This is a genomic window from Glycomyces amatae (assembly GCF_020991375.1).
Classification (GTDB): domain Bacteria; phylum Actinomycetota; class Actinomycetes; order Mycobacteriales; family Micromonosporaceae; genus Glycomyces; species Glycomyces amatae.
This window is the reverse complement of sequence record NZ_JAJLQZ010000006.1, coordinates 230,687-286,125: the sequence shown is the minus strand read 5'-3', so window position 1 is coordinate 286,125 and position 55,439 is coordinate 230,687. Positions and strand designations below refer to the sequence as shown.

The 55,439-nt window shown below is 71.7% G+C and carries 52 protein-coding genes, 1 tRNA gene and 1 pseudogene (1 of these 54 cut by a window edge); 31 read left to right on the top strand and 23 right to left on the bottom strand.

The genetic code is table 11. The annotated features are described in order from the left end of the window. Positions 1-108 precede the first annotated feature (108 nt). A complete protein-coding gene (locus tag LO763_RS29395) occupies positions 109-1,314 on the bottom strand; it encodes a sensor histidine kinase (protein ID WP_304608818.1) in 1,206 nt (401 codons plus the stop codon). 223 nt (positions 1,315-1,537) lie between these two features. Between LO763_RS29395 and LO763_RS12380 the strand changes: the two genes are divergently transcribed. From LO763_RS12380 to LO763_RS12370, 3 genes are all read left to right on the top strand, one after another. Beyond that, the gene (locus LO763_RS12380) at positions 1,538-2,329 is read left to right on the top strand and encodes an ABC transporter ATP-binding protein (RefSeq protein ID WP_230602483.1); all 792 of its coding nucleotides are present in this window, start codon (positions 1,538-1,540) and stop codon (positions 2,327-2,329) included. Beyond that, positions 2,326-4,290 carry an FtsX-like permease family protein gene (locus tag LO763_RS12375; RefSeq protein ID WP_230602481.1) on the top strand — a complete coding sequence of 655 codons (1,965 nt, stop codon included), beginning with the start codon at positions 2,326-2,328 and terminating at the stop codon, positions 4,288-4,290. Before LO763_RS12380 ends, LO763_RS12375 begins: the two co-directional genes overlap by 4 nt. A gap of 581 nt (positions 4,291-4,871) precedes the next feature. After that, positions 4,872-5,717: a siderophore-interacting protein gene (locus LO763_RS12370; protein ID WP_230602479.1), complete on the top strand. Its 846-nt coding sequence runs from the start codon at positions 4,872-4,874 to the stop codon at positions 5,715-5,717. Positions 5,718-5,784: 67 nt separating this feature from the next. Here the strand turns inward: LO763_RS12370 and LO763_RS12365 are convergent, their stop codons facing one another. From LO763_RS12365 to LO763_RS12350, 4 genes are all read right to left on the bottom strand, one after another. Then, positions 5,785-6,897 carry an LCP family protein gene (locus tag LO763_RS12365; RefSeq protein ID WP_230602478.1) on the bottom strand — a complete coding sequence of 371 codons (1,113 nt, stop codon included), beginning with the start codon at positions 6,895-6,897 and terminating at the stop codon, positions 5,785-5,787. An 88-nt stretch (positions 6,898-6,985) separates the two neighbouring features. Continuing rightward, the gene (locus LO763_RS12360; RefSeq protein ID WP_230602476.1) at positions 6,986-8,095 is read right to left on the bottom strand and encodes an LCP family protein; all 1,110 of its coding nucleotides are present in this window, start codon (positions 8,093-8,095) and stop codon (positions 6,986-6,988) included. A 78-nt stretch (positions 8,096-8,173) separates the two neighbouring features. Then, on the bottom strand, positions 8,174-9,310 hold the full coding sequence (locus LO763_RS12355) for an LCP family protein (RefSeq protein ID WP_304608817.1): 1,137 nt from the start codon (positions 9,308-9,310) through the stop codon (positions 8,174-8,176). A 203-nt stretch (positions 9,311-9,513) separates the two neighbouring features. Next, positions 9,514-10,449: a hypothetical protein gene (locus LO763_RS12350; protein ID WP_230602474.1), complete on the bottom strand. Its 936-nt coding sequence runs from the start codon at positions 10,447-10,449 to the stop codon at positions 9,514-9,516. A gap of 162 nt (positions 10,450-10,611) precedes the next feature. On the opposite strand from LO763_RS12350, the gene LO763_RS29815 reads away from it, so the two are divergent. Next, on the top strand, positions 10,612-12,210 hold the full coding sequence (locus tag LO763_RS29815; protein WP_230602472.1) for a GGDEF domain-containing protein: 1,599 nt from the start codon (positions 10,612-10,614) through the stop codon (positions 12,208-12,210). A 294-nt stretch (positions 12,211-12,504) separates the two neighbouring features. On the opposite strand, the gene LO763_RS12340 is transcribed toward LO763_RS29815, so the two are convergent. Continuing rightward, positions 12,505-13,422, bottom strand: coding sequence for a glycoside hydrolase family 191 protein (locus tag LO763_RS12340; RefSeq protein ID WP_230602470.1), 918 nt, complete (start codon positions 13,420-13,422; stop codon positions 12,505-12,507). A 243-nt stretch (positions 13,423-13,665) separates the two neighbouring features. After that, entirely contained in the window at positions 13,666-14,490 is an 825-nt protein-coding gene (locus tag LO763_RS12335; RefSeq protein WP_230602468.1) for a P1 family peptidase, read from the bottom strand. Between the two features lie 322 nt (positions 14,491-14,812). Here LO763_RS12335 and LO763_RS12330 point away from each other — a divergent pair, with 322 nt between their 5' ends. Continuing rightward, positions 14,813-15,031 (top strand): hypothetical protein, encoded by a 219-nt coding sequence (locus LO763_RS12330; RefSeq protein ID WP_230602466.1) that lies wholly within the window; start codon positions 14,813-14,815, stop codon positions 15,029-15,031. A gap of 194 nt (positions 15,032-15,225) precedes the next feature. Here the strand turns inward: LO763_RS12330 and LO763_RS12325 are convergent, their stop codons facing one another. Together LO763_RS12325 and glyA are read right to left on the bottom strand one after the other, a co-directional pair. Continuing rightward, positions 15,226-16,803: an LPXTG cell wall anchor domain-containing protein gene (locus LO763_RS12325; protein WP_230602464.1), complete on the bottom strand. Its 1,578-nt coding sequence runs from the start codon at positions 16,801-16,803 to the stop codon at positions 15,226-15,228. A gap of 174 nt (positions 16,804-16,977) precedes the next feature. Then, positions 16,978-18,252, bottom strand: a complete 1,275-nt coding sequence (glyA, locus tag LO763_RS12320) for a serine hydroxymethyltransferase (protein ID WP_230602462.1) — start codon at positions 18,250-18,252, stop codon at positions 16,978-16,980. Between the two features lie 188 nt (positions 18,253-18,440). Here glyA and LO763_RS12315 point away from each other — a divergent pair, with 188 nt between their 5' ends. Next, on the top strand, positions 18,441-19,736 hold the full coding sequence (locus LO763_RS12315) for a hypothetical protein (RefSeq protein ID WP_230602460.1): 1,296 nt from the start codon (positions 18,441-18,443) through the stop codon (positions 19,734-19,736). A 135-nt stretch (positions 19,737-19,871) separates the two neighbouring features. On the opposite strand, the gene LO763_RS12310 is transcribed toward LO763_RS12315, so the two are convergent. Then, positions 19,872-21,368, bottom strand: coding sequence for a glutamate-cysteine ligase family protein (locus tag LO763_RS12310; RefSeq protein ID WP_230602458.1), 1,497 nt, complete (start codon positions 21,366-21,368; stop codon positions 19,872-19,874). Between the two features lie 260 nt (positions 21,369-21,628). Between LO763_RS12310 and LO763_RS12305 the strand changes: the two genes are divergently transcribed. Then, positions 21,629-22,330: a CDP-alcohol phosphatidyltransferase family protein gene (locus tag LO763_RS12305; protein ID WP_230602456.1), complete on the top strand. Its 702-nt coding sequence runs from the start codon at positions 21,629-21,631 to the stop codon at positions 22,328-22,330. Between the two features lie 12 nt (positions 22,331-22,342). Here LO763_RS12305 and LO763_RS12300 read toward each other — a convergent pair whose 3' ends face one another. Next, positions 22,343-23,512 (bottom strand): glycosyltransferase family 4 protein, encoded by a 1,170-nt coding sequence (locus LO763_RS12300; RefSeq protein ID WP_230602454.1) that lies wholly within the window; start codon positions 23,510-23,512, stop codon positions 22,343-22,345. A gap of 287 nt (positions 23,513-23,799) precedes the next feature. Here LO763_RS12300 and LO763_RS12295 point away from each other — a divergent pair, with 287 nt between their 5' ends. The 4 genes from LO763_RS12295 to LO763_RS12280 all read left to right on the top strand — a co-directional run bounded on the left by LO763_RS12295 (position 23,800) and on the right by LO763_RS12280 (position 28,638). Then, entirely contained in the window at positions 23,800-25,299 is a 1,500-nt protein-coding gene (locus LO763_RS12295; RefSeq protein ID WP_439650289.1) for a sugar transferase, read from the top strand. 82 nt (positions 25,300-25,381) lie between these two features. Beyond that, positions 25,382-26,353, top strand: coding sequence for a UDP-glucuronic acid decarboxylase family protein (locus tag LO763_RS12290; RefSeq protein WP_230602450.1), 972 nt, complete (start codon positions 25,382-25,384; stop codon positions 26,351-26,353). Between the two features lie 69 nt (positions 26,354-26,422). Then, on the top strand, positions 26,423-27,586 hold the full coding sequence (locus LO763_RS12285) for an LCP family protein (RefSeq protein ID WP_230602448.1): 1,164 nt from the start codon (positions 26,423-26,425) through the stop codon (positions 27,584-27,586). Between the two features lie 224 nt (positions 27,587-27,810). Next, positions 27,811-28,638, top strand: a complete 828-nt coding sequence (locus LO763_RS12280; protein WP_230602446.1) for an SAM-dependent methyltransferase — start codon at positions 27,811-27,813, stop codon at positions 28,636-28,638. Positions 28,639-28,768: 130 nt separating this feature from the next. On the opposite strand, the gene LO763_RS12275 is transcribed toward LO763_RS12280, so the two are convergent. Together LO763_RS12275 and LO763_RS12270 are read right to left on the bottom strand one after the other, a co-directional pair. Continuing rightward, a complete protein-coding gene (locus LO763_RS12275) occupies positions 28,769-29,653 on the bottom strand; it encodes a Sco1979 family transcriptional regulator (protein WP_230602444.1) in 885 nt (294 codons plus the stop codon). Positions 29,654-29,765: 112 nt separating this feature from the next. Beyond that, positions 29,766-30,011 (bottom strand): DUF397 domain-containing protein, encoded by a 246-nt coding sequence (locus tag LO763_RS12270; RefSeq protein ID WP_230602442.1) that lies wholly within the window; start codon positions 30,009-30,011, stop codon positions 29,766-29,768. 549 nt (positions 30,012-30,560) lie between these two features. On the opposite strand from LO763_RS12270, the gene LO763_RS12265 reads away from it, so the two are divergent. Beyond that, entirely contained in the window at positions 30,561-30,809 is a 249-nt protein-coding gene (locus LO763_RS12265; RefSeq protein WP_230602440.1) for a hypothetical protein, read from the top strand. A gap of 387 nt (positions 30,810-31,196) precedes the next feature. On the opposite strand, the gene LO763_RS12260 is transcribed toward LO763_RS12265, so the two are convergent. Together LO763_RS12260 and LO763_RS12255 are read right to left on the bottom strand one after the other, a co-directional pair. Next, positions 31,197-31,269: transfer RNA gene (locus LO763_RS12260), tRNA-Arg, on the bottom strand. Between the two features lie 158 nt (positions 31,270-31,427). Beyond that, positions 31,428-33,176 carry a glycerol-3-phosphate dehydrogenase/oxidase gene (locus LO763_RS12255; protein WP_230602438.1) on the bottom strand — a complete coding sequence of 583 codons (1,749 nt, stop codon included), beginning with the start codon at positions 33,174-33,176 and terminating at the stop codon, positions 31,428-31,430. Between the two features lie 69 nt (positions 33,177-33,245). Between LO763_RS12255 and LO763_RS12250 the strand changes: the two genes are divergently transcribed. From LO763_RS12250 to LO763_RS12225, 6 genes are all read left to right on the top strand, one after another. Continuing rightward, entirely contained in the window at positions 33,246-33,908 is a 663-nt protein-coding gene (locus LO763_RS12250) for a hypothetical protein (protein WP_230602436.1), read from the top strand. Between the two features lie 52 nt (positions 33,909-33,960). Beyond that, complete coding sequence (gene folB, locus LO763_RS12245; RefSeq protein ID WP_230602434.1) at positions 33,961-34,326, top strand: dihydroneopterin aldolase; 366 nt, start codon at positions 33,961-33,963, stop codon at positions 34,324-34,326. Next, positions 34,323-34,856 carry a 2-amino-4-hydroxy-6-hydroxymethyldihydropteridine diphosphokinase gene (gene folK / locus LO763_RS12240; RefSeq protein ID WP_230602432.1) on the top strand — a complete coding sequence of 178 codons (534 nt, stop codon included), beginning with the start codon at positions 34,323-34,325 and terminating at the stop codon, positions 34,854-34,856. The genes folB and folK overlap by 4 nt, the downstream gene beginning before the upstream one ends. 13 nt (positions 34,857-34,869) lie before the next feature. Then, complete coding sequence (locus LO763_RS12235; RefSeq protein ID WP_230602431.1) at positions 34,870-35,433, top strand: DUF3180 domain-containing protein; 564 nt, start codon at positions 34,870-34,872, stop codon at positions 35,431-35,433. Positions 35,434-35,515: 82 nt separating this feature from the next. After that, positions 35,516-36,829, top strand: a complete 1,314-nt coding sequence (locus LO763_RS12230; RefSeq protein WP_230602429.1) for an ABC transporter permease — start codon at positions 35,516-35,518, stop codon at positions 36,827-36,829. Positions 36,830-36,869: 40 nt separating this feature from the next. Next, on the top strand, positions 36,870-38,162 hold the full coding sequence (locus LO763_RS12225) for a hypothetical protein (RefSeq protein ID WP_230602427.1): 1,293 nt from the start codon (positions 36,870-36,872) through the stop codon (positions 38,160-38,162). A gap of 84 nt (positions 38,163-38,246) precedes the next feature. Here LO763_RS12225 and LO763_RS12220 read toward each other — a convergent pair whose 3' ends face one another. From LO763_RS12220 to LO763_RS12210, 3 genes are read right to left on the bottom strand one after another with little or no spacing between them, the layout of a single operon-like run. After that, positions 38,247-38,516, bottom strand: a complete 270-nt coding sequence (locus LO763_RS12220) for a hypothetical protein (protein WP_230602425.1) — start codon at positions 38,514-38,516, stop codon at positions 38,247-38,249. Then, on the bottom strand, positions 38,509-38,784 hold the full coding sequence (locus LO763_RS12215) for a hypothetical protein (RefSeq protein WP_230602423.1): 276 nt from the start codon (positions 38,782-38,784) through the stop codon (positions 38,509-38,511). Before LO763_RS12215 ends, LO763_RS12220 begins: the two co-directional genes overlap by 8 nt. After that, complete coding sequence (locus LO763_RS12210) at positions 38,781-39,146, bottom strand: hypothetical protein (RefSeq protein ID WP_230602421.1); 366 nt, start codon at positions 39,144-39,146, stop codon at positions 38,781-38,783. Before LO763_RS12210 ends, LO763_RS12215 begins: the two co-directional genes overlap by 4 nt. 407 nt (positions 39,147-39,553) lie before the next feature. Here LO763_RS12210 and LO763_RS12205 point away from each other — a divergent pair. Both LO763_RS12205 and LO763_RS12200 read left to right on the top strand, forming a co-directional pair. Continuing rightward, a pseudogene (locus LO763_RS12205) lies at positions 39,554-40,420 on the top strand (helix-turn-helix domain-containing protein). Then, on the top strand, positions 40,417-40,647 hold the full coding sequence (locus LO763_RS12200; RefSeq protein WP_230602419.1) for a DUF397 domain-containing protein: 231 nt from the start codon (positions 40,417-40,419) through the stop codon (positions 40,645-40,647). Before LO763_RS12205 ends, LO763_RS12200 begins: the two are co-directional and overlap by 4 nt. A gap of 151 nt (positions 40,648-40,798) precedes the next feature. Here LO763_RS12200 and LO763_RS12195 read toward each other — a convergent pair whose 3' ends face one another. Further along, positions 40,799-41,758 (bottom strand): aldo/keto reductase, encoded by a 960-nt coding sequence (locus LO763_RS12195; protein ID WP_230602417.1) that lies wholly within the window; start codon positions 41,756-41,758, stop codon positions 40,799-40,801. Between the two features lie 71 nt (positions 41,759-41,829). Here LO763_RS12195 and LO763_RS12190 point away from each other — a divergent pair, with 71 nt between their 5' ends. From LO763_RS12190 to LO763_RS12175, 4 genes are all read left to right on the top strand, one after another. Next, positions 41,830-42,435 (top strand): TetR/AcrR family transcriptional regulator, encoded by a 606-nt coding sequence (locus tag LO763_RS12190; RefSeq protein WP_230602415.1) that lies wholly within the window; start codon positions 41,830-41,832, stop codon positions 42,433-42,435. A 299-nt stretch (positions 42,436-42,734) separates the two neighbouring features. Next, a complete protein-coding gene (locus tag LO763_RS12185; RefSeq protein WP_230602413.1) occupies positions 42,735-43,109 on the top strand; it encodes a hypothetical protein in 375 nt (124 codons plus the stop codon). Between the two features lie 12 nt (positions 43,110-43,121). Next, a complete protein-coding gene (locus LO763_RS12180; protein WP_230602412.1) occupies positions 43,122-45,011 on the top strand; it encodes an alpha/beta hydrolase in 1,890 nt (629 codons plus the stop codon). A 5-nt stretch (positions 45,012-45,016) separates the two neighbouring features. Next, positions 45,017-45,742, top strand: a complete 726-nt coding sequence (locus tag LO763_RS12175) for a hypothetical protein (protein WP_230602411.1) — start codon at positions 45,017-45,019, stop codon at positions 45,740-45,742. Positions 45,743-45,813: 71 nt separating this feature from the next. On the opposite strand, the gene LO763_RS12170 is transcribed toward LO763_RS12175, so the two are convergent. Next, a complete protein-coding gene (locus tag LO763_RS12170) occupies positions 45,814-46,353 on the bottom strand; it encodes a P-loop nucleotide/nucleoside kinase family protein (protein WP_230602409.1) in 540 nt (179 codons plus the stop codon). A 25-nt stretch (positions 46,354-46,378) separates the two neighbouring features. Beyond that, positions 46,379-47,164, bottom strand: a complete 786-nt coding sequence (locus LO763_RS12165; RefSeq protein ID WP_106364185.1) for a DeoR/GlpR family DNA-binding transcription regulator — start codon at positions 47,162-47,164, stop codon at positions 46,379-46,381. 169 nt (positions 47,165-47,333) lie between these two features. Between LO763_RS12165 and LO763_RS12160 the strand changes: the two genes are divergently transcribed. Beyond that, complete coding sequence (locus LO763_RS12160) at positions 47,334-48,437, top strand: N-acetylglucosamine-6-phosphate deacetylase (protein WP_255672319.1); 1,104 nt, start codon at positions 47,334-47,336, stop codon at positions 48,435-48,437. A 52-nt stretch (positions 48,438-48,489) separates the two neighbouring features. Here LO763_RS12160 and LO763_RS12155 read toward each other — a convergent pair whose 3' ends face one another. Next, on the bottom strand, positions 48,490-49,455 hold the full coding sequence (locus LO763_RS12155; protein WP_230602405.1) for a DUF4190 domain-containing protein: 966 nt from the start codon (positions 49,453-49,455) through the stop codon (positions 48,490-48,492). 492 nt (positions 49,456-49,947) lie between these two features. Between LO763_RS12155 and LO763_RS12150 the strand changes: the two genes are divergently transcribed. Together LO763_RS12150 and hisC are read left to right on the top strand one after the other, a co-directional pair. Further along, on the top strand, positions 49,948-50,820 hold the full coding sequence (locus tag LO763_RS12150; protein WP_230602403.1) for an RDD family protein: 873 nt from the start codon (positions 49,948-49,950) through the stop codon (positions 50,818-50,820). Next, a complete protein-coding gene (hisC, locus tag LO763_RS12145; RefSeq protein WP_230602401.1) occupies positions 50,817-51,905 on the top strand; it encodes a histidinol-phosphate transaminase in 1,089 nt (362 codons plus the stop codon). Before LO763_RS12150 ends, hisC begins: the two co-directional genes overlap by 4 nt. A gap of 65 nt (positions 51,906-51,970) precedes the next feature. On the opposite strand, the gene LO763_RS12140 is transcribed toward hisC, so the two are convergent. Further along, positions 51,971-52,309, bottom strand: coding sequence for a helix-turn-helix domain-containing protein (locus LO763_RS12140; RefSeq protein ID WP_230602399.1), 339 nt, complete (start codon positions 52,307-52,309; stop codon positions 51,971-51,973). 237 nt (positions 52,310-52,546) lie between these two features. Here LO763_RS12140 and LO763_RS12135 point away from each other — a divergent pair, with 237 nt between their 5' ends. From LO763_RS12135 to LO763_RS29390, 4 genes are all read left to right on the top strand, one after another. Next, positions 52,547-53,260: an FHA domain-containing protein gene (locus LO763_RS12135; RefSeq protein ID WP_230602397.1), complete on the top strand. Its 714-nt coding sequence runs from the start codon at positions 52,547-52,549 to the stop codon at positions 53,258-53,260. A 217-nt stretch (positions 53,261-53,477) separates the two neighbouring features. After that, positions 53,478-53,957 carry an FHA domain-containing protein FhaB/FipA gene (locus LO763_RS12130; RefSeq protein WP_230602395.1) on the top strand — a complete coding sequence of 160 codons (480 nt, stop codon included), beginning with the start codon at positions 53,478-53,480 and terminating at the stop codon, positions 53,955-53,957. A gap of 73 nt (positions 53,958-54,030) precedes the next feature. Beyond that, entirely contained in the window at positions 54,031-55,302 is a 1,272-nt protein-coding gene (locus LO763_RS12125) for a PP2C family protein-serine/threonine phosphatase (protein WP_230602393.1), read from the top strand. A gap of 63 nt (positions 55,303-55,365) precedes the next feature. Beyond that, positions 55,366-55,439, top strand: partial view of an FtsW/RodA/SpoVE family cell cycle protein gene (locus LO763_RS29390; protein WP_304608816.1) — the beginning only. 1,915 nt of this gene lie beyond the right edge of the window; the window shows 74 of its 1,989 coding nt (coding positions 1-74); its start codon is at positions 55,366-55,368; its stop codon lies beyond the right edge, outside the window.

Here is a 55,439-nt window from a genome sequence, read left to right as displayed (position 1 = left end):
GGTCAGTCGCCGGGAATTCGGGCCACGACGAGCCCGAAGCGGTGCCTCGGCACCGGCTGTCCGGCCATGATGCGACGCCGCCACTCCACATGTCAAGGCGCGCCGCCGCTACTCGGCCGGCGCCTCCGGCACGCGCGGCAGCCACGCCGTGGTCTCCCAACCGCCCTCCGGACGCGGCTGCGCCCGCAGCCGCCCGCCGACCGCCTCCACGCGCTCCGCCAACCCCAGCAGGCCCAGCCCCGCACCCGAGTCCGACAGGCGGCCCTTCGCCGGACGGCCGTCGTCGCGCACCGACACCTCCAGGCCCTGGCCGCCCGCCGCCGCGACCACCACCCGCACCCGGGCCGCGTCCCTCGCGTGCTTGCGCACGTTCGTCAGCGCCTCCCGCACCACCCGGTGCGCCGTCGCCGCGATCTCCGGGGCCACGCCGTCGCCCAGCTCCGGCGAGATGAAGCACGACGCGTCCGTCCCCTCCCGGCTGAACCGCTCCACCAGGTCCTCGATCTGCGACAGGTCGCCCAGCGGGTTCGCCCCGGCCCCGTCCGCGCCGCGCAGCATCCCCACCATCCGCCGCATCGACGCCAGCGCCGACAGGCCCGCCTCCTCGATGTCCGCGAACGCCCTGCGCGGATCGGTGTCCGTCACCTGCGCGGCCTGCGCCAGCACCACCATGCCCGTCACGTGGTGCGCCACGAAGTCGTGCATCTCCCGGGCCAGCTCCAGCCGCTCGGCCCGGCGAACCTCCTCCTGCGTCTCCCGCCGCAGCTTGTCCATGCTGCGCAGGTACGCGCCGAACCCGATGACGGTCGTCATCGCCATGAAGATCAGCGCCGTACCCCCGATCCAGGCCGCCCCCAGGCCGCCGGCGAACATGCGGAACCCGATCACCATCACCGCCGTGCCCGTCACGAACGCGACCCACCGGCCCGGCACGGCATCCCAGTGGCGCACCGCGAACAGCATGAGCAGCCCCAACGCCAGCAGCTCAGCCGTGCCCACGCCGCGCTCGACCTGGTCGACGGCCGCGTCGATACCGGTCGCCGCCAGCGACGCCACCGCGGCGACCGCGATCCAGCGCTTGCGGCCGGGGCGATACCAGACGTACACGCCGATCGCGAACAGCGACGTCGCGAACTGCGCCCACGCGACCCCTGAGTACATCGGCGGCCGCTCGCCCTGCATGTGCGACGCCATCTCGACCACCAGGATCAGCAGCAGCAGGGAGACGATGCCGATCTTCAGCAGGCGCATCGTGAGCCGGTTGAACCGGTCGCCCCAGGTGCGCGCGGCGGGCGTGGCGGAGGTGACGGTCATGCCACGACGGTAACCGCCCTGGAACGGGCCTCGGCCGAACGGCCGACCCACCCGGCCCGAAACCGGTCGGCGAGCCGAAGCGGACGGCCCCCGCCCCCGGCGAAGCTGGTCGCATGAACGGATTCCTGGAGATCAGCACCGCCGTGAGCCTCGTGCTCATGGCCGCGTTCCTCATCGCAGGCGCGGCCCTGCCCTTCGTCTCGCACCAGCGCAAGGCCCGCCGATGAGGCCCCCCATGCTCACCGCCCGCTCGCTCGCCAAGCGCTTCGGCACCGCACCGGCCCTCGACGGCGTCGACTTCGGCATCGGCCCCGGCGAATCGGTCGCCGTGACCGGGCCCAGCGGCTCGGGCAAGTCGACCCTCCTGCACTGCCTGGCCGGCATCATGCGCCCCGACTCCGGAGAGGTGCGCCTGTTCGACGAGCGCATCGACACCCTCTCCGAACGCCAACGCAGCCACCTGCGGCGCACCCGGTTCGCGTTCCTGTTCCAGTTCGGGCAGCTGCTGCCCGAACTGCCCGCCGAGGAGAACGTCGCACTGCCGCTCATGCTCGGCGGCACCTCGCGCAAGGCCGCGCTGGAACCGGCCCGCGCCGAACTGCGGCGCCTCGGCCTGGAGGGCAAGGAGGGCCGCAGGCCCGGCGAGCTGTCGGGCGGCGAGGCCCAGCGGGTCGCCCTGGCCCGGGCCCTCGTGGTCCGCCCGGCGGTCGTGTTCGCCGACGAGCCGACCGGCGCGCTCGACCGCGCCACCGGCGACCAGGTCATGGGCGTCCTGCTCGACACGGTCAAGGAGCTCGACGCGGCCCTGGTGGTCGTCACGCACGACCCGCGCATCGCCGCCCGGTGCACGCGCACGATCGAGATCCGCGACGGACGCCTCAGCGGCACGCCCCGCACGGGCGACGGCGCCAACGCCGGACCCGACCTGTTCGCGGACGGCCGGGCCGCCGGCCGCGGGCCGGGCGCCGACGGCGGCCCGTTCGGGCACGAACCGGTCGCGGAGGTGTGGCGATGACCGAGCTGGCCTGGCGCCTGACCCGCCTGGGCGGGCGCAGCGCCCTGCTGAGCACGGGGCTCACCGCGCTCGCCGTCGCGGTGGCGACCCTGCTGCTCCAGTTCGCGGTCGCCGGGAACTTCGCGTTCGACGAGCGCGCCGACCGCACCGCCTGGCGCGCCCCCGACGAGGCCGCCGGGACGGGCTCGGCGCTCATCGCCACGGCCGCCGACCACTTCAGCGGCGACACGGTCACCCGCGTCGACCTGGCCTCCCTCGGCGACGCCCCCGTCCCGCCGGGGCTGGACGCCTTCCCCGCCCCCGGCGAGGTCTGGCTCTCCCCGGCCGCCGCCGACCTGCTCGCCGACGTGCCCGAATCGGACTTCCTCGCCCGCTACGGCGACGTCGAGGTCGCGGGCGAGATCGGCGAGGAGGCCCTCGCGCACCCGAACGAACTGGTGGCCGTGGTCGGGCGGGCCGCCGACGACCCGGTGATGACCACCGAGCGGTTCAACGCCGACGCGGTCTCGCCGCGCGCGTTCGACGGCTTCGAGGGCGGCACGGCCAACGCCGTCTACGGCTTCTACATGATCCTCATGGTCCTCGCGGCGGTGCTCATGGCCGTGCCCGCGGCGGTGTTCGGCGCGGCCGCGGCGCGCCTCACCGTGTCCCGAAGGGACGAGCGACTCGCGACCCTCCGCCTCATCGGCGCGACACCGGGCCAGGTGATGCGGTTGACGCTCATCGAGACCGTGCTCGCCGCGGCCGCGGGAGCGGTCGCCGGCACGGCCGCGTGGATGCTGGTGACGCCGCTGGTCGCGCTCATCCCGATCGACGGCGGCCGCTGGTACGTCGCGGACCTGTGGGCCGGGGCCCCGTGGATGATCGCGGTCGCCCTCGCGGTGCCGGTCCTGGTCGCCGTGTCCGCCCTCATCGGGCTCCGCAGCGTCGTCATCAGCCCCCTCGGCGTCGCCCGCCGGGTGAAGCCCAAGGGCCTCCGCGCGATCCGGGTGGTCGTCTTCGTGGTCCTCGCGGGCCTGTTCGTCGTCGTCTCGCAGGGCGTCAGCGGCGACATGATCGTCGTCGCCGTCCTGGTGGCCCTGTTCGCGGCGACGCTCGCGGCCGTGAACCTCGTCGGGCCCTGGGTCGTCCAGCGGCTCGGGAACCTCTTGGCGCGCACCGCCAGAGGCCCGGAGCGGCTGCTCGCCGCCCGGCGCCTCGCCGAGGACCCCAAGGCCGCCTGGCGCACCGTCGCCGGCGTCGCCATCGCCGGGTTCATCGCCGGGTCGGTCGCGCTCTTCCCGATGATCGTGACCGACACGAGCACGCAGGCCACCGAGCGAATCGCGGCCATGGTCCCCGAGGGCGAGGCCGAGTCCCTCGCCGCGAGCCTCGGCACGGCGCTCGGCGACAGCGCCGAGGTCGCGGTCGTGGACAGCAGCGGCTACCTCACCGCCGACGAGGGTGCCGCGGTCATCGAGGCGACCACCACCGGGGCGGAACTGGAGGAGGTCCGCAGCGCCATGACCGCGGTCCTGCCCGGCGACCCGCCCGAACGCGAGATCGACTCCAGCATCATGTCCAACCGCCTCGTCGGCAGCGTGCGCGTGGGGGTGACCGTGGTCCTCGCGGTGGTGTTCACGACCGCGGCCGTCTCGGCGGCGATCAGCGCGATCGGCTCGGTCCTCGACCGCCGCCAGACCTACCGCCTGCTCCACCTCGCCGGGACCCCGCAGCGGGTCCTCGACCAGGCCCGGCGCCAGGAGACCCTGCTGCCCCTGGGCATCCTCGGCGGGGCGTCCATCGCCACGGGCATGCTCCTGACCGCCCCGCTCATCGGCGCCATGGGCTTCGACGTCAGCGGCGCCCTGATCCTGGGGGCCACGCTCGTCCTCGGGTTCGCCGCGGTCGTCGCCGCGGGCGCCGTGTCGCGGCCGCTGCTGCGGTCGGTGATGCGGGACGTGAGCCCCCGGCCCGACTGAGCCCCGGCGGGCCCTGCTCCATGGAGTCGGGCGGGGCCGGTTGGTGTGTGTGTGGTGCGGGCGCACCGGCTGGTTGCCGGTGCGCCCGCGATCTGCCTCGCGAGGCATGTGGTGCTTGCAGGAGCCGCGCGCGGATGCACCCGCGCGCGGTCTTCGGGGGCGGCTCCCGGGATTCCCACTACTGCCGCCGGTCCCACAGGCACCGGTAGGCCGACCCGCACTTCCACCTGCACCACCGGCGGAACCGACCTCTTTTTTCCATCAACCATCACATGTCCGGTAACGGATGCCAAGGGCGAATGTTCCGCCTGTGGATAACTTTGGGCACTAGTGGTGTTTTAGCTGGTGGCGGGGGTGTGGATAACTTTCGGTGCCGCGGTGGGTCCGCCCCGGTTTCCGGGTACCCCGAGGGCCTGCGCGCCGGGTGTGGCGACCGCGGACCGGGCGGCGTCCCAGGAAACGCGCTAGAACTGAGGATGTGATAGTTAGGGAAACCTAAGCTCTCTTCCCGTGGCGGGGCCGATCGACGGCTCGCAGGCCTCGCCCGGCAGATGCGCGAGCCGCGAATCCGAGGAGCCCAGATGGCTGAACGTCGAGGACGCAGGACCCCGAAGGTCACGACCGCCGAAGTGCTGCGGACCGAGCAGGTCACGCCGCACATGATCCGCGTGGTCCTCGGCGGCGAGGGCCTCGCGGACTTCGAGTGCGGGGAGTTCGCCGACCACTACCTGAAGCTCCAGTTCCCCGTCGAGGGCGTCGCCTACCCCGAGCCGTTCGACCTCGGCAGGATCCGCGAGGAGCTCCCCCGCGAGCAGTGGCCCGTCACCCGCACCTACACGGTGCGGCGCTGGGACCCGGCCGCCCGCGAGCTGTGGATCGACTTCGTCTACCACGGCGACGAGGGCGTCGCCGGCCCCTGGGCCGCGAACGCGAAGCCGGGGACGCTGCTGCGCTTCGCCGGTCCCGGCGGCGGCTACGCTCCCGCCGCCGACGCCGACTGGCACCTGCTCGCCGGCGACGAGAGCGCCCTCCCGGCCATCGCCTCGGCCGTGGAGCGCCTCGCGCCCGGCGCCCGCGCCCACGTGTTCGTGGAGGTCGAGGGCCCCGACGAGGAGCAGCAGTTCAAGTCCGCGGGGGACGTGCGCGTCACCTGGCTCCACCGCGGCGAGGGCCGCGCGGGGGAGCGGCTGGTCGCGGCCGTGCGCGGTTTCGAGTTCCCGGGCGGCGCGGTGCAGGCGTTCGTGCACGGCGAGGCCGGGTTCGTCCGCGAGATCCGCCGCTACCTGCGCTTCGACCGCGAGGTTCCGCGCGAGCGCCTGTCGGTCTCCGGTTACTGGCGCCTGGGCCACAACGAGGACGGCTGGCAGTCCTCCAAGCCCGAGTGGAACAAGGTCGACGAGGCGGAGGAGGCCGCGGCCGCCGGGTAGCCCACAGACGAGAACGGGGCGAGAACGGGGGCCGCCCGACTGGGCGGCCCCCGTCGTGCTCTCTCGGTCAGTCGGTGCTCTCGGCGCCGTCGTCGGGTTCGCCGGTCGTGTCGGCCTCGGGGGCGCTCTTGACCCATTCGGGGTACTGGGTCATCCACTGGTCGAGGGTGTCGCTGCGGAGCGCCTCCCACAGCGCGTCGGCGGCGGTCCGCTCCTCGCCGTCGTGCGTCATCACGATGTCGACCTCCTCGCCGCCCATGTAGGTCACGTCGGGCGTCGACGGCACCTGGATGCTCGCCATGTCGTCGGGGGAGACGTCGCGCAGGTTCACCGCGAGGTCGGTGATGCTCCACTCCTCGGGCTTGTCGATCGTCAGCGAGTCGCCGAAGCTCTCCAGGACTTCGGTGAGCTTCGCGGGGTCCTTGTGGTAGCCGTCGGCCTTGAGCTCGGTGATGAGCGATTTGATGGCCTGCTGCTGCATGGCCTGGCGCCCGTAGTCGCCGCCGCGGCCCTCCGCCCAGTCCGAGTCCCAGCCCCAGCCCTTGCGCTGGCGGATGAGGTCGAGGGCCTCGTCCTTGTCGTAGTACGCGCAGCCTTCGGGGAAGACGCGGTGGTCGCCGTGGATCGAGGTGATCTCGTGCCAGGGGCACAGCTCGATCTCGCCGACCATGTCCACCAGGTCCAGGAAGCCCTCGAAGTCGACGGTCGCGCCGAGGTGGAACTGGACGCCGGTGAGGTCGTAGATCGTCTGCACCACGTTCGGGCGGGTCACCTCCCAGTCGTCCGAGATCGACGCCGAGTGGTTGATCTTGTTCTCGCAGGGGCCGTCGCCCCAGTTGGGGCCGCAGTCGGGGATCTCGACCCACAGGTCGCGGGGCAGCGACACCATGGTCGTCTCGGTGAGGTCCTCGTTGATGTGGACCATGATCATGGTGTCGGAGCGGGTGGAGCCGCCCTGCTTGTCGACGCCGAGGACGAGGATGTTCAGGGGCCCCTCGATGCGCTCGGCGTCGACCTCGGCCTGCGCGTCGCCGAGGATCTCCTCCTCGGGGACCACGTTGTTCGCGGTCTGGTCGGCGTACTGGGCCACTGCGGCCGCGCCGCCGGCGACGACCAGGGTCAGTCCGCCCGCGTACGTCATCAGGTGCGCCCACCAGGGCGCGCCGCTCTTGCCAGGCATGGGTCTCCGCATCCGGGGTCGGCGTCTTCCACATCGATGACGCTGCGGTGACGCCGTCCGGTTGCACGGCTGGTGAGGCCGGTCCGGGTCAGCCGGTGGCCTCCGAGGCGGTCTCGGTCGGCGCGGTCTCGGTGTCGGCGCCGGTGCTGCCGGTCTGCTTGACCCATTCGGGGTACTGGGCGATCCACTGGTCCATCGTGTCGTCCTGGAGGGCGTCCCACAGGGCGTCGGCGGCGATCTGCTGCTCGCCTTCGGCGATGACCTCGGAGGAGCCGACGTCGGTCTCCTGGGAGGTGGCGGGGACGCGGATGGAGGTGATGTCGCCGGGGTTGATGTCGCGGAGGTTGACGGCGAGGTCGGTGACCGTGAGGCCTTCGGGGAGGTCCAGGGTGAGCTTGTCGCCGAGGCCGGTGAGGACTTCGGTGAGCTTGGTGGGGTCCTTGTGGTAGCCGTCGGCCTTGAGCTCGGTGATGAGGGCCTTGATGGCCTGCTGCTGCATGGCCTGGCGCCCGTAGTCGCCCCACAGGCCCTTCTCGTAGTCCTCGGGGTGGTCCCACGGGTAGCGCTGGCGGATGAGGTCGAGGGCCTCTTCCTTGTTGTAGTCGTTGCAGCCTTCGGGGAAGACGCGGTTGTCGCCGTGGATCGAGGTGATCTCGTGCCAGGGGCACAGCTCGACGGAGCCGACGAGGTCGACGAGGTCCATGAAGCCCTCGAAGTCGACGGTGGCGCCCATGTGGAACTCGACGCCGGTGAGGTTGTAGATGGTCTCGACGACGTTGGCTCGGGTCACGTCCCAGTCGTCGCTGATGGAGGCGGCGTGGTTGAGCTTCTGCATGCAGGTGTTGTTGCCCCAGTCGGGGCCGCAGTCGGGGATCTCGACGTACAGGTCGCGGGGGAGGGAGACCATCGACACGTCGGTGAGGTCCTCGTTGATGTGGACCATGATCATGGTGTCGGAGCGGGTGGAGCCGCCCTGCTTGTCGACACCGAGGACGAGGATGTTGAGGGGGCCCTCGATGTTCTCCACGTCCATCTCGGCCCGGTTGTCGCCGAGGATGTCCTCTGGTTCGATGGCGTTGTTCGCGGTGTTGAGCGCGATCTGGGCGACCGCGGCCGCGCCGCCGGCGACGACCAGGGTCAGTCCGCCCGCGTACATCATCAGGTGCGCCCACCAGGGCGCGCCGCTCTTACCAGCCATGCCTCTCCAAAGGTCGGGTCAGCGTCATCACATCTGTATAACGCTTCGGTAACGTGGCCCGGTTGCATGGGAGACAGCCTAATCGGCGGCCTCGGTCACGTCGTCGGAGGGATTAGGCGAGGAGGTCTCACTGGCGGTGGTGCAGTCGGGGCGGGAGTCGCCGCTGAGCCACTCGGGGTACTCGCAGGCCCACTCGTTGAGCGTGTCGTCGCCGATCGCCTCCCACAGGGCCTCGGAGGCGGCCTCCTCCTCGGTGCCCTCGTGGATGAGGACGTACGAGGTGCCGTTGACGTTCCCCTCGGAGGAGGGGGTGCCGATGGAGAGGATCTCGTTGGGGTCGATGTCGCGCATCTGCGTGATCATGTCGATGAGGTCGTAGCCGCCGATGTCGAGGGTGAGGGCGTCGCCGAAGCTGCTGAGCAGGCTCACGGCCTTGGTGGGGTCGGTCGCGTAGCCCTGCTCCTTGGCGCGTTCGAGGATCTTCTTGATGGCCTGCTGCTGCATCTTCTGGCGGCCGAAGTCGCCCCAGGTGCCGTTGGCGTAGTCCTCGTCGGAGTCCCAGCCGTAGCGCTGGCGGACCAGGTCGAGGGCGTCCTCCTGGTTGTACTCGGCGCAGCCCTCCTCGAACGTCTTGTCGGTGTGGATGGAGGTGATGTCGTGCCAGGGGCACAGCTCGATGGTGCCGAGTTCGCCGACCATGTCGAGGAAGCCCTCGAAGTTCGCGATCGCGCCGCCGTTGAACTTGACGCCGGTGAGGTGGGTGATGGTCTCGGCGGTGTTCTGGAACGACTCGCCCCAGTCCTCGGAGTAGGCGAACGCCTCGGTGAGCTTGGTCTGGTCGGCGGGGACGCCGGAGGGGATCTCGACGAGGAGGTCGCGGGGCAGCGAGATCATGGAGACCTGGGTGAGGTCCTCGTTGACGTGGACGATGATGTCGGCGTCGGTGCGGGCCTCGCCGCCGGCGTCGACGCGCTCGTCGGTGCCCAGGACCAGGAAGTTCAGGGGGCCGACGATGTCGGCGCCCTCTTCGACCTCGATCCGCTGGTCGCTGAGGAGGTCCTCCTGGTTCACGGAGTTGTTGACGAGGTTGAGGCTGACCTGGGCGGCGATCGCGCCGCCGCCGGCGACCACCATGACCATCGATCCGCTGATGACCATGGCCTTCGCCCACCAGGGGGACGACGCCTTGGCAGCGTGTTTGACGGGGTCGCTCATTGCCTCTCCTCGCGGGGTGCGGCGCGCCGGCGTCGCGCGGCCGGCGTTCGGTGGGGTGGGAGGGGACGCGGCCGGGGGCCGGTCCGTTCGAGGGCTACACGCGCGGTTCGCTCCGGCGGTTGCGCGTACACGACCATAGTTCATGTCCGGCTTGTAAACGCTCGCTCTACGGCTCGGCCGCCGCGGTGCGAGAAGGATTCAGCTCAGGCGCTGAAGTACAGTACGACGCCCGCCACGGCCGCGGCGATCGTGAAGGCCGCGGCGAGCTTCGCGGCGCTCCAGGGCCGCTCGCCGACCACCCGGCCGGTCCTGCCGTGCACCGCGACCATCCGCGCCCGCCCCCGGTGCGGGTAGGAGGCCAGCCACACCGGCAGCAGCACCAGCCGGTACGCCAGGTCCGCGTACGCGGTGTCGATGCCCGCCACGTGCTGCTCGTCCCCGCCGACCCGGGCGCGCACCTCGGCCTCGACCGCCGCGGCCATCCGGGCCTTCGCCAGCTCCAGGCCGACCTCCGGCTCCAGGTCGTAGCGCTGCACCCAGTACCCCTCGAGCTGCTCGGGCGCGAACGGGACCGCGTCGCCGAGCCGCCAATCGCGCATGAGGTCGGCGAGGGCCCGCCCGTCCAGGCGCACCGACCCCGGGACCGCGACCGCGTCGAAGCCGCGCTCGACCGTCCCCGACGCCGCCGACCAGCGCACGGCCCGGACCCGGCCGCCCTCGGCGCCGGCCTGCTTCCAGTAGCGCTCCCCGCGCGCGGCCCGGTACCGCGAGCGCGTGCGCGCCCGCCACACCCAGTGCGGCAGGAACGCGCCCCGGAACGACGCCGACTCGTCGATGCGCCGCAGCGCGGCCGGCGCGAGCCACTGGCGCCGCGCCCAGCGCCGCAGGAGCCGGCGGGCCTCGTCCCGTCCGACCTGGAAGGGCGCGAGCGCCTCGGGGGCGACCAGCGGCGCGGGCGTGTCGTCGGCGTACCGCAGCATCGCCTTGGGCGCCAGGGCGGTCCAGTCGGGGTCTTGGATCCGCCGGGCGGCGGGGCGGCCGTGCTGCTCGGTCCCGCAGTGGTCGCAGCACAGGACGGTGGCCCCGGGGGCCACCCGCATCGGGGTGCCGCAGGAGGTGCACGGACACGAGGGGAGCAAAGCGCACCATCCTTCCATTTCGGGCACTGCCCCCACTCTAAGGCCAGCGGCCGCCCGGCGGGGGAGAACGCTTCGGGCCCATGCCCATCGGTCGGGACCGGACGAAACGGCCGAGACCTGCGCCACTGGATATATCGCCGCGGCGGTGGCAGGATAGAGCGCGTGACGCCACGGAGGGGGATCACGTCTGCGCGTGATTATGCCGATCAGTACCTCCGCCTGCGCGCGCTCATGCGGTCGGGCCAGGTCGCCGAGGCCGTCAGCGAGGCCACCTGGATCTCCTACAACTCCGACACCGCCCACCAGCGGGCCCAGGCGTGGCTGTTCATCCTCGAGGGCCAGATCAGCCAGCGGGCCATCGACAAGATCCCCGGCACCATCGACCAGGCCGGCACCGCCGTCGCCCGCTGCCGCGACCCGCGCCTCGACGGCAAGTACCACGCGCTCGCCGCCTGGTACTACCACCACCACATCAAGTCCCTCGACTTCACCGCGCAGCGCCTGGTGCTCTCGTCGCGGGCGCTGCGCTCGATGACCGAGGCGAGCCAGGCCGCCGTCGACGCCTGGTACGACCTGGCCGTGATCCTCTCCAACTGCGGCTACCAGCAGCAGGCGGCCGGGTCGCTCGACCAGTGCCACACGCTCGCCGAGCGCGCCGGCGTCAGCCGGTCCTCAGTGGAGGGCGTGGAGATCCGGGTCCGGGACGCGCTCCTGCGCTACTACACCGGCGACCCGCGGGCGTGCACCGGCCAGCTGCGCCAGGAGCTGCGCCGCGTCAAGCCGAACCTGCACGACCTGGACACGCGCGAGCTCGAGTGGGTCCACTACGCGCTGGCGCGCCTGAGCCTGCTCGGGTTCAGCGAGCGGTGGTCGGTGGAGCACCTGCTCCCGGAGGAGACCTCGTCGGTGGAGGCGCAGGACCTGCGGATCATGGCGCGCGCCTCGCGGCTCATCGCGCAGGCCCGCGGCCTGGAGGCCCTGGAGGTGCTGGAGACCCGCGAGATCGGCGACGAGACCCTCGGCGTGATGGAGCCGCAGCACCTCAAGTCGCTGGCGCTGGTCGCGAAGGGCGACCACGCGGCGTCGATCCTGGCGGCGCACGCGACGACGTACGCGCTCTACAAGCAGATCAACGAGTTCCACACCATCTACCTGGCGTCGGCGGCCGCGCTGGTGGACCACGACCAGCTGCGCCGGGCGGCGGCCGGCTGGGCCGACCGGGCGAACACCGACGACCTGACGGGGCTGCCGAACCGGCGCCGCCTCGACGCCTTCCTATCCGATGTGGAAGGCGACGGGATGATCGCGGTGCTCGACCTGGACGGCTTCAAGGCCGTCAACGACACGCACGGCCACCAGGCGGGGGACGCGATCCTCCAGCGGGTGGCCGCGCTGCTGTCGAGCGTGGTGCGCTCGGGGGACCTGCTGGCGCGCACCGGCGGCGACGAGTTCATCCTGGTGCTGCCGGGGGCGACGGAGTACGACGCGGACGCGGTCTCGGACCGGATCCGGGTGGCGGTGGCGGCGGAGCAGTGGGAGTACTCGGTGCCCGGGACGCCGGTCGACGTGTCGATCGGCTGGGCGCGGCTGTCGGCGGGCGGCAACCCGGCGCAGACGCTGTGGGCCGCCGACCAGGCCATGTACCAGATGAAGCGGTCGCGCAAGCACTACTTAAGCCCGGGCTGGATCGGACGGATCTGGGCGAGCCCCGGAGGGTCCGGGCAAATCGGGCACCCGGGGGACCCCCCGTTGCAAACGTAGCCGGAGGGTCCGACATCGCCTCCCTTCGCGCGCAACGTGAGTGATAATCGTGCTGCGGTGCTGCGGTGCTGCGGGCGGATCGCCGACGCGCGGCGGCGGCGAGGCCGCCCCGGTGCCGGAAGCGGCGGTGCCGGGGCGTCGGCGCCGCTCAGGGCGGGCGGTCGTGTTCCGGCGTGCGGCTTGCCGCCGCTCAGTGTGCGGTCGCGGGACCGGTCGGCCTCGGCCGGTGAGCCGGGCCTTCCGGGCCGCGCTTCACGGCCCGGACGCGGCAGGGCCGGACCGTGAAACCACGGCCTAGGGGCAGGGCTCGTAGATCGCGTCCAGGTCCACGTCCGCGACCGCCCCGGTGAAGCCCTCCTCCGCGTACCGCGCGCAGGCCTCGGTGACGTTGGCCTCCTCGGCCGCGTAGTCGACGGCGAGCACCAGCTTCCCCGCGGCGGCGATCTCGCGCACGTACTCGAGGTTCTCGGCGCACCAGTCCTCGGTGCACGGCTCGTCCGCGTTCAGGAAGAACAGCTCCTCGACGCCGATCCCGTCGATCGCGTCCAGGTAGCCGTCGAACTCGATGAGCTCGGGCGAGTTCTGCGGCAGCACGTCGAGCCGGTCGGCGACGTACACATCGACGGCCCGCACCTGGTCGGCCATCTTCCGCGCCAGCGACTCCCGGTCCTCCCCGGGCGCCAGCGCCAGGTCGATTTCCTCGTACGCGTTCGGCACGTCCAGGTACACCCCGTCGAACCCGGCCGTCATCGCCCGGTCCAGGCGCGGCTCCATCACCAGGTCCCACCAGCGCTCGTCCCAGTACTTCACGAAGTACTCGTCGGGCCAGTCGCCCCACTGGTTGAGGACCATGTCGGTCGCGGCGACGGCGTCGTACTCGGGCCGGTAGGTCTCGATCGACCCCATGGTGAAGTACGCGTACACGGTCTTGCCGGAGTCCTTGAGCGCCGCGACCTCCTCGGCGGTCCAGTAGCCCTCGCCGCCGTCGCGGGCCAGGTCGATCACCGCGACCTGGTGCGGGGCGGCCGCCAGCGCGTCGAGCGCGCCGTCCTCGTACCCGCTGAGCTGGTAGATCCAGTCGCGCGGCGCCTCCGCGGCCTCCGAGGGCTCCTCGGCGGCCGGAGCGGACGCCGTCGGCTCGGCGTCGGCGTCCTGCGTGCAGGCGGCGAGCAGGAGCGGGAGCGCCAGGAGCGCGGCGGGGAGGCGTCGCATGCCCCGCAGCTTAAGCGCACCGCGCCCCTCGCGGGCGGCGGCGTCGCCGCAGCTGCGGACCGGGCACTCAAGCGGGTGCCGCGGCCTGGGCGGAGGCGGTTTCGCCGGAGTCGCCGACCGAGCGGTCCAGGCGGCCGCCGCGTCCTGGGGGAGCGGCCGTGTCGCACCCCGCCGGTAGCGTTGAACAGGGGGGTCCCCGGAGTCCGTTTTGCCCCGGACGCTCCGTTCACGTTCGGGCCGGGTTCACACGCCCTCGCCGATCGCCTCGGCCACGGCCTCGACCGCGAGGGCCCGCACCACGTCGACCGACGCCGGCACCCGGCCGGTGGCGGCGGCCACGAACGCGTCGCCGTCCATCCGCGTGTGGACGGGGCTGATGGCCTTCGCGAGGCCGTCGTGGGCGCCCTGCGCGACCAGCGCGCACTCGACCTTGTCGAGCCGCGCGTTGGTGACCACGACGCCGATGGTGGTGTTGCGCCCGAACGACCCGGCCGCGAACCCCTCGGGCCGCAGGAGCCGCCGGTCGAGCGGCCCGGGTTCGCCGAAGGCGTTGACGGCCGCGAGCGCGCTGACGGCGACCGGGCCGGCCGCGACGGTGGCCGACCGCAGCCCCGAGGGGAGGGTGACGCCCCGCCACTGCCCGACCGTGGCGCCCCGGCCCGCGCCCACGGGCCCGTCCAGGGCCGGCTCGAAGGGCGCCATGGCCGCGTCGCACGCCTCGTAGCCCTGCGGCGCGGCGGGGACCGCGCCGGTGCCGTCGAGGTCGTAGAGGCCCAGGGTCGGCACGATCGGGACCGTCCCGCCCGGCGTCGCGAGGCCGCGCCCGTGGTCGGCGAGCCACCGCATGACGCCGTCGGCGGCGGCGAGCCCGAACGCGGACCCGCCGGTCAGGAGCACCGCGTCGACGCCGGTGTTGGCGCGGAGGGGGTCGAGCAGCTCGATCTCGCGGCTGGCGGGGGCCCCGCCCCGCACCTCGCCCGAGGCGATGGTCGCCTCCTCGAACAGCAGCACCGTGCAGCCGGTGTGCTCGCCGGTCCAGTGGCCGACGCGAACTCCCAAGTCCCGCATCCGGACAGACTACCTTCACCTGCCCGAAACCCGCTGCTCGAATTCGATAACCAAACGATAACTAAGTGCTTTGTGGACAGTGGTGCGCGATACATGTGACCCACGCGAAATCCCTGGATTTCCAGGGCATGAACGCCCTAGCATTGATGTTGAGGCCGATGGAAGCGGCAGCGGAACGGCGAACCCGAACCGCCGCCGAGCCCGGCCGCCGAAGCGATCCTCGAGGATCGCGACGGATTCCCGCCGTCGACAATGGCGTCATCGACGAGCGGTCCCCCCTTCAGAGAAGCAATCCGGCACACCCTGCCGGGAAGGAATCATCATGCACGAGTTCGTAGGTGCTTACCTCGCAGTCGACGCCGCCAACACCGTTGCCACCTCGGCCCTGCCGAACGCGCCGGTCGTTGACGACGGCCGGGCCGACAAGCCGTACCGCTTCGGCGTCACCCGCCCCGAGAAGGTCCGCCTCTCGACCGCCGGCGTCCTGCGCCGCGTGGCCGACCGCGTCGAGGGCCGCGCCCTCGCCGGCCTCGCCCGCTAGGTCGTAAGGCGAGCGCGCCCACAAGGCGCCGCGCCTGACTGCACAACTCAACCACCAGAACGCGACGCACTGCGGCTCCCAAGGGCCCCAGTGCGTTTCGTTCGTCCGGGGGCGATTCCCCGGCGAAGGGGCGGGCCCCGGTCGCCAGACCGGGGCCCGCCCCCGCGACCCGGACCGCACGGGGCGGCGCGGTGCTACTCGCCACCGGGCCTGCGGCGGCGGCCCAGGACGAACAGGAGCACGCCCGCGGCCAGCGCCGCGGCGGCGACGCCGAGCGCGAGCGTCAGCGACGAGCCGGTCGACGGCAACCGCCCCGAGCCGGCGCCGTCGAGGGTGATCGCGGCGGTGTTGTTCCCCAGGTCCGCGTCGAGCACGCCCGGGTAGCCGTCGTCGTCGAGCGCCAGGACCTCCATCCAGCCCGCGCCCGCCGCGTCCGGGTCGGTGACCTCGACGGTGAACGCGAACGCGAACGACTCCCCGGCCGCGAGCTCCTGGAAGAAGCACGCGAAGTCGAGCCCGCCGGTGTCGACGTCCTCCGGCAGGTGGTGCGGCCAGTCCTCCCGGTCGAGGCAGAACAGCCCGCCGGCGTCCTCGGGGAGTGCGCGCAGTTCGGCGCCCTCGGGCATCGCGCCGACGACGGCGTAGGACCCGGGCCCGTCGAAGAAGGCGTACGCCGAGGCCGGGCCCTCGTTCGCGATCGCGCCGGCGACCCGCACCCGGTCGCCCTCGCCGCCCTTGACGGCCACGTCGGCGGCGGTGAGGTCCCACGGGTGGTCGGTCGTCTCGATGACGATCTCGCCGACCGTTGAGTCCGCGAACTCGGACTCCGGCTCGGCCACTGTCCGCAGCCCGAACAGGTTCCCCGAACCGGGGTCCCAGTCGACGTCGCCGAAGCGCTCCTCGAGCAGGTCGGCGTCGACGATGTAGGCGCTGTAGTAGCAGACGCACACGTCCACCGGGCCCGGCGCCGCCTCGCTCACGACGTAGTCGACCGGGACCGTGGGCGTGAAGACCGCGCCCGGCGCGTCCGCGAAGTCGGTGACGACGCAGGTGACCCCGGGGTGGTCCCAGTACCGGTCGACGCAGTTGTCGTACCCGGCGGCGGCGTCGGCGCCGCGGCCCTCGTCGAAGGGGTGCTCCGGTTCGCTGAAGGTCACGACCACGGCCGCGGCGTCCTCGGGGAGCGCGTGCTCCTGGCGGAACTCCGGCCGGACTCCCACGGCGGCGCCGGGTTCGACGCCGGTGAAGACCGCGTCGCCGTGGAGGTAGGGCCACGCCTCGCCCGGGCCCTCCTCGGCGGGCAGGACCTCGATCGCGCCCTCGGTCCGGTCGACCGTCGCGCCGTCGACCGTGATGTCGGCGAAGTAGGCGAAGCCCGGCGCGGCCTCCGCGGTGACGGTGTAGCGGAAGTCGAAGACGACGCGGTCCCCGGTCGCCTCCAGGGAGCAGACGGCGTCGTACGGGCCGTCCGTCGTGCAGTCGCCGTCGCCGTCGTCGTCCTCGATGGCGAAGGCGCCGGCGGGGAGGTCGAACAGCACCGTCATGGCGACGGTGTGCCCGGCCGGGAGGTCCTCGCCGAAGACGACCTCGGCGGTGAACAGCGCGGGCCCGCCGTCGGCGGTGACCGGCGAGCCGTCCTCGAAGCGGACCTCCTCGGGCGTCGGCACCTGCGCGAACGCGGGCGAGGCGAAGGACCCGGCGCCGAGTGCGGCGGCGGTGATCAGGGCCAGGCGCAGCGGTGCGCGCCCGGGCCGGTTGCGGTGCGGGGACATGAAGGGCCTCCCTGCTCGAGCCCGGTGCTCTCGCGGGCGCCGGGAGCGGCGGCATGATGAGTACTAAACGCATCGGCTTCGTCACTCGTTGCAAAGAGTTCGCGGAAATTTCACCGGGGACGCCGAAGGGGCGCCCCCCCCCGCGGGTGGACGCCCCTGGCCGCTCGTGCGCCGCTAAGCCTTCCAGCCCGGGATCGGGAACGCCTTCGTGTGCTCGCGGATCTCGCCCGCGACCACGTCGAGCTCGGCGTCCTTGCCGTCCTTCGCCGCCGCGACCGCCCGGTCGATCCAGCCCGCGATGAGGTCCATGTCGCCCTCGGCCATGCCGCGGGTGGTCACCGAGGAGGTGCCGATCCGCAGGCCCGAGGGGTCGAACGGCTTCCTCTGGTCGAACGGGACCGTGTTGAAGTTCAGCTCGATACCGGCCGCGTCCAGGGCCTTCGCCGCGGGCTTGCCGCCGATGCCCTTGCTGGTCAGGTCCACCAGGATCAGGTGGTTGTCGGTGCCGCCCGAGACCAGGTCGAAGCCGCGGTCGCTCAGGCCCGCCGCGAGGGCCTTCGCGTTCTTCACGATCTGCGCCGCGTACTCCTTGAACGAGTCCTTCGCGGCCTCGCGCAGCGCCACCGCGATCGCCGCGGTCGTGTGGTTGTGCGGCCCGCCCTGGAGGCCCGGGAAGACGGCCTTGTCGATCGCCTTGGCGTGCTCCTCGTTCGCCAGGATCATCGCGCCGCGCGGACCGCGCAGCGTCTTGTGCGTGGTGGTGGTGACCACGTCGGCGTGCCCGACCGGCGTCGGGTGCGCCCCGCCCGCCACCAGGCCGGCGATGTGCGCGATGTCGGCCATGAGGACCGCCCCGACCTCGTCGGCGATGGCCTTGAAGCCCGCGAAGTCGACGGTGCGGGGGATCGCGGTCCCGCCGCAGATGATCATCTTCGGGCGCTCGCGGCGGGCGATCTCGGCGACCTCGTCGAGGTCGATCCGGCCGGTGTCGCGGCGGACCCCGTAGTGGACCGCGTCGAACCACTTGCCCGTCGCGGAGACCTTCGCGCCGTGGGTCAGGTGCCCGCCCGCGGGCAGCCCCATGCCCAGGACCTTGTCGCCCGGGGACAGGAACGCCATGTACACGGCCAGGTTCGCGGGGGACCCCGAGTAGGGCTGGACGTTCGCGTGGTCGGCCCCGAAGAGGGCCTTCGCCCGGTCGACGGCCAGCTGCTCGACCTGGTCGATCAGCTGCTGGCCCTCGTAGTAGCGCTTCCCGGCGTACCCCTCGGAGTACTTGTTGGTCAGGATCGAGCCCGTCGCCTCCATGACCGCCTGGGACACGTAGTTCTCGGACGCGATGAGGCGGATCTTCTCGGACTCGCGGCGGCCCTCGGCCTCGATGAGCCGTTCGATCTCGGGGTCGGCGGCCGCGAGGTTCGCGGTGAGGGCCTCGTAGGCGTCGGACATGCAATGCTCCTCGCTGATCGGCATGATCTCGCACGGCGACCGGGCAGGTGGCCTTGATGCACCGAGCATAGCCGGGGGTGCGGGCGGGAGGCCGCGGCGTTTCCCCCGTGTGAGGCGCCGCCGCGCCCGCTCCCTCACACGATCGCCCGTGCGAGACTCCATTGCGTACACGCAGTACGGTGCGACGTATGTCACCTCAATCCGCCGCGAAGACCGTCGGCGCCGGGTTCGCGGTCGCGGCGCTCGCCGCGCTCGCGCAGCTCGGCCTGGCCTACGGCTTCGGGCTCCTCTCCTGGGCCGACGCGGCGCCCGGCGCCGCCGACCCCGTGCTCGACTTCCGCTGGAACGCCAACCTCGCGTGGGTGGCCTGGTTCTCGGCCGCCTCGTGCGTGGTCGGCGGCCTGGCCTCGGGCGCGATCGGCTCGCGCGCCGCGCGGCTCGGCGTCGCCACCCGCGTCGGCGCCGTCCTGGCCGGCGCCGCGGGCGCTTTCACCGTCGGGCCCCTCGTGGCGCTCTCCGCCGAGCAGGGCGCGGGCTTCACCGCGTTCCCGCTCGAGCCGCTCGCCGCCGCCGGGATCGGCGCCGCGGTCGGCTTCGCGCTCGCGCTCATCGGCCTCAGCTCCCGCTCGGTCGCGGTGAACGTCGGCGCCTCGGCCGCCCTGGTGTGGCTGCTGGCGGTCCTGTCCGTGTTCTGGGACGTCGGCGACCGCGTCTCGCCCGTCCACGAACTGGCGGTGTGGGGCTCGTGGGCCGGGCCCGACACGGTCCTGGGCCGCCGCGTCTTCTCCATCGCGATCCCCTTCGTGGTCGGCTCGGCCCTCATCGGCGTCGTCGTCGCGGCCGTGGCCCGGCGCAGCAACATCACCAGCTCCGGGTACCGGATCGCCGCGGCCTCCGGCATCGCCGGGCCGCTCATCGTCACCGCCGCGCACCTGGTCGCCGGGCTCACCCAGGCCGACAGCGCCGAGTCGATGTCGGTGCTGCTGGTCGGCCCGTACGCGGCCATCGCCGGGCTCCTCGGCTCCCTCATCGTCTGCGCCCTGCCCAAGGCCGGCGTCCAGATCGACGACCGGGAGGAGGCGCGCGAAGCGCCCGCCGGGCTCGTCGAGTCCGCGCCCGGCTGGACCGTCCCCGAACCGGCCTCGGCCTACGGCGACGCGCGCGGCGGCGACACCGAGAACCTGCCCGCCGGGCCCGCGCCCGTGCCCGAGCAGGCGAAGCGGCCCACCCGGCGCCAGCGCCGCGCCGCCAAGCAGGAGGAGCAGAAGCGCGCCGAGTGGGAGCCGCAGGAGGGCGACGACCAGCCCCACCCCGACGTCGACTGGGTGCAGGAGCTCAAGGCCGTCGACATGGGCGAGCCCGAGCCCGCGCCCGAACCGAAGCCCAAGCCGGCCCGCCGCGCCAAGAAGGCCGCCTCCCGCACCCGCCGCAAGACCGCCGACGACGCGAAGGACGCCGACCAGCCCGCCGACGACGAGTCCTGACCCCGCGCGGCGGCCGCAGGGCGAGTCGGTCCTAGTCGGGGCGGCCGGCGTGACCTCGCGCGGCGGCCGCCGGGAGCACGCGCACAACGCGGAACGGCCGGGCCCCGCGGGGCCCGGCCGTTCCGCGTCCTCAGCTCACACTTCCCACTCGTGCACCGGCCTGCCGTCGGCCGAGCGGGCCGCGTAGTCGAGCACCATGGCCCGCAGCGCGTCCCGCCGCTCCAGCCGCTGCCGGTGCTCGGCGACCTGCACCCGCGCGACCTGCCAGGTCGCGCCGTTGACGCCGCGGCGGCACCGCGCCTCGATCACGCCCAGGTACCGGTCCGCGTCCCGGCCGCTCACGCCCAGCGCCGCCAGGCCCTCGGCCGCGGCCGGGAGCAGCTCCTCCAGGACCAGCCGCCGGACCGGGACGAGGCCCCGCCCGGGCCACACCTGGTCGGCGTTGACCCCGTGGCGCGCCGCCGAGCGGAAGTTCACCAGCGCCTGCCCGAACTCGAGCCGCTCGTTCAGGGGCCGCTCGGCGTTCGCGTAGTGCACCACCAGGCCGTAGAACAGCGCCATGTTCGCGCAGATGTCCACGGCCGTCGGGCCCGCCGCGACCACCCGGTTCTCCACGCGCACATGCGGACGGCCGCGGTGCACGTCGTAGACGGGCCGGTTCCAGCGGTACACGGTCCCGTTGTGGTAGCGAAGCTCCTGAAGATTGGGGACCCCGCCTGCGGCCATCACCGCGGCGGGGTCCTCGTCGTCGCACAGCGGTAAAAGCGGCGCGAAATGCCGGTAGTTCTCATCGAACAGCTCCAGCACCCCGTCGATCCACCGCTCCCCGAACCAGGCCCTGGGCCTCGCCCCTGAGGCGCGCTCGTTCGCCTGCCTCGTGTCGGTGCCCTGCTCGAACAGGATCACCCGCGTCTCGGCCCACAGCTGGCGCCCGAACAGGTACGGCGAGTTCGCGCCCATCGCCACCTGCACCCCGGCGACCGCCTGGGCCGCGTTCCAGTACCTTGAGAAGTCCTCAGGGGACACCTGGAGGTGGAACTGCACCGAGGTGTTCGCCGACTCCGGGGCGATCGTGGGCGAGGTGAAGTCGACCGACTCGGCCCCGCGGATGTCGATGCGCAGGTGCTCGCCGCGCTGGGACATGATCTCGTCGTTGAGGACCCGGTAGCGCTTGGCGCTCGAGAGGGCGTCGATGCCCATGTGGTCGGGGAACAGGGTCGGCATCGTCCCGATCGGGCAGATGTGGACCCCGGCCTTGTCGCCCGCCTCCCGGACCTCCGCCAGGACCGCCGCCAGATCGCTCTCGTACCAGGAGATCCCGGCCCCGTCGAGCAGCCGCGGCGGCAGGTTCAGCTCGATGTTGAACGCCCCCAGCTCGTGCTGGGCGCCGTAGAGCGCGTCCTCGTCGCCGGAGGTGTGCAGGTGCTCCAGGACCGAGTCGTTGGCGAACGCCGGGTCGCCGTTGGGCTCGACGAGGTCGAGCTCCAGTTCGAGCCCCGTCATCGGCCGGTCGCGGTCGAGCCTGCGATCGGCCAGCAGCTGCGCGAGGGCCGCCCGGCCTGCCTGGAGCCTCGCGGTGTACGCGGGATGGTCCCAGTGCTTCAAGGCAGAGCCGGTCACCTCGTCTCCCATGTTTCCTCCCCAGGAATCGATGGTTCATCAACTCTAAGACCGTAGGTCATGCCCTGGCTACCAAAGCAGAGGCTGTTTCGTCCCAAATGGTGCGGATCGCGCTCATATTAGGGATCGCGCACTCTCCGTGGTGTCAGGATCTTGACACAACGAGGTCTCGGGCGGCGACGGTGCGTGCCCCTCCTGCTCACGGCAAGCGTCATCCACGTCACGTTCCGTTGCGCGGCGGCCCTTCTCAGGGCTCCCGCTAGGATCGGCGCGTGACTGCACAGCGTCCGCCCCGCCGACCCGCCGACTTCCTCGCCGCCAACCGGGGCGGCGGCCTCGCCACCATGCTCGACCAGCGCGGCGGCGCGCTGTTCGCCTACGCCGCATGGCGAGCGGGACTCAAGCCCTCGCATCTGTCGCTCCTCAACCTCGTCCTCGGCATCGGCGTCAGCGCAGGGGTCATCGCCTACATACCGGCCGCGCGCGAGGGCTACCCGTGGTGGCCGGTCGCAATCGCGGCGCTCGTGCTCTGGCAGGCGGCCTACATGATCGACTGCGCCGACGGCCAGCTCGCGCGCGTCACCGGCACGGGCTCGGACGCGGGCGCGCGCGTCGACGTCCTCTGCGACATCGCCATCCAGGCCTCGGTCGTCGCGGTCGTCGTCGCCGTGACCGACGCCTACACCCCCGCCGTCCCCGCCTGGTGCGGGGCCGCCTTCGCGGCGCTGTGGATGACCAACCTCGTCACCGCCGTGATGGCCAAAGAGGACGCCTCGATCTCGATGGTGACGAGCACGAGCCTGCCGGTGCGCCTCGTCAAGCTGGTGCGCGACTACGGGTTCGTCATCGCCGTCATCGCGCTGGCGCTCCTCGTGCCGGGCCTCATGTGGGTCGTCATGCTCGGCTTCGGCGCGGTGAACGCGCTGTTCCTCCTGGCGAGCATCGCGGTCAACGCCCGCGCCAGCCTGCGCTGAACCCTAGGGGCCTCAGGCCTCGGGGGCGGCGAGGAGCTCCTCGTAGATCCCGATCAGCCGCCGCAGCGTCACCTCCGGTGAGAACACCGCTTCGTAACGGGCCCTTGCGTTCGCGGCGTACGACGGGTCCTTCGCCACCGCCTCCAGGCCCCGCGCCAGCGCCTCCGGCTCCGGCTCGACCGCCACCCCCGCGGGCGCGTCGGTGCCCGCCCCCGCGATGAACGGCGCCCCGCCCATGCGCGTCGCGACCACGGCCCGGCCGCTCGCGAGCGCCTCGAGCCCCGTGGTCGGCAGGATGTCCTGCCAGATCGACGGGACCACCATCGCCGCCGCCCCGGCGAGCGCGGCGCGCATCCCGTCCGCGTCGAGCCGCCCCAGGTACTCGACCTCGCCGCGCGCGGCCGCCGCCTCCACGAGCGGGCGCAGCGGCCCGTCCCCGGCGATCCTCAGGGCCTCCCCCGGCAGGTCCGCGAGCCGCCACGCCTCCAGCAGCAGCTCCACGCCCTTCTCCGGGACCAGCCGCGCCCCGAACAGGAACCCCCCGCCCAGGGGCGGCACCGCGCCGGGGTCGGCCACGGCGTTGGGCTTCACCCGGATCCGGTCCTCCTCGATCCCGATGCTCCGCAGGTACCCGGCCATCGCGTCGGTGAGCGCCACGAAGCGGTCGACGCTCCGCCACGTCCCCTGGTGCGCCCCGAGCGCCACCGCCATGACCGCGCTCTGCGCGCGCGAGCCCCGGTAGCAGGCGTGCGCGACGCCCGGCGCGTTCCAGCGCCTCCCGTGGCAGTCCCGGCAGTCGTGCCCGTCCCTGAAGTACAGCCCGTTCATGCAGTCGTGCCGGTAGTTGTGGATGGTCTGCACCACCTTCACCCCGTGCGCGTGCGCCGTGCGCACCACCGACGGCGACAGCAGCGGGTAGGGGTTGTGCAGGTGCAGCAGGTCCGGCCGCTCGCGCTCGAGCACCGCCGCGAGCTCGCGCTGCGTCCCCGCGGCGTGCACCGGCGAGGCGGCCAGCGCGGCCTTGCGGTGGAGCGGCAGCGCCCCGATCTCGTCCGAGGAGCGCAGGAACGGCACGACCTCGACGCCGGCCTCCCGCAGCGCCCCGATCTCGTAGTCCACGATCACGTTCTCGCCCGACGGCTGCGCCGAGGAGTACCGGTTGTGGGCGATGACGATCTTCACAGGGTCTTCCTCACACAGGGTGGCGGGGACGGCTTTCGGATCGGCCGAAGATACCTCAGGAGCCGAATAGGTGTAGGTTGTCGGGTACCGTGTCAGCGGGCCGCCCAGCTCTGAGAAGCGCCGTCGGGAGATGCCGCGCCGATCTCCACCCGCGGACACTCACCTCCACCGTAAGCTGACGACCGCAGGGATGTGCAGTGGCTACGAGCCTGGAACGCCCAGCAAATGATCTCCACGGACGTGGAGGTGTTCCGCAATACCCAGCCGGGAAGCACGGACGGACGGGGATGTCGGTGGGCGGTGCTCGTGAAGGCGGTGACCCGCAGCTGGTCACCAACGGGGTCACCCGCTCCGCCTGGCGCCGCCTGGTCCGCGCCTCCAACTGGCACCGCTACTACCAGGGCGCCCTCGTCGGCGTCGACCTGCTCGCCGCCGTGCTCGCCACGGTCGTCGCCGTCAACCTCACCCCCACCCCCCACGCCGGCTTCGACACCGACGACCAGCTCCACTTCTTCTACCTCACCGTGTGGCTGCTGCTCCCGGCCGCGTGGCTGCTCACCCTGTGGGGCACCGGCTCGTACGACCGCCGCTACTTCGGCATGGGCAACGAGGAGTTCAAGCGGGTCATCCGCGCCTCCATGTTCATGCTCGCGTTCGTGTCCTTCGCCGCCCTGACCTTCAAGGCCGACGTCTCCCGCGTCACGGTCGCGGTGATCCTCCTCGTCGCCGCCGTCCTCGTCATGTCCTTCCGCCTCGGCGCCCGCTACGGCCTGCACCGGATGCGCGCCGCCGGGCGCGGCGTCCAGCGGGTCCTGCTCATCGGCGCCTACCCCGAGGCGCTGGAGGTCTACCGCACCGTCCGCCGCTCGCCCGCCGCCGGGCTCGTGCCCGTGGGCATATACGTCACCGAGGGCGCCTCCTCGGTCCGCAACCTCGACACCCCGGTCCCGGTCTTCGCCGGGACCGACGTCGTCACCTGCGCCGAGCAGCTCGAGGCCGACACCCTCGCCGTCTGCGGTTCGGCCTCGGCCGACGCCGCCGACCTGCGCCGCCTCGCCTGGCAGCTCGAGGGCACCGGCCGCGACCTGGTGGTCGCCCCGCAGCTCACCGACATCGCCGGCCCCCGCGTGCACATCCGGCCCGTGGAGGGCCTGCCGCTGCTGCACGTCGAGGAGCCCAAGATCTCCGGCGTGAGCTGGCTGATCAAGAACATCCTCGACATCTCCTCCTCCGTGTTCGGGCTCATCCTGCTCTCGCCGCTGTTCCTGGCGGTCGCGATCGCCATCAAGTCGGACAGCCCCGGCCCCGTGTTCTTCCGCCAGAGCCGGGTCGGGCGCGACGGCGAGACGTTCAGCTGCTGGAAGTTCCGCACCATGTACATCGACGCGGAGGAGCGCCAGGCCGCGCTCATGATGCACAACGAGACCGACGGCCTGCTGTTCAAGATGAAGGACGACCCGCGCATCACCAACGTCGGCAAGTGGCTGCGCCGGACCTCCATCGACGAGTTCCCGCAGCTGATCAACGTCGTCCGCGGCGAGATGAGCCTCGTGGGCCCCCGCCCCCTCCCGGCCGAGAACGGCGACTTCCTCGGCGACGTGCGCCGCCGCCTCCTGGTCCGCCCCGGCATCACCGGCCTGTGGCAGGTCTCGGGCCGCTCGGACCTGTCCTGGGACGACGCGGTCCGCCTCGACCTCTACTACGTCGACAACTGGTCCCTGGCGACCGACCTTCAGATCCTGTTCCGCACCGTCGCCGTAGTATTGCGCCGAAAAGGCGCCTACTGAGCGGACCCGCGGCGCGCACTGAGCGAACGCACAGCTTGCGCCCAGGTGAACGCCAGGCCAACCCTGATAATCTTGGAAATTGATGACTACTTACGGAACCGGCAGCCGCCTCCTCGTCACCGGCGGCGCGGGCCTGGTGGGCAGCCACCTGGTCGACGCGCTCCTGGCGAAGGGCTGCGACGTGACCGCCGTCGACAACTTCGTCACCGGCTCCCGCGCCAACCTCGCCGACCACCCCCGCCTCACCGTCGTCGAGGCCGACGTCACCGAGGGCCTGCCCGTCGGCGACGAGCCCTTCGACGCGGTCCTGCACTTCGCGTGCCCGGCCAGCCCGGTCGACTTCGCGACCCTGCCGGTCGAGATCCTCCGCGTCGACTCCGTGGGCACCCTCCACGCGCTCGACCGCGCCCTCGCCGACGGCGCCCGGTTCCTCATGGCCTCCACCTCCGAGGTGTACGGCGACCCGCACGTGCACCCGCAGCCCGAGTCCTACTGGGGCAACGTGAACCCCATCGGCGTCCGCTCCTGCTACGACGAGGCCAAGCGCTTCTCCGAGGCCGCCGTCGCCGCCTACCACCGGCACAAGGGCCTCGACGCCGCGATCGTGCGGATCTTCAACACGTACGGCCCGCGCATGCGCCCCGACGACGGCCGCGTGATCCCCAACTTCATCGGCCAGGCGCTCGCCGGCGAGCCCCTGACCATCCACGGCGACGGCTCCCAGACCCGGTCCCTGTGCTACGTCGACGACCTCGTGCGCGGCCTGGTGCTGCTCCTGGAGTCCGGCGAGTACGGCCCGGTCAACCTCGGCACCGAGTACGAGCTCACCGTCCGGGAGATGGCCGAGGTCATCCTGCGCCTGACCGGCTCGAGGTCGACCATCGAGTACACCGACCGCCCCTCGGACGACCCCGAGCGCCGCCGCCCCGACCTCACCGCGGCCCGCGAGCTGCTCGGCTACGAGCCGCAGGTCCACTATGAGGCCGGTCTCAAGTCGACCATCGACGACTTCATCGCCCGCGGCACGGCGCCGTCCGGCGTCACCGTCTCCTGAGGAAACTCTCAGAATCCGGGCCGCGTGCGCGGTCCGGGCCCCTTGGCGGCGACCGCGTAAGCTGGGCTCATGACGTATTCCGGTTCCAATTACCGCGGCAGCGCCTCGGTGCCGCCGCGCGGCGGGGGCGACGGCGGCGGTGCGCGCGTCGCGGCCGCGACCGGCGGCGGTCCGACCCGGCGGGGCCTCATCGGCTCGGGGATCGGCCTGGTGGCCTCCATCGCGGCGACGGGAGGCGGCCTGGCCCTGTGGTCGACCGCCAACGACACCAACTCCGACCTCAACCGCGAGTTCGACCTCGAAGGCCTCCCCGACGAGAACCGACCCGACAACGACCGGGCCCTCAACCTCCTCGTCATCGGCTCCGACCACCGCGAGGGCAACGACGAGTCCGACGCCCGCTCGGACACGACGATCCTCATGCACGTCAACGAGGGCGGCTCCGAGGCCTACGGCATCTCGATCCCCCGCGACCTGTACGTCCACATCCCCGAGTACGCGGACGCGAAGTACTACCCCGAGTACACCGGCTCCAACGACAAGTTCAACGCCGCGTACGCCTGGGGCGCCGTCCCGCTCACCGTCCTCACCATCGAGGAGCTGACCGGGGTCCGCGTCGACCACGTGGTCGAGATCGACTTCGCGGGGCTCGTGCAGGTCGTCGACGCCCTCGAGGGCGTCACCATGACCATCGAGCACGCCGACGCCGACGGCTACTACGACGAGACCGGCGTGACCTCCATCCACGGCGACCACCGCTTCTTCCCCGTCGGCGTGAACACGCTGAACGGCGAGGAGGCCCTCGACTACGTGCGCCAGCGCTACCAGTGGGCCCGCGGCGACTTCGCCCGCATGCAGCACCAGCAGGAGCTCATCAAGGCCATCATGGACTCCGCGCTCAGCGCGGGCGTGCTCACCAGCCGCGACAAGCTCACCAGCTTCATCGAGTCCACCTCGGACGCGATCAAGGTCGACACCGAGTTCAACGTCGTCTCCACCGCCATCAACCTCATGAACATGCGCAGCGACGACCTGGTCTTCATGACCACGCCGAACCTCGGCACCGGCGACCAGGGCGGGGAGTCGGTGGTCGTCTACGCCGAGGACCTCGAGAACCCCGGGGACACCAACCCCGAGGCCGTGAGCCTGTGGGAGGCGCTGCGCGAGGACGACGTCGCCGGGTGGATCGACGCCAACCCCGAGGCCTCCGGCCAGGGCGCGGAGGCGGAGTAGCCGCACCCGTTCCGGGGCCCGCGCGACGCGCTCGCGCGGGCCCCGGCCGTTTCCTCCCGTGGTCGCCGAGTGGACCAGTGGACATGGATATGCTTGCAGTGCTTCATGATCCATTTGTCAAGCCGTGTGTCCGGTGTGGCTCGAGTGAGTGAACCCGAAGCCCGGCAGTGTGATCAAGGTCGTACGATGAGCTGAACGTTCCTTCGAAGCAGAGGCAGGGGTCGATGGCTGACACCGACGACAACGCGGAATTCGTACCCGACTTCGACATCTCCAAGCCCACCATCGCCCGCGTCTACGACGCGACCCTCGGTGGCAAGGACAACTTCGCGGTGGACCGCGAAGGAGCGGCCATGATCGCGACCTACGTGCCCAAGATCCGCGAGGCCAGCCAGGACAACCGCCTCGGCCTCAAGAAGGGCGTGGAGTACGTGGCGCGGCAGGGCATCGACCAGTTCCTCGACATCGGGGCCGGCCTGCCCACGATGGAGAACACCCACCAGGTGGCCCAGGCCGTCAACCCGAACGCGAAGGTCTGCTACGTCGACAACGACCCGATCGTGCTCGCGCACGGCCGGGCCCTGCTGGCGGACAACGAGTCCACGGCGATCGCCACCGCGGACCTGCGCGACCCGCCCAGCATCCTGAACCACCCCGACGTCAACAAGATGATCGACTTCGACCGCCCCATCGGCCTGATGATCGTGGGCCTGATGATGCACTTCCACCCCGGCGAGGAGCCCGGCAACTGGATCCGGGAGATCCTCGACGCCTGCCCGAGCGGGTCCTACCTGCACATGACCGACTTCGCCAACACCGGCTACCCCGAGCAGGTGGCGATGGAGAAGTCCTGCATCCAGGCGCTCGGCAACGGGTGGATCCGCACGCCCGAGGAGATCGAGGCGCACTTCCAGGGGCTGCCCCTGGTGCCCCCGGGCCTGGACTACCCGACCCGCTGGTTCCCCGAGGAGCCCGACCGGGAGCTCATCCCGGTGGAGGACCTCGAGGAGCACCAGCGGATCATCATGATGGGCGTCGCCCGCAAGCCGTAGACGGCACGACACGGCGAAGGCGCGCACCTCTTCAGGTGCGCGCCTTCGCCGTGTCCATGCGTGCCCGGCCTCACCCGAACGGGTGAATCGGCTTTCACGGCCCCGCGCGTTCGAGCGCCTCCGGCGACTACTAGCTGTAGTGGTCGCGGATGATCTGCCGCAGGAAGTCCTGGGTCTTGTGCGGCTGCGTGGCCTGGACGCACAGGTGCTCCATGGCCGCCTGGTAGGCGTCCACCTCGCTGTCGCGCTCCAAGTACAGGCCGCCGGTGAGGTGCTCCAGGTAGATGACGTCGGCCAGCTCCTCGTACGCGAAGCGCAGCCAGGTGAACGGCGCGCCCGCCCCGGAGTGGGCTCCCGAGAGGAACGGGACGATCTGGATGCGCACGTTCGGCTTGTCGCAGGAGTCGATGAGGGACTGGATCTGGCCCCGCATGACGCTCGCGCCGCCGAAGGGCCGGTGCAGCGCGGCCTCGTCGATGACCGCCCACAGCTCGGGCCGCTTCTCCTCACGGTCGAGGATCTCCTGGCGCTTCATGCGGACGTCGATCCGCTTGTCGATCTCGGTGAGCGGGGTGTGGCCGTAGCCGAGCATCATCACCGCCCGCGCGTACGCCTCGTTCTGGAGCAGGCCGGGCATGACCTGGACCTCGTAGGTGCGGATCATGAAGGCCGCACCCTCCATGTCCAGGTAGTTGCTGAACCAGTCCGGCAGGTAGTCGCTGTAGCGGTGCCACTTGCTCGGCTGGTTGGCGTCGCGGGCCATGTCCACGAAGCGCTCGATCTCGTCCTCGTCCTGGACCCCGTACATGACCATGAGGTCGCGGACGTCCCGCAGCCGGAACGACACCCGGCCCAGTTCGACGCGGCTGATCTTCGAGGAGGAGGCGCGGATCTCCTCGCCCGCGTCCTCGCGCGAGATGCCGGCGGCCTCCCGCAGGCGGCGCAGGTTGCTGCCGATCATGACCCGCAGCGTGGTGGGACCGGTCGGCAGGTCCTCGGGGTTCGACTTCGCCATGGCACCTCCTTCCGGGATCAGGTCGCTGGACGAAAACTCACCCTGACAGGGTAGCCGGATGGCTCCTCCCGCCAGGGTGAGTGTGCTGCCCTTGGGCTCTCGCCCACGTTTTTCAGGCGATCATGTCGTCGAACTCGCCGTCCTTGGCGCCTTCGACGAGCGCCTTGATCTCGGCCACCGTGTAGATGAGGGCCGGACCCTCGGGGAAGCGCGAGTTGCGGACCGCGATCTCCTCACCGCCGGGGAGGGCGGCCAGCTCCACGCAGTTGCCGCCGTTCGGGCCGCTGCGGACGCTCTTGCGCCACGCCAGCGACGAGGGGAGTTCTCCGGCGGGGATGCCGTTGCGTGCCTTGTCCATGCAGAGATTCCTTCCACCAGTGGCCGGTAGGTCCGGCCGGATTCTCAAACGACCGACAACGAGCAGATCGGGATCCCGCCGCGCCGCCCTATCAGAGCGGTACCGCTGCGGAGAATTCCGACATCCCCGTGGAGGGTCGGACCAAGTGTCGCACATTACACTCTGTAATCGCACATGAGGATGCCCGCGCAGATGCCTGCGCAGATGCACGTGCATCCGCCCGGTGTGGATGCATGTTACGATGAATGTGACAATGCACATAGACACGAGCGCGCGAGTGTGCGACCGTGGTCACGGACTCGTCGCCGCCAACCGAGGTCCGGTGCAGCGACGGGCGGGCCGTCCGGGGATGTGGGTCCCGAGCGGAGGCCGCCGTCGCGAGCCGGATGCTCCGCATCGCACAACCGGACATGCCAGTCGATTCGCATCACCAGGCCGGGCTTCGCCCGGCGGGCCGGAACATCGCCGGGAGAGGGGTTGGGCGCCATGGAACGTCTCGAGGCGCAGACGTTGCTACAGGCAGCCGCGTCAGGCAAGCTGCGGAGCTCTATGTGCCAGCAGGTGATGGCCATCGAGTACGGCAGAACCGGCCAGGTGCTCTACCGGTGCGCCCGCTCCTGCGGCAAGCACACCGCGGACGCCGGCCAGGTCCAGTCCGGACTCCTGTGGCACTACCGCGGCCGCAGCCTCGGCGAGCACTACGGGATGCCCGACGAGGAGATCGTCGACGACATGTTCGCCGCGCTCCAGCTCGCCTGGATCCGCGACGGCGACATCTACACGGCGCGGTTCAGGTGACCGCGCGGCGCCGAGCGAGCGGTCGCGAAGCGCCCCCGAGACTTTGCTCTTGTTTGGTGGGATAGAGCCTCGGGGAGGCCGGTGGGGGCCTCCCCGAGCTCTGCAAGAGACACATAGACGTACTACTTGCGAACAGTGCTGACACACTGAAGCGGGCGGGACCGGAAGGGCCCGCCCGCCGTCGCGTCCGGGGTCCCGTACGGATGCCGCGGAGCACTGTCCACCAGCGGATTCGAGGCCTGATCGCAGCGGTGCCCGCGGCCGTCGGCGCCGGGCGGGAGGCCGCGCTCGCGGCAGTGGGACGACGGAACGGACGAGATCCGCTCCAGGACGTGAACAGAAGCGGCAGGGCCGGGTGCGTACCCGGCCCCGACTCGCGTTCGAGGGTGCCCCAGGCAGGAATCGAACCTGCGACCTGCGGTTTAGGAAACCGTTGCTCTATCCCCTGAGCTACTGGGGCGACGAGAGGAGAGTCTAGCCGATCGCTTCGGACGCGCCCATACTGAGCGGTTCGGATTGGGCGGTCCAGACCGAGCAGTCCAGACCGAGCGGTTCGGATCGGGCCGGTTCAGACTGAGCGGTTCAGACCGAGCGGTTCGCATCGGGCGGACCCGCCGGTCAGGAGAGGCGCTCGAGCCGGCGCGGCTCGACCGCCGCGAGCCGGGCCGCCTCGGCCGCGTCGTCGTCCGGCTGCTGCTGCGAGCGCCGCTCGGCGTCGACCCGGTACAGGTACGCCTCGACCTCCGCGGCCCGCCGCTGCGCGTCCCAGCCGAGGACCTCGCCCGCCAGCCCCGCCGCGTCCATCGCCGCCCGGGTGCCCCGGTCGAAGCCCTCGATCGACAGGCGCAGCCGCCTGGTGAGCAGGTCGTCCAGGTGCAGCGCGCCCTCGGCGCGCGACGCGTAGACCACCTCGGCCCGCAGGTAGTCCTCGGTGCCCGGCAGCGGCCGGGCCAGCTGCGGCTGCGCGACCGCCATCCGCAGGACCTGCGGGGCGAGGCTCCCGTAGCGGCGCAGGAGGCGCTCGACGACGCGCACCTCCACCCCGGCGCGCTTCGCGATCCGCTCCCGCGCGCCCCAGTAGACCGCGTACCCGTCCGCGCCGAGCAGCGGCAGCAGGTGCGTGCCGCTGGCCGGGACGTCCGGGCCCAGCCGCTTCGCGGCGGCGTCGACCGCGTCCTTCGCCATGACCCGGTAGGTGGTGAGCTTCCCGCCCGCCACGAAGCACAGGCCCGGCTCCACCTCGATCACCGCGTGCTCGCGGCTGAGCTTCGAGGTCTCCTCGGTCTCCCCGCGCAGGAGCGGCCGCAGCCCCGCGTAGACACCCTCTACTTGGGACACGTCCAGGCGGCGGCGCAGCACGTCGCTCGCCTGCCGGAGCAGGTAGGCGACGTCGCCCGCCGACGCGGCCGGGTGCGCCGGGTCCAGGTCCCAGTCGGTGTCGGTGGTCCCGATCAGCCAGTGCCCGTCCCACGGGATGATGAACAGGACGCTCCACTTCGTCCTCGAGATGATCCCCGCGCTCCCGTCGATCGCCTCGCGCGGCAGCACCAGGTGCACGCCCTTGGAGGCGCGGACCGCGAAGCCGGCCCGCTCGGGCAGGCGCCGGGCGAGCTCGTCGCTCCACACCCCCGCCGCGCACACCACGGTCCTCGCCCGGACCGCGAAGCGCCGCCCCGACTCGACGTCGACGGCCTCGACGCCGGCGAGCCGCCCGTTCTCGCGGAGGAACCCCACCACCTGCACCGAGGAGGCCACGGCCGCGCCCAGGGACGCGGCGGTCCGCGCGAGCGTCACCACCAGCCGGGCGTCGTCCACCTGCGCGTCGAAGTACCGGATCGCGCCGTGCACGCGCGGGTCCAGGTCGGGGAAGGCCTCCAGGGCCCCGGCCCGGCTCAGGTGCCGGTGCCACGGCAGGCCCCCGCGGCCGCGCCCGGCGCCGAGCGCGGTCGCCAGCACGTCGTAGGCCGCCACGCCCGCCCCGTAGTACGCCCGCTCCCAGACCCCTTTGAGCGGCAGGAGGAACGGCACCGGCCGCACCAGGTGCGGGGCGAGGCTCCCGGCGAGGAGCCCCCGCTCGGTCAGCGCCTCGTGCACCAGGCCCAGCTCGAGCTGCTCCAGGTACCGCAGGCCGCCGTGCACGAGTTTGCTCGACCGCGAAGAGGTCCCGGACGCGAAGTCGCGCGCCTCGACCAGGGCCGTCCGCAGGCCCCGGCCCGCGGCGTCCACCGCCGCCCCCGCCCCGGTCGCGCCGCCGCCCACGACCAGCACGTCGAAGACCTCCGCGCCGAGCCGCTTCAGGTCCCACCGCCGCCGCTCCGGCGAGAGGCGGCCGGCCTGCGAGCGGGGGCGGGACATGGGCGTGCGCATGCGTTCACGATACGTGGATCCACCTGGGCCGGGGCCCTTCTGGAAGCACGGGGCCCGTAAATTGGAGGAGTGGCCCCTTCCCCCCGTAGGCGTCCGGACAAGCTCACCGTCACCGCCCGGTTCGTGCAGTACAAACTGCGGATACCGGTCATCGTCGCGGTGTGCGCCTCCGTGCCCGCGGTCTTCCTCACCCTCTGGACGGACGGGAACGTCGCCCTGGCCGGGAAGGTCGTCGGCTGGGCCGCCGGCGCCGTGCTCTGGTTCGAGTCGGTGGTCCTGCTGCTCGCCGCCCGGAGCAAGCGCCGGTGGCTGTGGCGGCACAAGTGGATGCTGTTCGTCTGCCTGCTGACGCTGCTGAGCCTCGTCGCCGCCGCGGGCGGCGCGCAGGTGCTGCGCCTGGCCTACCTCCTCGGCTCCGTCCGGGCCCTGCGCGCCAAGCGCATCATCGACGCCGCCGGCATCCTCGGGCGCCGCCTGAGCCTCGGCATCTGGTGGAAGTCGGGCCTGTTCACCGGCGCGGGCGCGATCGCCGCCGTCACCGCCGCCGCGCTCCTCTTCGACCCCGACGCCCGGTACGGCGAGCTCCTGCACTGGTTCGACGCGAACCTCCGGCTCCTGCCGATCCTCTTCGCGGGGGCCGTGCTCGCCGTCGCCACCTGGTTCGTCTTCCGCCCGAGGAAGGGCGGGAAGGCCGCGGCCGTCGAGGCGGCCGAGCCCGAACCGCCCGCGTAGTCCCTTCACCGTCCTTCCTCGACCCCGCCCCCGGTACGAGTAGGCTCGGCGCGTGGATACCGACCTGATCACCCTGTCCGGCCTGCGCGTGCACGGGCGCCACGGCGTCTTCGACCACGAACGGGAGGCCGGTCAGGACTTCATCGTCGACGTCTCCCTCCGCACCTCCACCGCCGAGGCCGCCGCGAGCGACGACCTCGGCCGCACCGTCGACTACGGGGCCCTCGCCGACACGCTCGCCGACATCGTCGCGGGCGAGCCGGTCAACCTCATCGAGACCCTCGCCGAGCGCCTCGCCGACGCCTGCCTCCGCCTCGACCGCGTGGCCGCCGCCCGCGTCACCGTCCACAAGCCGCAGGCGCCGATCAACCAGCGCTTCACCGACGTCGCCGTCACCATCGAGAGGAGCCGCGCGTGACCCGCGTCGTGTTCAGCATGGGCTCCAACCTCGGCGACCGCGAGGCCAACCTCGCCGCCGCCATCGCGGCCGCCGCCCCCCGGGCCGTCTCCGAGGTCTACGAGACGCCGCCGTGGGGCGGCGACGACGAGCAGCCCGCCTACTACAACATCGTCGTCATCGCCGAGGACCCCGCGCGCAGCGCCGGGGACTGGCTCGCCCTCGGGCAGCGCCTCGAGACCGAGGCCGGGCGCGTCCGCGACCCCGAGCGCCCCTACGGGCCGCGCACCCTCGACGTCGACCTCATCGCCGTCTCCGACGGCGGCGCCCCCGTCCGCAGCGACGACCCGCACCTGACGCTCCCGCACCCGCTCGCCCATCTGCGGGCGTTCGTGCTGGTCCCGTGGTACGCCATCGACCGCGACGCCGAGCTGCCCGGCCGCGGCCGCGTGAGGGACCTGCTACGCGACGAGTCCGTCGCGGCGGACGCGCGCGCACTGCGCAGGCTCCACCCGATATGGTCGGAACACGGCGACGCTCGCGAGCCGTGATTGGGGGCACCGTATGAGCAGTGACGACGAGCGCGATCCCGGACCGAGCCTGCGACCCACCGCGCCGTCCACCCTCGCGGTGGCCGGGCTGGCAGGGGCCGCCCTCACGCTGCTGCTCGTCACCCGCTACTACCAGCAGGCCCCCGACCTGGCCTGGCACAACTCCCTGGTGATCTTCGCGCTGGCCGCGCTCCTGGCGTGGTTCGCCTGGACCACCCGCAAGGCGCTGCGCCCCGGCCGCAGGCAGGTGCGCGCGGCGGCCGACCGGGGCGCCCCCGCCGCGGCGCACGGCAGGCTGGACGGGCCGGAGCACGCGCTCCAGATCGCCCGCTTCGCCGTGCTCGCCAAGGCCGCCGCCGTCGGCGGCAGCGCCTTCTTCGGCGCCTACCTGGGCTTCACCGTGTGGCTCGCGACCCAGTCCGGCCGGCTCGCCGCCGCCGCGGACGACCTCCCCGCGGCGGTGCTCGGCACCGTCGCCTGCGCCGCGCTCACCGGGGCCGCGCTCTGGCTCGAACACTCCTGCCGCATTCCCCCGCAGGACGACGAGCAGGACGACGACGGCCCCGCCCGACCCTGACCGCAACCGACCCGTCCTCCCCGACGGCCCATCGCCGACCCGCTCCAACCCCCATACGCTCGCGCGTTCAGAGGTGCGCCCCATGAAATTCGACCCCCCGTCCCAAGACCGCGACTCCACCTCGCAGATCAGCGCCGTCACCGCGGACGGCGACGAGACCCCGCCCGACCGCATGGCGGTCCACGTGGTCTGGGAGATCGGCCTGCTGCTGCTCGGCGGCGGCGTCCTGTTCGCCCTCACCCAAGCCGCCGCCGGACCGTTCGCCGAGCACTCCTGGAACGGCTTCGCGGCCGCGCTCGCCCCCGTCGTCCTGCTCGCCTCCGCGATGGCCGTCTCCCTGCGCGTCGGCTCGGTCAACCTGGCCGTCGGCCCCATCGCGCTCCTGGCCGCCTGGCTGTTCGTCGACGCCTCCGGCTCCGGGACGGCGGTGGCCCTCGGCATGGGCCTCGGCGCGGCCGTGTTCGTCGGCGTCGTCCTGGCGACGCTCTCGGCGTGGCTGCGCGCCCCCGGCTGGGCCGCCAGCGGCGCCGTCGGCGGCGCGATCGGCCTGTGGGCCGGGACCTCCGGCGACCCGGGCGAGTTCACGCTGGCCGCGCTGCCGGACACGGGCGTGCTCGCGGCCCTCGGGGCGGCGGCGGGCCTGTCGCTGTTCCTCGGCCTGGTCGGCGCGTTCGCCGGCGTGCGGGCGCGCCTCGCGCCGATCCGCGAGACCCCCGCGGGGGAGCGGCACGGGCGCGGCGGACTGGTGTTCCTCGGCGTCCTGATCTCCTCGTCCCTGGCGGGCGCCGCGGGCGTCGTGGCCGCGTGGACCACGGTTCCCGACGCGGGGGCCGCGGGTTTGCCGGACCCGATCCTGCTCACCGTCGTCGCCCTGGGCGCGGCGCTGCTGGGCGGCACCAGCCTCATGGGGCGCCGCGGCGGCGTCTGCGGCACCCTGTTCGCGTCCCTGCTCGTGCTGTCGCTGATGTGGCTGGCCGAGGGCCGCGGCTGGGACTTCGACCCCAGCTGGATCGCCTTGAGCGCCATCATCGCCGGGTTCCTCGTGACCCGCCTGGTCGAGGCCATGAACACCGTGGACGAGACCGAGGCGGCCACGACGAGCCGCGCGGGATCGGTCGAGGACCTGCGCGAGGACGATCCGCGCCCCGACCGCACCGGAGAGTACGAGCGCTACGACGAGGACCTCGCCGACCTCGGCTCCGGCGGCGACCCGTGGTCGACCGGTACCGGCGGCATCTCGACCACCGGCAGCATCCCGACCACCGGCGGCATCCCGAAGGCCGGCGCCGCGGCGGACCCGTTCGGCGCGTCCGGGGCCTTCGACGACCTGCGGGACAACCGCGACGGCTACGGCACGCGCTTCGGCTCCGACACCGACCGGCGCTACGGGCGCTGACCCCCGATCCGACTTCGCCCCCGATAAGAGGACGACAACCATGACCTATGTCCCCCCGGAGCGCGACGAGACGCGCCAGCTCGAGATCACGCCCCCGCCGCCCGGCACCAGCCGACCGGAACTCGGGAACGGCCTCGACTACCCGGTCGACCCGTTCGCGGGCCAGGCGGCCGCGCCGACCGAGCCGATCGCGTCGAGGCCGCTGCGCGACCGCACGGTCTTCCAGTGGATCTGGGAGGCGATCCTGCTCCTCCTGACCGCGAACGCGCTGTTCCTGGTCTACCGGCGCGAGGACGAGCTCTTCGGCGGCGAGTTCGCCACCCTGATGGACGCCTTCGAGCGCCACGCCCTGTACTTGACGCCGATCCTGCTGGCGGCCTTGGCGATCGGAATGTCGCTGCGGCTCGGCGCGGTGAACCTCGCGGTCCCGGCGCTGGCGGCCGTGATCCCGATCGTGCGGCCCGTCGAGGCGAACGTGTGGGTCTACCTCGGCTTCGTGGCGGGCGCGGCGGCGGTCGCCGGGCTGCTGTACGTGCTGCTGGTGGTCGCCTTCCGGGTGCCGCCGTGGTTCGCGGGGCTCGCGATCGGGGTCGTGGCCTTCGCCGCGATGCCGCTCGCCGGCCGCTTGGCCGCGTGGCGCGGCGTCGACACGGTCGCCTTGGAGGCCCCGCCGAACGGGCTGTACGTGTTCGGCGGCGCCGCGGTGCTGGCCGTCGCGGGGGGCCTCATCGGCCTGGCGCCGGGCGTGCGCGACGGCCTCAGCGCCGTCAAGCGCATGGCCGACGGCGAGGAGCGCTCCGCTCCGGCGGTGTTCCTGCTGCTGGGCGGCACGGTCCTGTCGATGCTCCTGGCCGCCGGTTCGGGCTTCCTGGTCTACATGTACGCGCTGGGTCCGGCCGAGGGGGCGAACTCGATCAGCTTCGGCCCGTACGGTTCCTACCCGCTCTCGGTCGAGTTGCAGCTGTTGGCGTTCGCGGTGGCGCTGCTGGCGGGCACGAGCCTGTGGGGGCGGCGCGGCGGCGTCCTGGGCGCGGTGCTCGCGACGGTGGCGCTGTGGGCCGGGCTGGTGCTGTGGGGCCAGGTCGTGGAGAACGCGGGGGAGGGCTCCTGGCAGGCCGACTACTCGCAGGCGATCTTCGCGGGGGTGCTGCTGCTGGGCCTGTTCGTCTCCTTCGGACTCGACCGGCTGGGCCGCCCGAAGGAGGCCGAGGAGGAGGAGCTCCCGGCGTACCAGACGGAGATGCTCCCCTACGACTCCCCGAACGGCGACGTCCCTGCGGGCACGGGCCTGTTCGAACCGACCCTCCCGGACGCGAACGCGCAGCGCCAGTAGCGAAGCGCTGAGACACGCAGTGGCGGGGCCGCCGAAAGGCGGCCCCGCCACTGCTCTTTTCCGCAAGAGGACCGACTGCCGCGACTAGCTGCGCCGCGCGATGGCGCGGGCGTCGGTCTCGACGGCGGGGCTCATCCGGTCGCCGTGCCAGGCGGGCCGCCATTCGATGGCTGCGGTGGACGGTTCGGTGAAGACGGCGACGAGGTAGGGGCCGTTGCCCAGGCCCTCGTCGCAGCGGATGCGGTGCCGGGCATGGTCGTCGGTGGAGCGCTCGACGAGGAAGCGGATGCGGGCGCCCATGCCGATGTCGCGGGTGAACCCGCCCAGGTGGGTCCAGGAACCGGCTTCAGCCATCCGAGCGCTCCAGGTACCGGGGGACGAAGAAGGCGGCGAGGGCCGCGCGATCGTGATCGGTCCAGGCATCGCAGTGGGCGGAATGGATGGTGACCTCGCCGGTGCCGGACGCGATCGCCTCGATGACGCCGATGTCGGTCGGCTTGCCGGGGTAGAGCTGGCGGAGGACCACGGTGTCGGGCGCGGTTGAGCGGATGTAGCCGCTGACGGCGCGGACGCCGTAGACCTCGGTGCCGATCTTGGTGATCGGGTCGGTGCCGGTGGTCATCGGGTCGCCGCCGCGAGTTCGGTGAGGCTCAGGGCCGCAAGCGGGTTGGGTGACGGCTGTCGGCGCGGGCTCGGGCCGGGCCTGCGGCGGTGGTGGGCGGGGGCCCTGCGGCGGAGGCGGAGATCGGCGGGGACGAGGTCGCCGGAGTCGAGCGCGGCTCGGCGCTGGGCGGCGCTCGCGGTGTAGACGAACTGGCGGGCGGCCGATTCGCGGGAGGGGCAGCCGTGGCGGCCCCAGCGCTCGCCGCACCAGTCGCAGCGCAGGCGCCCGAGGCCGAAGAAGGCGCGGTAGGGCTGGTGAAGCTGAAGGTCGATCTTGGCCCAGCCGGGGACGGGGTCGCGAGATAGGGTCAGCAATGCCATGGGAGTTCGCCTCTCTGGTAGAGGCGGCCCGCCGGTCCAAGGTTCCAAGCTTTTCCGGCGGGCCGCTGCTGTGTGTGCGGCTGTGTTCGGTTCGTCGGTGTAGTTGTGCGCCCGCCCGGCCCGGTCGCGCCGGCGATGCGATCGCCGGACCGGGCGGGCCGGTTCGGAGGAACGGCGGCGGTCCTGCCCCACCTCGCAGGACTCCCGCCCTGCAAGTCAGCCCCCGAACCTATGGAACAAGGTTTGTCGGACCCTAAATCGGGATTTGCATCATTATTATGATGTACATCAGTGATCGTGTCAAGGATCTCAGCGGCGATTCGAAGATGAGGCGATGTTAAGCTCGGCGGCAGGGGCGGAGACTCGCGCTCCTCGCACTGAATCCCCTGGATGTGAAGGGCGGTCGCATGATGGCGGAACCCAAGGACCCCACCTGGCGAGCCAAGTGGCTCGGCCAGAAGCTCCGTGAGCTTCGGAAGAACAAGAAGCTCAGCGTGCAGGATGTCGCGGAGTATCTCGGTTCAGGGACGGCGACGGTTAACCGCTATGAGGCCGGAACCTTCCCGGTGAAGACCGACGTGCTGGTCATGCTGATGGACCTTTACGGCGTTGGGGAGCGGCGCGAGCGCTCGGAGCTCATCCAGCTCGCCGAGGATGTGGCTCAACGCGGGTGGTGGGACAGCCTCGTCTCAGATCAGGCTTTCGCCGATTTCGTGTGGGCCGAGAACAACTCGCGCGCGATCCATGACTTCCAGCTAGCCATTTTCTCCGGGTTGCTACAGCATCCCGCTTACGCGGAAGCGCTCATCGGCATCTGATCGGCCGACAAGACGAAGGGCGAGATCGCAAAGCTCATTGAGACCCGCTTGCAACGCGGTGAGCTGCTCCGGAAGACCATGGGGCCGGAGGCTCGGTTCTTGCTTCACGAAGCGGTACTTCACCAGCGACTTCCGGGCGTCAAGGCGTCGGTGCACACCGCTCAGTTCAAGCACCTGCTGGAAATCCTCGACCTTCCGAATGTCGCGATCCGGATTTTCCCGTTGGCGTCGGCGGCTCACAACATCAGAGGCGTGACCAGTGGTTTCACAATTCTGGAGATGCATGATTCCTGGCCCACCTTGCTCCATGTTGAGACCCCTGCGGGCGCGGTCGTCGCCGAGACCCCTGACATAGACTCGTTTACAGGCGTGTACGACCAGCTTTGGCAGGACGCCTTGGATGAAAAGCAGACATCCAACTATCTATCGAGGCAGTTGAAGGAAGTGGAACAATGAGTCATGGTGCTGGCACCGCTGGTCGCTGGTCGCGTGATCTGTTCCGAAAGAGCAGCCGCAGCAACGGCTCCGGCAACGGCAACTGTGTGGCGATCGCCGTCCTCGGCGGCGAGGTCGCGGTGGGGGACACCAAGTCTCCTCTCGCCGACACCTACGCGCACCTGCGCGTGAGCGCCGCCGACCTCGGCGGCCTGCTTGCCGCAGTCAAGTCCGGCGAGACCGCCTGACCCAGCCCGGCCTGGAAGTCCCGGCGCGCTCTCCACTGCAAGGGAGAGCGCGCCTTTGCTTCTCCTGGCGTGGTGGCCACGCCGACTGCGGGAGGGCCATGCACGCCTGCGAACTCGGGTACCGCACCGAAACCTGAACCCGCACTTGGGCTCAGGAGCGACGGAACCGGTTGATGAAGCCGCGGATCCCTGACGCGGGCCTGATCTCGTCGAGCCTCGCCATGGCCTGCTCGTCCAGCCGGACCGACCCCGCGGCGACGTTCTGCTCGAGGTGGTCGACCGAGGCCGTCCCGGGGATGAGCAGCGTGTTGCCCGCATGGTGCAGCAGCCAGGCCAGCCCCACCTGCGCGGGCGTGGCCCCGATCGCCCCGGCGATCTCCTGGACGACCGGCTCCCGAGTGGCCTTGGTCGACCCGGGGTGGGCCCCGCCCAGCGGGAAGTACGGGACCCAGGCGATGCCCTCGGCCCGGCACAGTTCGAGCAGCGGCTCGTGCTTGCGGGCGGTGAGGCTGTACCAGTTCTGCACGCAGACGATGCCCGCCGGCAGCGCGCGGCGCAGCTCGGCCAGGCTCACGGTGCTCACGCCGATCGCGCCGATCAGGCCCTCGTCGCGCATGGCGACCATCGCGGCCATCTGATCGTCGAAGTCGACCATCTGCCTCGGGCCCATGGGGAACGTGCCCGGCGCGATACGGCGCATGTTGACCACGTCGAGGTGCTCGGTCCGCAGGCTGCGGAGGTTGTCCAGGACCTCCTGGCGCAGCTCTTCGGGTCGCTGGGCCGGGGCCATCGGCATCGGGCCGCGCTTGGCCGGGCGCGCGCCGACCTTGGTCGCGATCACGACGCCCCGTTCGGCGCCGAGTTCCCGGGCGAGGTGGTCGTTGGCGGTCCCGTCGCCGTAGAAGTGGGCGGTGTCGAAGTGGTCGACGCCGAGCTCGAACGCTCGGCGCAGCACCTTGCGCGCCGCGGCGGCGTCCTTGAGGCGCGGCAGCTGCATCGTGCCGTACCCGACCCGGGCGACGTCGCGCCCCGCCATCGGGTGGACGCCTCCGGGATGCGGGGCGGAGGGGTCGGTGAGTCCGGACATCGTCGGGACCTCTTCTCGTGTCATCATGGAAACGGAAGCTGAAGCGGAGGCGCCTCCGCTAATTTGAGCGTACACGAACCGGAGGGTCCTCCGCTATGCCCGCGAGCCAGTCGCGCAGTGAGCCGTCGCCGCCCGCACCCGCAGGGGGGCGACGGCAGCGCTCGGACGCGCGCCGCAACCGCGACCGCCTCGTGGAGGCCGCCCGCCGGGCGCTGTCCAGCGGCGAGGGCGCGTTCTCGCTGGAGGGCGTGGCGCGCGAAGCCGGGGTCGGGATCGGGACGCTCTACCGCAACTTCGGCAACCGCGAGCAGCTCGTCGAAGCGGTCTACGCCGCCGAGGTCGAGAACCTGACCGCGCGCGCCGCGGAGCTGGCCAGGCGGATGCCGCCGCGGGAGGCGCTGCGCGCGTGGCTGATCCAGTTCGCCGCGTTCGCGGCGACCAAGCGCGGCGTGGTGGAGGTGCTGGGCTTCGAGGCCATCACCGGCCCCGGGCCGATGAACCACACCGGGTCGCTGGAGCGCGTCACCGCCGCGATCACGCCGCTGCTGGAGGCCGGGGCACGGGACGGCTCCCTCCGCGCCGACGTGGACCCGCAGGACGTGGTCATGCTGGTGGCCGGCGCCCTGATGCCCGTACGCACCGACGCCGCGCAGACCGAACGCCTCCTCAACCTCGTACTGGACGCCCTGCGCCCGGCATAGGAGACGCATTCCGTTCGCACCGGTCCTGGCGCTGGACACGGACAGGGCTTCTTCGGCAAAGCGCTACGCGCACAAGGCATCTGGTCGCCCTTGGCCTGCCGACATGTACGTGTACCGCACGACTGGTGACTCTGGGCTACCATGAGGGCCGTTCCAAATGCCCGACTCACCCCGAAAAGACACCCGCAGTGCAGCGCGTGCTCGACTCCCCGGCGCTTCAAGGAGACAGCCCATGACCCTGCCCTCCCGGGCTTCCATTTGCCCGACCGCCTTCCGGCGCAGTGGATCAGAGGCCACCGATGGCCGGCGCTGACGTGTTCACGATGGAGCCCGACGAGGTCCACAAGTCAGTGGAGATCCTCTTCGACGTCGAGTCCGAGGTCGATTCGCGGACGGCCACGCTCATCGACAGCACCACCGAGCTCGCGCAGCAGCTCAAAGACTCCGACACCGCCCTCGGCCCGGCGCTGGCCGAGGCGGCGGAGTGGTGGCAGCTGCGCCGCGCCGGCGGATTCACCGGCCTGTGCGGCAACACCGGCGAGTACCTCGCCGTCTGCGCCGAGGAGGCCGTCGAGGTCGACGACTACAACGCCGGCGACTTCGCCTCGCTGGCCGACCACGACCGCTATCCCGGCCGGGCCAACGAGAACGCCTCGTCCCGCCCCGACTGGTAGGGCCCGGTCTGCATGAGCGACATGTCATGGAAGGACCTCCGCGACCTCGACTGCGCGGCGATCCAGTCCGGCGGTTACGCCTGGGCGGGCTATGTGGACAGGATGGTCGAGCAGTCCGAGCGGCTGCGCACGGATGTCATCGCCGGGCACCTGAGCATCGAGAACTACGAGTCCGACACCGCGACCCAAGTGCGCGAGCACATCGACCTCTTCACCGGACGCTTCGAAGACGACCTGTCCGACTACGCCCAGACCCGCGTGCGCACCGCTCTGCTGGAGGCGTCCGAGGCGCTCAAGGCCGAGCAGGACGAGCTTCTGGAACTTGTCGGCCTTATCGAGGAGCGTGCCTACGAGATCGAGGGCGACAAGCACGACTACGAGGTGAATCCGAGCGGGGAGCTGCACCGATCGATCTACTTGCACCTCGATCCGCCGCAGTGGCTGTGCGACCGCGTCGGGATCGACAAGCCCTCGGCCTGGTACGACCTGGTCGGTGAAGCTGAGGTGATGAGCAGGCTCGGAGACTTTTACGAGTTGGCGAAAGAACTCGGCGCTCAGTACCAGGATCGGCTGCGCGCCATCATGTCCCGGGCGCACGACGCCGACGATGAGGCGGCCGCGGCGCTCACTGCGATGCGCGAGGCCCCGCCGGAGTTGCCGCCGCAGCTCGGGGCGACCTACGACGACCTGATCGACGACTACAAGGCCGAACTCAGCGAGGAGGTCGCCGCCGAGATGGAGGCGATCTTCAACGGCGAGTCGGACCTGTCTCCCGAGCAGGTCAACCAGTGGTGGGAGGGCTTGAGCGACGCGGAGCGAGAAGCGCTGATCGCCGAACACCCCGAATGGGTCGGCCCCACCGACGGCATCCCGGTCGATGTCAGGGACACCGCCAACCGGACCGTGCTCGACGACCAGATCACCGGCCTCGACCAGGAGATCGCCGACATCGAACAGCAGATGGACGCGATCAACGCCGACTATGAAGCGGGCAGGCCCAACGACTCTCCTGTCAGTTACTCGGAACTTCAGGAGCGGCTGGAAGAACTCCGGCAGGACCGAGACCAGTTGGCGGACTTGGACAGTCGGATCCAGGAACCGCATCCGGACACGGGTCAGGAGTACTTCCTGCTCGGCTTCGGGACGGAGGGCGAAGGCCAGGCGATCGTGTCGGTGGGCAATCCCGACACGGCCGACAACGTCAACGTCTACGTGCCGGGCACTGGAGCGGATCTCGGCGGAGCGGGCTATGACAACGGGGGCTTGATGAACCGCATCGACTCCATGGCCTACGACGCTATGCGGTTCGGAAAAGGAGAGGAGACCGCCACTGTTCTGTGGCTAGATTACGACGCTCCTGACGGCGTGGTCGGTGAAGCTAGAGACACGGCACTCGCCGAGGCCGCCGCTGACGACCTCGGCAGCTTTACCGATGGACTGCGTGCGACGGCGGAAGGTGAACCGTCGAATCTGACCATGACCGGACACTCCTACGGATCGACCACGGTCGGCATCGCGGCCCGTGACGAAGGGCTGGACGTGGACAACATGGTCTTCATCGGATCGCCAGGGGTCGGCGTCGACTCTGCGGAAGCGCTCGGGATCGACCCGGACAACGTCTGGGCGAGCCGGAATCCTGACGACGTCATCGAGTACGGGATGGTCCACGGCGAGGACCCCACGGGTGAAGAATTCGGTGGCAACACGTTCACCAGTGAGGCCACGCGCGAAGGAGAGCACCCGTTCCCCGGTGGCGGCAACGTCCTTCTGGGCGCGGCGGGCGGGGCGGTCGCCGCAGTGGACGGCGCGGTGGCGAACCACAGCGCCTACTGGGACGACGGCAATATCAGCAGGGAGAACATGGCCTTTATCGCGACAGGTCAGGAAGGCGAAGTCGAGTGACAGCCATGAGAACCAGTACATCTGATCCGAGATCGCTGAAGAACAAGTCGTTCAGATCAGTGGTCGCAGCGGCAACGGTCGCCTTGTTTTCAACCACCTTGGGGTGCTCGGTCATGGAAGAACAACCTCCCGCCACTGATTACACGCAGGCCGAGGCGTACGAGCCCATGGAGCAAGGTGTGGCAGACCTTGTGGAGGCGCTACCGGACTTCCCCGGCTTCGAGCGGCGCAGCTGGAACGAACTGCCATGCAGCCATGGCGGTTTGGATGACTCCGACTACACCAGTATCGAGATCCGCTACACGTTCAGCGAAGCGGTTTCGGCTACAACGCAGGTTCGGGAAGACTACCTGGACGAGCTCCGCACCTACTGGAGCGAACTCGGGCTCGACATCCACCGGGACGACGCGAGCGGCACGGGGAAGTACCACTCGATCGAGGCTCGGCGTGAAGACGGCATCAATTTCTATTACAGCGTCGGCTACCAGGTCGGATTGATGATCCAATCGGGCTGCGTGCCGCGCAGCGATGTCAGCGAACTGACCTACATCCCGCCCTCAGGCGGCATCGTTCCCGGGAGCGAGCAGGACACGGTGGCCCACGACAGCCACTACTTCCCCGAAGGCGTCCCCACCGATCAGGCCGCTGCCATCGATCCGTTCGCCACCGCGCAACCCGTCTCCGGGCCGGTTCCCTTCGACCCTCCCGCCTCGTATGAGGGCCATTTGTGAGCATCGGCCTCTTCGTCCGCCGCATCCGCCGTGGTCGCGGCTGACCCGTGACGGGTGGGGTCGCGGACCGATCAGGCAGGTTGCCGCGGGGTCCCGAGGTAGTCGCGGGCTTTGGCGAGGTTCGTCTCTACCGGGTCGACCGCGTCGAGCACGAGCCGCTCCACGGTGAGCGGCGGGAACTCCTCCCTCATGCGCTCCACGTGCTCCCAGTCGATCTCGTGCCAGCCCGGGATGCCCCGCACGCGGCCTTCGAGCCGGGACCGGTGGAGCTCCGTGTCGCCGCAGACGCACTCGATGACCTTCAGCTCCGCCGCGTGGGCGGCCGCCAACCGGCCCCAGCGCCCGGCGGTCTCGTCGTCGATCAGGCCGTCGTTGATCGCCGACTGGCCCAGCATCAGCTGCCTGACGATCAGGGTCTCGAGCAGCCCGTCGTAGAGCGCGATATAGGTCGGGCGGTCCATGTCCTCGAAGATCCCGTGCGGCGCCAGCGAGCCCATCAGCCAGTCGCCCGCGAACGCCGGCGTGCCCGTTTCGCGGGCGAGCCGTTCGGCCAGCGTCGACTTCCCGGTGCCGGGCAGTCCTGCGACGGCGATGATTCGGGGTCGGGTCATCGGGTTCCTCCAATGGTGCGGTTCGTTAGACGACGATGACTCTGATCCCCGCCTCTTCGAAGCCCCGGAGCTGCTCCGGCGGGGCGTTGCCGTCCGTGACGAGGGTGTGGACGCGGTCAGTGGGGCAGATCCTCGCGAAGGCGTGCCCGCCGATCTTCGAGCCGTCCGCGATCACCACCACCTTGCGCGCCCGGGCCGCCATCAGGGCGTTGATGGCCGCCTCGCCCTCGTGGTGGCTCGTGGCGCCGAGCTTCATGTCGATCGCGTCCACCCCCAGGAAGGCGATGTCGAGGGTGATCTCGCGCAGGATCGGCGCGGCGAGCGGGCCTATCAGCTCGTAGGACTGCGGGCGCACGACCCCGCCGACCACCACCACTTTCAGGTGCGGCCGGACTATGAGCTCGTTGGCGATGTTCAGCGCGTTGGTGACGATCGTCAGTCCCGTCGAACCGGGGGTCGCCACCAGGTCGGTCCGCATCGCGAGGGACCGCGCCACCTCGGTGATGGTGGTGCCGCCGTTCAGCGCGATCACCTGGCCGGGGCTGACCAGGCCCGCCGCCGCGGTGCCGATGCGGTGCTTCTCCTCCACATGGCGGGCGGTCTTGTACCGCAGGGGCAGGTCGTAGGAGATGCCGCCCGCGACGGCGCCGCCGCGGGTCCGGGTGATCATCTGCTGCTGCGACAGCTGGTCGAAGTCGCGCCGGATCGTCGCCTGCGAGACGCCGAGCCGCTCGGCCGCCTCCTCCACCGTGATGCGTCCGGTCTCTGCGAGGATCTCCAGCAGGGTGTTCCACCGGGCGTAGCGGTCCACGTCGCTCCTCGGGTCGGGATCGCGGCGGGCCGCCGCGGTCTGCACGATAGTGTTCGAACGGCGCTCGGGCGGTGCTCAAGTCATGCTCGCGCGCTCACGATCATTGTGCCGCACCGACGTGGGCTCGCACACGCCGGACCGATTGGAAGGAGCGCCGGTGGACGGCGTCATGCTGCCGGCCGTGGGCCGGATCGTCACCCCCGACGGCGTGGTCAACGGGACCCTCGTCGTCGAAGGGGACCGCTTCGAGGGGATCCTGGAGCGCGACGGCGACCCCAGCGGCTGGGTCCTGCCCGGCTTCGTCGACGTCCACTGCCACGGCGGCGGCGGCTACTCGCTCGCCAACGGCGACCCCGCCTCGGCCCGGGGCGCCGCGGCCTTCCACGCCTCGCGGGGGACGACGACGCTCGTCGCCTCGCTCGTCTCCTCCACGCACGAGTTCCTGCTGGACGCCACCCGGGCCCTGAAGCCCCTGGTCGCCGACGGGACGCTCGCGGGGGTCCACTACGAGGGCCCCTACATCTCGGCCGCCAAGTGCGGCGCCCACCGCACCGACGTGCTGCGCGACCCCGACATCGCCGAGCTGACCGAGCTCGTCGAGGCGGGGGAGGGCGCGGTCAGGATGGTGACCATCGCCCCCGAGCTGGACGGCGCCCTCGCGGCCATCGAGTTCCTCGACCGGCGCGGCGTCGTCCCCGCGATCGGGCACACCGACGCCAGCTACGAGCAGACCGCGGCCGGGATCGACGCGGGCGCCCAAGCGGCCACCCACCTGTTCAACGCCATGCGGGCCTTCAACCACCGCGAGCCGGGCCCCATCCCGGCCCTCCTGGACGACGAGCGGATCTTCTCCGAGATCGTCGCCGACCCGGTCCACCTGCACCCGGGCACCATGCGCTTCGCCTTCGACACCTCGCTCCCGGCGTGGACCCTGCTGGTCTCCGACGCGATGGACGCGGCCGGGCTGGCCGACGGGCAGTACATGCTCGGGCGCCACGAGGTCGAGGTCGTGGACGGGGTCGCCACCGTGGCCGGGACCGACGTCATCGCCGGCTCCACGATCACCCTGCTCGACGCGTTCCGCAACGCCGTGCGCCTCGCCGGGCAGTCGGTGGAGGCCGCCTCCCAGATGGCCTCGGCGACGCCCGCGGAGCTGCTGGGCCTGCGCGAGGTCGGCGCGATCGAGACCGGCAAGTACGCCGACGCGGTGATCCTCGACGACGACCTGAACCTGATCTCCGTCATGCGCCGCGGGATCTGGGTCCAGGTCTGAGCTGGAACGCGGCGGGCCGGGCGCGGTCGCGCCCGGCCCGTCAGCTCCCTCGTCAGGGCATCGGCGCCGCGTCGTAGTACATCGAGCCGCTGCCCGCCCCGATGATCGCGTAGATCAGGCAGAACGTGAAGAACGACAGGATGCCGAGCACGAGGCCGGCGATGGCGATGCCCTTGTTGGTCGCCTGCCCCTTGTTCGCGCGGCTCCACCCGATCGCGCCGAACACGATCGCGAGGATCCCGAGCGGCCAGCTGAACCAGTTGACCCCCGGGATGAAGGACAGGACGAGGGCGATGACGCCGCAGACGAGCGCCGCCGTGCCCATGCCGTTGCTCGGCCGCCCGTGCAGCGGCCCGTCGCCGCCTCCGCCGCCGCCGTAGTCCGGCGGCGGGGGCGCCGGGGGCGGGACCGCCCCGCCCGCGTACGGGCTGTACCCCGCGCCGCTCGGCGACGGGGGCTGCGGCGCGGGCGGCGGCGGTACGGCGGGCGGCGGCGAGCCCTCGGGCGCCGCGCCGTGCGAGGCCCCGGGGACCGGGTCCTCGGGCGGCACGCCGCCGGGGTTGCGCTCGGGGTCCGGGCCCCGCTCGGGCGGCGCCGGGTTCCCGCTGAACGGCTCGGGTTCGGACTCGTCGGGCCGGTCCGGATCGCTCGACGGCGACTGGTTCGGCTCGACCGGGTCCGGGTCGTTCGGGTCCGGCTCCTCCAGCCCCCGCTGCGGCTCGGTCGGGCCGAGGGCCGGTTCGGCCGCGTCCGGCTCGTCCCAGGGGGGCTCGTCGGGCAGGGGCCGCCCGGCGGCGTCCCCCTCCCGGGCGGGCTCGCTCGGGGGCTGCGACTTGCTCGGCCCCTGCTCCCACGCCGGCTCGTGCGGCGGCTGCGGCCCCACCTTGTCCCAGGCGGGCCGGGCCGGCCCGGCCCCGCCCGGCTCGGCCTCCTCGGGCCATGCCTCCTCAGGCCGGGCCTCCTCGGAACCCGGCTCATCCGGCCTCCGCCGCTCGGGATCGGGCGGATAGGTGGTCATGGCGGCCTCCTCTGCTGGTCGTGGGCGCGCGGCTGCGCTGCCCCGCAACGTAGCCCATACCCCGTCCGACCCGTGCCGAATCAAGGGAACCGGGCCCCGTCGGCCGGGCGTTCGAGAATTACGCTCGGATTTTTTCGGGTTAGGGGTTTACTACCCGTCAGTACCCGAGTAGAAATGAGTTACGGAGCCGGAAGGACTTCCCGGGGACACGGTCCCCGCAGACCTGAAGGAATCGCGCACAGCCGCCGAGTACCCACGTGCGACCTGAGCCGTCGGGAGGCACAGCGGGTCCAGCACCTAGGAGCAGGACACCGCTAACAGAGACTTCACGCTTGGTAACTCGGTTGGATGTGGAGCAAGTAGCGAGCGGCCCAGTCGGGGCAGTAATCGACTGGGCCGTGCCGCTGTCTCCGGGCCCCGGCGCCCCACTCTCAGCATCCTGTGTCCGAACTGACTGGGAAAGCTCGGCGGGGGCTGCAAGAATGGGCCTCGATGACCACGATCGAACCCGGCTGGTACGCCGACCCCGCCGACCCCGCCACGCAACGCTACTGGGACGGTGCCGGCTGGATCGGCAAGCCCGTCCCCGCAGGCGAAGAGCCGCCCGCCGAGCCCGAGCCGGTCGACCCCGAACCGGAGCCGCTCCCGCAGTCCACACCGGACGCGCCCGTCCAGACGCTGCCGGCGGACCCGCGCTTCGGGGACGGCCCGCCGCCGAAGATCATCCAGCGCACCCCCGGCACCGTCCAGCCGCCCGACACCGTGCCGATCCGCTCCCTCGGCGTCACCATCGGCTGGATCACCCGCCACGACGTCGACCGCATCCTCGGCGGCCGCCTCCTGGCCCACCCCGGCCAGCGCTTCGTCGCCCGCCTGGTCGACCTCGTCTGCCTGCTGGTGCTCAACGCCGTCGTCAACGGCTACTTCATCTACCAGTTCATGCAGACCGTCTGGCCCTACGTGCTCGAAGCGGCCGCCGCCGACGACCCGGCCGACGTGCAGATGCCCGCCCGGGCCTCCGACCAGTGGTGGGTCGTGCTCCTCATCGCCCTCGGCCTGTGGTTCGCCTACGAGGTCCCCGCGACCCTCAACTCCGGGCAGACGCTCGGCAAGCGGCTCATGGGGATCAAGGTCGTCTCGCTCGCGCCCGTCGGGCTCGGCTGGGGCCGCCTCCTGCTGCGCTGGTCCTACGCGGCGCTGCCGCTCATCTGCTTCCCCTTCGGCGCGATCCTGTGGTTCCTGGACGGGATATGGTGCGTGAGAGACCAACCGTTCCGCCAGTGCCTGCACGACAAGTCGCCCGGCACTGCCGTCGTCGAAGTGCGATCCACTGAGACGCAGGGAGAAAAGGAGCCCTCCGCATGACCGATCCGTCGAGAGCCGACGACGCCCCCCGCGCGACCCCGCTGCGGGCCGACCTCGGGGCCATCCCCCGCTACGTCCCCGGCAAGGCCGTCCCGGACGCGGTGAAGCTCTCCAGCAACGAGGTGCCCTACGGCCCCCTCCCCGGCGTCCCCGAGGCGATCGCCGCGGCCGCCGCCGAGGTCCACCGCTACCCCGACCTCGGGGTGGTGCGCCTGCGCGAGACCCTGGCCGAGCGGCTCGGCGTGGACGCCGACCGCATCGCCACCGGCACCGGCTCGGTCGCCCTCATCGGCCACCTGCTCCAGGCCGTCGCCGTCCCCGGCGGCGAGGTCGTCTACTCGTGGCGGTCCTTCGAGGCCTACCCGATCGCGGCCACCGTCGCCGGGCTCCGCAGCGTCCAGGTCCCGAACACCGCCGACCACCGCCACGACGTCGACGCGATCATCGCGGCCGTCGGCCCCGACACGCGGGCCGTCCTGGTGTGCAGCCCCAACAACCCGACCGGACCGGTGGTCACCGCCGACGAGCTCGACCGGCTCTTCGCGGCGGTCCCCGAGCACGTCCTGGTCGTGGTCGACGAGGCCTACCGCGAGTTCGTGACCGACCCGGCCTGCCCGGACGCGGTCGAGCGCTACGGGGACCGGCCCAACGCCGTGGTCTTCCGGACCTTCTCGAAGGCCTGGGGCCTCGCGGGCCTGCGCGTCGGCTACATGGTCGCCGCGCCCGAGGTCGCCGACGCGGTGCGCAAGTGCGTGATCCCCTTCGCCGTCAACGCCGCCGCGCAGTCGGCGGCGCTGGCCGCGCTCGCCGCCGAGGGGGAGATGCGCCGCCGAGTCGCGCTCGTCGTCTCCGAGCGCAAGCGGACCGTCACGGCGGCAAGGGAACTGGTACCGGACGTGCCGGACACGCAGGCGAACTTCTTCTGGCTTCCCTTGGGGGACAAGGCCGTCGACTTCGCCGTGCACTGCGAGGAGCGGGGCGTCCTGGTGCGGCCCTTCGCGGGCGACGGCGTCCGCGTCACGATCGGACTGCCGGAGGAGAACGACGCGGTGCTCGAGGCGCTGCGCGCCTTCATGGAGTCATAGCCCCCGCACCGGGCCCGGACACGACAGGACCGGGCGCCCCACCGGCGCCCGGTCGATTCGCGGCCCTACTTCGGGGCGGTGCGCTCGTTCTGGTGGACGAACGCGTCGTACATCTCGGTGAGGGTCTGCTTCTGCTTCGGGGTGAGGTCGCGGTCGGTGGCGATGGCCAGCGGCATCCCCGATCCGTTCTCGGGCGTCATCCCCGCGCGCAGGTACATGATCGGGGTGGTCATCCGCAGCGCCAGTGCCAGCTGCCGCAGCACCGCGCCGCTGGGGCGGCGCACACCGCGCTCGCCCTGGAGGTAGGGGTTCGAGACCCCGGCGGAGTCGGAGAGCTCGCGGAACGAGACGTGGGCGCGTTTGCGCACGTCCCGGACGAATGAGCTGAAGTCGCGATCTGTCACCCGCGTCACCATACGCGCCTTCGCCCGGGGCCGCCACCCGCCCCTGCCTGGGAACCCCGGTATTCGGTACCACCAGCCGACACGGACCTCACCCGATCAGACGATATGAACCGGACTCGGGGAAGGGTTGCGTCTCAACCGCTCGCCGCCGCGTGAAGCCAGCCGATACCATCGGAGGTCGACGTCGCCGATCAGGTGCGTCACCGCACGCTTGGCGTCAGACGAGGAGGAGAACCGGTGAGCGTTCTGCAACGCTTGGAAAAACAACTGGAGGGCCTGTTCGAAGGCACCTTCAACAAGATGTTCAAGGGCGTTGTGCACCCGGTCGAGATCGCGAGCGCCATGCAGCGCGAGGCCGAGACCCACAAGGCGGTCCTCGCGGGCGGCCGCGTGCTGGTGCCGAACCGATACGTCATCGACCTCTCCCCGCCCGACCACGACCGGCTCGCCCCGTACGCGGCGGCGCTGGCGCAGGAGCTGGCCCAGTCCCAGGCCGAGTTCATCGGCGAGAACGGCTGGACCGTCTACGGCGACGTCATCGTCGAGATCGAGCGCGGCGAGGGCCTGGACACGGGCATGTTCCGCGTCACCGCCGAGGTCGCGGCCCTGAACGAGGGCGTCGACCAGCCGGTCTCCGGCGGCGGCTACGGCCCCGCCCAGCAGCAGGCCCCCACCGGCCCGGTCCTGGTGACCGCCGACGGGCGCCAGTTCACGGTCGCCCACGGCGCGACGATCATCGGCCGCGGCGAGCAGGCCCAGATCCGCCTCCCCGACGTCGGCATCTCGCGCCGCCACGTGCGCGTCGACTTCGACGGCCGCCAGGTCTCGGTGACCGACCTCGGCTCCACCAACGGCACCCTGGTCAACGGCCAGCGGATCGCCACGGTCTCGATGCAGCCGGGCGACGTGATCCAAATAGGCACCACCTCCCTCACGCTCCAGGCGGGCTGATCCCGGTCCTCCGGCGCACCCCGGCCCCTCGGGCCGGGGTACCTTTTTGCCCATCGGAACCCTTGCGCCCGTTGCCGGTCGGCCCGCACTCGAGAAGCCCACGGCCCCATGCCCGCAGCGGTCGGACGACCCGCTCGGTCCGGCGGCTCGCCGCCCCGCCCGCGCCGACGTGGGTTACCGTGTCTGGGACCGACCGTTCATCCGCTGGGAGCCCCGAATGCCTGAGATAGTCCAGACCGTCGCCCGGTTCGGGTTCCTCGTGCTGGTGTGGCTGTTCGTGTTCGCCGCCGCCCGGACCATCACCCGCGACCTGCTCGCCCAGCGCCGCCCCGCGACCGCCGGGCCCGCCGGCCCCGTCTCGGCCCCGCCCGCCTCCGGCGGCCGCGGCCGCCAGCAGGCCCCCCAGACGGCGCAGTGGCTGGTCGTGACCACCGGCGAGCTGTCCGGCCGCCGGTTCGTGCTCTCCGGCCAGCCCATCACGATCGGCCGCGCCCCCGACTCGACGATCGTCATCCGCGACGACTTCGCCTCGAACCGGCACGCCCGCGTGGTGCCCGTGGACGGCCAGTGGATGGTCGAGGACGTGGGCTCCACGAACGGCACCTACCTGGGGCGCGCTAGAGTCACCAGACCCACGCCGGTCCCGCTCGGGGTGCCCATCCGGATCGGGCGTTCCTCGTTCGAGCTGCGACCCTAGCGGCCCGTGGAACGTGAAGACGGCGATGTCGGCTACGAATAGCGGGTGTGCCCCGCGCTACGGCGGTTGATACATGAGTTTGCACCTGCGATACGCGGCCATCTCCGACCGCGGTGTGGTGAGGCAAGGAAACCAGGACTCGGTCTTCGCCGGGTCCCACTTCATAGCGGTGGCCGACGGCATGGGCGGCATGGCCGCCGGGGACCTCGCCTCGGCCATCGTGATCAACACCGTCGCCAGACTGGACGTGCCCCCGCCGCCGGACTCGGTCGTGGACGAGCTGGCCGACGCGGTCGCCGACGCGAACCGGGCCATCCGCCGCTGCGTCGCCGACGACCCGCAGAAGGAGGGCATGGGCACCACGCTCACCGCCCTGTGGTTCGACGGCGAGTGGTTCAACCTGGTCCACATCGGCGACTCCCGCGCCTACCGGATGCGCGAGGGCGGCTTCGAGCAGATCACCGTCGACGACACCTACGTGCAGATGCTCGTCGACGAGGGCCGGATCACCGCCGAGGAGGCCGAGCGGCACCCGCAGCGCTCGCTGCTGCTGCGCGCCCTGGGCGCCTCCGAGGTCGAGCCGGCGTTCCAGACCATCAAGGGCGTCGTCGGCGACCGGCTGCTGCTGTGCTCCGACGGGCTCTCCGGGCCGGTCGCGGACGCCGACATCGCCCGCACGCTCCAGACCGCCGCCAGTCCGCAGGAGGCCGCCGAGTCGCTCGTGCAGCAGGCGCTCGACGCCGGGGCGCCCGACAACGTGACGGTGCTCATCGCCGACGTGGTCGCCGAGGAGCCGGGGGAGCAGCGCCAGATCATCGGCGGGGCCGCCGCCGACGCGCGCCTGGCCGAGTCCGACACGGCCGTGCTGCGCGCGGTCAGGGACGAGGAGGAGGCCGCGGAGGAGGACGGCGAGTCCGAGACCGAGGAGCTGCGCCAGCCGAAGGCCCGCAGGAAGGGCCGCGTGTGGCGCACCGTCCTGGCCTGCCTGATCGTGCTGGCCCTCGCCGCGGGGGGCGGCATGTGGTGGGCCCGCACCCAGTACTTCGTGGGCGTCTCCGACGAGGGCAACATCAGCCTCTTCCGAGGCCTCCCTTTTGAAGTGGCCGGCTACCGGGCCGCCTGGATCGAGGTCGACTCCGGCCGTCCCGCCGAGGACGCCGTCGACTCGGTCGAGGCCGAACTGGAGGCCGGGAGGACCGCCGACGGGCGGGAGGACGCCGAGGACGACCTGGCCGCCCTGACCGACCCGGCCGCCGGCAACGAGAACCTCGACCCGCTGTGCGTCACCGCCGCGGACGGCGCCGAGTCGGTGCCGGCGGCCGCAAAGGACTGTCGCGACGACTGAGCGTGTTCGATGTAGGCTCACTCGAGCCTTGAACGACGCTGAACGAAGACGCGAGGGGAACCGATGGCCCAGCCCATGTCGGCGACCGCCCGGCCGGCGGGACCGTCAGAACCGGCGCTCACGCCCCTCTCGGGCAT

Excerpts from the sequence above, each read along its gene's own strand:
- LO763_RS29395 (WP_304608818.1), bottom strand. The coding sequence starts at position 1,314 with ATGACCGTCACCTCCGCCACGCCCGCCGCGCGCACCTGGGGCGACCGG.
- LO763_RS12380 (WP_230602483.1), top strand. The coding sequence starts at position 1,538 with ATGAGGCCCCCCATGCTCACCGCCCGCTCGCTCGCCAAGCGCTTCGGC.
- LO763_RS12375 (WP_230602481.1), top strand. The coding sequence starts at position 2,326 with ATGACCGAGCTGGCCTGGCGCCTGACCCGCCTGGGCGGGCGCAGCGCC.
- LO763_RS12370 (WP_230602479.1), top strand. The coding sequence starts at position 4,872 with ATGGCTGAACGTCGAGGACGCAGGACCCCGAAGGTCACGACCGCCGAA.
- LO763_RS12365 (WP_230602478.1), bottom strand. The coding sequence starts at position 6,897 with ATGCCTGGCAAGAGCGGCGCGCCCTGGTGGGCGCACCTGATGACGTAC.
- LO763_RS12360 (WP_230602476.1), bottom strand. The coding sequence starts at position 8,095 with ATGGCTGGTAAGAGCGGCGCGCCCTGGTGGGCGCACCTGATGATGTAC.
- LO763_RS12355 (WP_304608817.1), bottom strand. The coding sequence starts at position 9,310 with ATGAGCGACCCCGTCAAACACGCTGCCAAGGCGTCGTCCCCCTGGTGG.
- LO763_RS12340 (WP_230602470.1), bottom strand. The coding sequence starts at position 13,422 with ATGCGACGCCTCCCCGCCGCGCTCCTGGCGCTCCCGCTCCTGCTCGCC.
- LO763_RS12335 (WP_230602468.1), bottom strand. The coding sequence starts at position 14,490 with ATGCGGGACTTGGGAGTTCGCGTCGGCCACTGGACCGGCGAGCACACC.
- LO763_RS12330 (WP_230602466.1), top strand. The coding sequence starts at position 14,813 with ATGCACGAGTTCGTAGGTGCTTACCTCGCAGTCGACGCCGCCAACACC.
- LO763_RS12325 (WP_230602464.1), bottom strand. The coding sequence starts at position 16,803 with ATGTCCCCGCACCGCAACCGGCCCGGGCGCGCACCGCTGCGCCTGGCC.
- glyA (WP_230602462.1), bottom strand. The coding sequence starts at position 18,252 with ATGTCCGACGCCTACGAGGCCCTCACCGCGAACCTCGCGGCCGCCGAC.
- LO763_RS12315 (WP_230602460.1), top strand. The coding sequence starts at position 18,441 with ATGTCACCTCAATCCGCCGCGAAGACCGTCGGCGCCGGGTTCGCGGTC.
- LO763_RS12310 (WP_230602458.1), bottom strand. The coding sequence starts at position 21,368 with ATGGGAGACGAGGTGACCGGCTCTGCCTTGAAGCACTGGGACCATCCC.
- LO763_RS12295 (WP_439650289.1), top strand. The coding sequence starts at position 23,800 with ATGTCGGTGGGCGGTGCTCGTGAAGGCGGTGACCCGCAGCTGGTCACC.
- LO763_RS12290 (WP_230602450.1), top strand. The coding sequence starts at position 25,382 with ATGACTACTTACGGAACCGGCAGCCGCCTCCTCGTCACCGGCGGCGCG.
- LO763_RS12285 (WP_230602448.1), top strand. The coding sequence starts at position 26,423 with ATGACGTATTCCGGTTCCAATTACCGCGGCAGCGCCTCGGTGCCGCCG.
- LO763_RS12280 (WP_230602446.1), top strand. The coding sequence starts at position 27,811 with ATGGCTGACACCGACGACAACGCGGAATTCGTACCCGACTTCGACATC.
- LO763_RS12275 (WP_230602444.1), bottom strand. The coding sequence starts at position 29,653 with ATGGCGAAGTCGAACCCCGAGGACCTGCCGACCGGTCCCACCACGCTG.
- LO763_RS12270 (WP_230602442.1), bottom strand. The coding sequence starts at position 30,011 with ATGGACAAGGCACGCAACGGCATCCCCGCCGGAGAACTCCCCTCGTCG.
- LO763_RS12265 (WP_230602440.1), top strand. The coding sequence starts at position 30,561 with ATGTGCCAGCAGGTGATGGCCATCGAGTACGGCAGAACCGGCCAGGTG.
- LO763_RS12255 (WP_230602438.1), bottom strand. The coding sequence starts at position 33,176 with ATGCGCACGCCCATGTCCCGCCCCCGCTCGCAGGCCGGCCGCCTCTCG.
- LO763_RS12235 (WP_230602431.1), top strand. The coding sequence starts at position 34,870 with ATGAGCAGTGACGACGAGCGCGATCCCGGACCGAGCCTGCGACCCACC.
- LO763_RS12230 (WP_230602429.1), top strand. The coding sequence starts at position 35,516 with ATGAAATTCGACCCCCCGTCCCAAGACCGCGACTCCACCTCGCAGATC.
- LO763_RS12225 (WP_230602427.1), top strand. The coding sequence starts at position 36,870 with ATGACCTATGTCCCCCCGGAGCGCGACGAGACGCGCCAGCTCGAGATC.
- LO763_RS12220 (WP_230602425.1), bottom strand. The coding sequence starts at position 38,516 with ATGGCTGAAGCCGGTTCCTGGACCCACCTGGGCGGGTTCACCCGCGAC.
- LO763_RS12215 (WP_230602423.1), bottom strand. The coding sequence starts at position 38,784 with ATGACCACCGGCACCGACCCGATCACCAAGATCGGCACCGAGGTCTAC.
- LO763_RS12210 (WP_230602421.1), bottom strand. The coding sequence starts at position 39,146 with ATGGCATTGCTGACCCTATCTCGCGACCCCGTCCCCGGCTGGGCCAAG.
- LO763_RS12200 (WP_230602419.1), top strand. The coding sequence starts at position 40,417 with ATGAGTCATGGTGCTGGCACCGCTGGTCGCTGGTCGCGTGATCTGTTC.
- LO763_RS12195 (WP_230602417.1), bottom strand. The coding sequence starts at position 41,758 with ATGACACGAGAAGAGGTCCCGACGATGTCCGGACTCACCGACCCCTCC.
- LO763_RS12190 (WP_230602415.1), top strand. The coding sequence starts at position 41,830 with ATGCCCGCGAGCCAGTCGCGCAGTGAGCCGTCGCCGCCCGCACCCGCA.
- LO763_RS12185 (WP_230602413.1), top strand. The coding sequence starts at position 42,735 with ATGGCCGGCGCTGACGTGTTCACGATGGAGCCCGACGAGGTCCACAAG.
- LO763_RS12180 (WP_230602412.1), top strand. The coding sequence starts at position 43,122 with ATGAGCGACATGTCATGGAAGGACCTCCGCGACCTCGACTGCGCGGCG.
- LO763_RS12175 (WP_230602411.1), top strand. The coding sequence starts at position 45,017 with ATGAGAACCAGTACATCTGATCCGAGATCGCTGAAGAACAAGTCGTTC.
- LO763_RS12170 (WP_230602409.1), bottom strand. The coding sequence starts at position 46,353 with ATGACCCGACCCCGAATCATCGCCGTCGCAGGACTGCCCGGCACCGGG.
- LO763_RS12160 (WP_255672319.1), top strand. The coding sequence starts at position 47,334 with ATGCTGCCGGCCGTGGGCCGGATCGTCACCCCCGACGGCGTGGTCAAC.
- LO763_RS12155 (WP_230602405.1), bottom strand. The coding sequence starts at position 49,455 with ATGACCACCTATCCGCCCGATCCCGAGCGGCGGAGGCCGGATGAGCCG.
- LO763_RS12150 (WP_230602403.1), top strand. The coding sequence starts at position 49,948 with ATGACCACGATCGAACCCGGCTGGTACGCCGACCCCGCCGACCCCGCC.
- hisC (WP_230602401.1), top strand. The coding sequence starts at position 50,817 with ATGACCGATCCGTCGAGAGCCGACGACGCCCCCCGCGCGACCCCGCTG.
- LO763_RS12130 (WP_230602395.1), top strand. The coding sequence starts at position 53,478 with ATGCCTGAGATAGTCCAGACCGTCGCCCGGTTCGGGTTCCTCGTGCTG.
- LO763_RS12125 (WP_230602393.1), top strand. The coding sequence starts at position 54,031 with ATGAGTTTGCACCTGCGATACGCGGCCATCTCCGACCGCGGTGTGGTG.